General features: G+C 38.9%; 53 protein-coding genes and 2 pseudogenes (1 of these 55 cut by a window edge). 19 read left to right on the plus strand and 36 right to left on the minus strand.

All coding sequences use genetic code 11. The features are described 5' to 3' along the window. The first annotated feature begins 374 nt into the window (after nt 1-374). Nucleotides 375-719 carry a hypothetical protein gene (locus AsFPU1_RS12215; RefSeq protein WP_227873517.1) on the plus strand — a complete coding sequence of 115 codons (345 nt, stop codon included), beginning with the start codon at nt 375-377 and terminating at the stop codon, nt 717-719. 93 nt (nt 720-812) lie between these two features. Here the strand turns inward: AsFPU1_RS12215 and AsFPU1_RS12220 are convergent, their stop codons facing one another. Next, nucleotides 813-1,289 (minus strand): DUF29 domain-containing protein, encoded by a 477-nt coding sequence (locus AsFPU1_RS12220; protein ID WP_124974917.1) that lies wholly within the window; start codon nt 1,287-1,289, stop codon nt 813-815. A 155-nt stretch (nt 1,290-1,444) separates the two neighbouring features. Here AsFPU1_RS12220 and AsFPU1_RS12225 point away from each other — a divergent pair, with 155 nt between their 5' ends. Beyond that, complete coding sequence (locus tag AsFPU1_RS12225) at nt 1,445-2,689, plus strand: DUF445 domain-containing protein (protein WP_124974919.1); 1,245 nt, start codon at nt 1,445-1,447, stop codon at nt 2,687-2,689. Nucleotides 2,690-2,777: 88 nt separating this feature from the next. On the opposite strand, the gene AsFPU1_RS12230 is transcribed toward AsFPU1_RS12225, so the two are convergent. Then, a complete protein-coding gene (locus AsFPU1_RS12230) occupies nt 2,778-3,125 on the minus strand; it encodes a hypothetical protein (protein ID WP_124974921.1) in 348 nt (115 codons plus the stop codon). Nucleotides 3,126-3,755: 630 nt separating this feature from the next. Here AsFPU1_RS12230 and AsFPU1_RS12235 point away from each other — a divergent pair. Continuing rightward, nucleotides 3,756-4,187 (plus strand): hypothetical protein, encoded by a 432-nt coding sequence (locus AsFPU1_RS12235; RefSeq protein WP_124974923.1) that lies wholly within the window; start codon nt 3,756-3,758, stop codon nt 4,185-4,187. 48 nt (nt 4,188-4,235) lie between these two features. On the opposite strand, the gene AsFPU1_RS12240 is transcribed toward AsFPU1_RS12235, so the two are convergent. Continuing rightward, nucleotides 4,236-4,445 (minus strand): glycogen debranching protein, encoded by a 210-nt coding sequence (locus AsFPU1_RS12240; RefSeq protein ID WP_124974925.1) that lies wholly within the window; start codon nt 4,443-4,445, stop codon nt 4,236-4,238. 140 nt (nt 4,446-4,585) lie between these two features. Here AsFPU1_RS12240 and AsFPU1_RS12245 point away from each other — a divergent pair, with 140 nt between their 5' ends. Then, complete coding sequence (locus tag AsFPU1_RS12245) at nt 4,586-5,590, plus strand: glycosyltransferase (protein WP_124974927.1); 1,005 nt, start codon at nt 4,586-4,588, stop codon at nt 5,588-5,590. Nucleotides 5,591-5,901: 311 nt separating this feature from the next. On the opposite strand, the gene fabF is transcribed toward AsFPU1_RS12245, so the two are convergent. The 6 genes and pseudogenes from fabF to leuC form a co-directional block, all read right to left on the minus strand. After that, on the minus strand, nt 5,902-7,152 hold the full coding sequence (gene fabF, locus AsFPU1_RS12250; RefSeq protein WP_124974929.1) for a beta-ketoacyl-ACP synthase II: 1,251 nt from the start codon (nt 7,150-7,152) through the stop codon (nt 5,902-5,904). A 93-nt stretch (nt 7,153-7,245) separates the two neighbouring features. After that, nucleotides 7,246-7,482 carry an acyl carrier protein gene (gene acpP / locus AsFPU1_RS12255; RefSeq protein ID WP_124974931.1) on the minus strand — a complete coding sequence of 79 codons (237 nt, stop codon included), beginning with the start codon at nt 7,480-7,482 and terminating at the stop codon, nt 7,246-7,248. A gap of 152 nt (nt 7,483-7,634) precedes the next feature. Then, the gene (locus tag AsFPU1_RS12260; protein WP_124974933.1) at nt 7,635-8,174 is read right to left on the minus strand and encodes a GNAT family N-acetyltransferase; all 540 of its coding nucleotides are present in this window, start codon (nt 8,172-8,174) and stop codon (nt 7,635-7,637) included. A gap of 53 nt (nt 8,175-8,227) precedes the next feature. Then, on the minus strand, nt 8,228-9,124 hold the full coding sequence (locus tag AsFPU1_RS12265; protein WP_124974935.1) for a sulfotransferase family protein: 897 nt from the start codon (nt 9,122-9,124) through the stop codon (nt 8,228-8,230). A gap of 106 nt (nt 9,125-9,230) precedes the next feature. Continuing rightward, a pseudogene (locus AsFPU1_RS12270) lies at nt 9,231-10,193 on the minus strand (recombinase family protein); the annotation flags it as partial. A gap of 98 nt (nt 10,194-10,291) precedes the next feature. Then, complete coding sequence (leuC, locus tag AsFPU1_RS12275; RefSeq protein ID WP_124974939.1) at nt 10,292-11,707, minus strand: 3-isopropylmalate dehydratase large subunit; 1,416 nt, start codon at nt 11,705-11,707, stop codon at nt 10,292-10,294. 238 nt (nt 11,708-11,945) lie between these two features. Between leuC and AsFPU1_RS12280 the strand changes: the two genes are divergently transcribed. Beyond that, nucleotides 11,946-12,470, plus strand: coding sequence for a Ycf51 family protein (locus tag AsFPU1_RS12280; RefSeq protein WP_124974941.1), 525 nt, complete (start codon nt 11,946-11,948; stop codon nt 12,468-12,470). 148 nt (nt 12,471-12,618) lie between these two features. Here the strand turns inward: AsFPU1_RS12280 and larB are convergent, their stop codons facing one another. From larB to AsFPU1_RS12300, 4 genes are all read right to left on the minus strand, one after another. Next, a complete protein-coding gene (gene larB / locus AsFPU1_RS12285; RefSeq protein WP_124974943.1) occupies nt 12,619-13,398 on the minus strand; it encodes a nickel pincer cofactor biosynthesis protein LarB in 780 nt (259 codons plus the stop codon). Between the two features lie 6 nt (nt 13,399-13,404). Next, entirely contained in the window at nt 13,405-14,460 is a 1,056-nt protein-coding gene (gene lepB / locus AsFPU1_RS12290) for a signal peptidase I (RefSeq protein ID WP_227873518.1), read from the minus strand. 386 nt (nt 14,461-14,846) lie between these two features. After that, on the minus strand, nt 14,847-15,965 hold the full coding sequence (locus tag AsFPU1_RS12295; RefSeq protein WP_124974945.1) for a fatty acid desaturase family protein: 1,119 nt from the start codon (nt 15,963-15,965) through the stop codon (nt 14,847-14,849). Nucleotides 15,966-16,166: 201 nt separating this feature from the next. After that, on the minus strand, nt 16,167-17,447 hold the full coding sequence (locus AsFPU1_RS12300; protein ID WP_124974947.1) for a dihydrolipoamide acetyltransferase family protein: 1,281 nt from the start codon (nt 17,445-17,447) through the stop codon (nt 16,167-16,169). Between the two features lie 376 nt (nt 17,448-17,823). Here AsFPU1_RS12300 and AsFPU1_RS23120 point away from each other — a divergent pair. Continuing rightward, nucleotides 17,824-17,964 (plus strand): annotated as a pseudogene (locus tag AsFPU1_RS23120) (site-specific DNA-methyltransferase); the annotation flags it as partial. Nucleotides 17,965-18,364: 400 nt separating this feature from the next. Here AsFPU1_RS23120 and AsFPU1_RS12305 read toward each other — a convergent pair. Next, complete coding sequence (locus AsFPU1_RS12305) at nt 18,365-18,715, minus strand: STAS domain-containing protein (protein ID WP_438357514.1); 351 nt, start codon at nt 18,713-18,715, stop codon at nt 18,365-18,367. 476 nt (nt 18,716-19,191) lie between these two features. Between AsFPU1_RS12305 and AsFPU1_RS12310 the strand changes: the two genes are divergently transcribed. Further along, nucleotides 19,192-19,383, plus strand: coding sequence for an acetylglutamate kinase (locus tag AsFPU1_RS12310; protein ID WP_125061109.1), 192 nt, complete (start codon nt 19,192-19,194; stop codon nt 19,381-19,383). Here the strand turns inward: AsFPU1_RS12310 and AsFPU1_RS12315 are convergent. The 11 genes from AsFPU1_RS12315 to murD form a co-directional block, all read right to left on the minus strand. Then, nucleotides 19,369-20,253, minus strand: a complete 885-nt coding sequence (locus AsFPU1_RS12315; protein ID WP_125061110.1) for a J domain-containing protein — start codon at nt 20,251-20,253, stop codon at nt 19,369-19,371. The two genes, AsFPU1_RS12310 and AsFPU1_RS12315, sit on opposite strands and share 15 nt — an antisense overlap. A gap of 56 nt (nt 20,254-20,309) precedes the next feature. Continuing rightward, on the minus strand, nt 20,310-22,508 hold the full coding sequence (gene dnaK / locus AsFPU1_RS12320; RefSeq protein WP_124976603.1) for a molecular chaperone DnaK: 2,199 nt from the start codon (nt 22,506-22,508) through the stop codon (nt 20,310-20,312). A gap of 209 nt (nt 22,509-22,717) precedes the next feature. Continuing rightward, nucleotides 22,718-24,172 (minus strand): signal recognition particle protein, encoded by a 1,455-nt coding sequence (gene ffh, locus AsFPU1_RS12325; RefSeq protein ID WP_124976605.1) that lies wholly within the window; start codon nt 24,170-24,172, stop codon nt 22,718-22,720. 155 nt (nt 24,173-24,327) lie between these two features. Then, a complete protein-coding gene (gene hisF / locus AsFPU1_RS12330; RefSeq protein ID WP_124976634.1) occupies nt 24,328-25,098 on the minus strand; it encodes an imidazole glycerol phosphate synthase subunit HisF in 771 nt (256 codons plus the stop codon). A 163-nt stretch (nt 25,099-25,261) separates the two neighbouring features. Further along, a complete protein-coding gene (locus AsFPU1_RS12335; RefSeq protein ID WP_124976607.1) occupies nt 25,262-25,459 on the minus strand; it encodes a hypothetical protein in 198 nt (65 codons plus the stop codon). A 484-nt stretch (nt 25,460-25,943) separates the two neighbouring features. Next, a complete protein-coding gene (locus AsFPU1_RS12345) occupies nt 25,944-26,549 on the minus strand; it encodes a low-complexity tail membrane protein (protein ID WP_124976611.1) in 606 nt (201 codons plus the stop codon). Between the two features lie 405 nt (nt 26,550-26,954). Further along, on the minus strand, nt 26,955-29,915 hold the full coding sequence (infB, locus tag AsFPU1_RS12350; protein WP_124976613.1) for a translation initiation factor IF-2: 2,961 nt from the start codon (nt 29,913-29,915) through the stop codon (nt 26,955-26,957). 174 nt (nt 29,916-30,089) lie between these two features. After that, complete coding sequence (locus tag AsFPU1_RS12355) at nt 30,090-30,374, minus strand: YlxR family protein (RefSeq protein WP_124976615.1); 285 nt, start codon at nt 30,372-30,374, stop codon at nt 30,090-30,092. Between the two features lie 12 nt (nt 30,375-30,386). Next, nucleotides 30,387-31,619 carry a transcription termination factor NusA gene (nusA, locus tag AsFPU1_RS12360; protein WP_124976617.1) on the minus strand — a complete coding sequence of 411 codons (1,233 nt, stop codon included), beginning with the start codon at nt 31,617-31,619 and terminating at the stop codon, nt 30,387-30,389. A gap of 34 nt (nt 31,620-31,653) precedes the next feature. After that, nucleotides 31,654-32,115: a ribosome maturation factor RimP gene (rimP, locus tag AsFPU1_RS12365; protein ID WP_124976619.1), complete on the minus strand. Its 462-nt coding sequence runs from the start codon at nt 32,113-32,115 to the stop codon at nt 31,654-31,656. Between the two features lie 569 nt (nt 32,116-32,684). Next, entirely contained in the window at nt 32,685-34,052 is a 1,368-nt protein-coding gene (gene murD, locus AsFPU1_RS12370; protein WP_124976620.1) for a UDP-N-acetylmuramoyl-L-alanine--D-glutamate ligase, read from the minus strand. A 548-nt stretch (nt 34,053-34,600) separates the two neighbouring features. Here murD and AsFPU1_RS12375 point away from each other — a divergent pair. From AsFPU1_RS12375 to pruA, 4 genes are all read left to right on the plus strand, one after another. Then, on the plus strand, nt 34,601-35,392 hold the full coding sequence (locus tag AsFPU1_RS12375) for a glutathione S-transferase (RefSeq protein ID WP_124976621.1): 792 nt from the start codon (nt 34,601-34,603) through the stop codon (nt 35,390-35,392). A 110-nt stretch (nt 35,393-35,502) separates the two neighbouring features. Beyond that, nucleotides 35,503-35,913: a peptide-methionine (R)-S-oxide reductase MsrB gene (gene msrB, locus AsFPU1_RS12380; protein WP_124976622.1), complete on the plus strand. Its 411-nt coding sequence runs from the start codon at nt 35,503-35,505 to the stop codon at nt 35,911-35,913. A gap of 220 nt (nt 35,914-36,133) precedes the next feature. After that, nucleotides 36,134-36,433 (plus strand): hemolysin XhlA family protein, encoded by a 300-nt coding sequence (locus AsFPU1_RS12385; protein WP_124976624.1) that lies wholly within the window; start codon nt 36,134-36,136, stop codon nt 36,431-36,433. A gap of 217 nt (nt 36,434-36,650) precedes the next feature. After that, on the plus strand, nt 36,651-39,623 hold the full coding sequence (pruA, locus tag AsFPU1_RS12390; protein ID WP_124976626.1) for an L-glutamate gamma-semialdehyde dehydrogenase: 2,973 nt from the start codon (nt 36,651-36,653) through the stop codon (nt 39,621-39,623). Nucleotides 39,624-39,673: 50 nt separating this feature from the next. Here pruA and AsFPU1_RS12395 read toward each other — a convergent pair whose 3' ends face one another. Together AsFPU1_RS12395 and AsFPU1_RS12400 are read right to left on the minus strand one after the other, a co-directional pair. Continuing rightward, nucleotides 39,674-40,549, minus strand: a complete 876-nt coding sequence (locus tag AsFPU1_RS12395) for a PIN domain-containing protein (protein WP_124976628.1) — start codon at nt 40,547-40,549, stop codon at nt 39,674-39,676. 8 nt (nt 40,550-40,557) lie between these two features. After that, nucleotides 40,558-41,025 carry a helix-turn-helix domain-containing protein gene (locus tag AsFPU1_RS12400; RefSeq protein WP_124976630.1) on the minus strand — a complete coding sequence of 156 codons (468 nt, stop codon included), beginning with the start codon at nt 41,023-41,025 and terminating at the stop codon, nt 40,558-40,560. Between the two features lie 303 nt (nt 41,026-41,328). Here AsFPU1_RS12400 and AsFPU1_RS12405 point away from each other — a divergent pair, with 303 nt between their 5' ends. Then, entirely contained in the window at nt 41,329-41,775 is a 447-nt protein-coding gene (locus tag AsFPU1_RS12405; protein WP_124976632.1) for a hypothetical protein, read from the plus strand. A gap of 64 nt (nt 41,776-41,839) precedes the next feature. Then, nucleotides 41,840-41,950 (plus strand): NAD synthetase, encoded by a 111-nt coding sequence (locus AsFPU1_RS12410; protein WP_125061111.1) that lies wholly within the window; start codon nt 41,840-41,842, stop codon nt 41,948-41,950. Nucleotides 41,951-41,957: 7 nt separating this feature from the next. On the opposite strand, the gene uvrB is transcribed toward AsFPU1_RS12410, so the two are convergent. After that, nucleotides 41,958-43,964 carry an excinuclease ABC subunit UvrB gene (gene uvrB / locus AsFPU1_RS12415; RefSeq protein ID WP_125061112.1) on the minus strand — a complete coding sequence of 669 codons (2,007 nt, stop codon included), beginning with the start codon at nt 43,962-43,964 and terminating at the stop codon, nt 41,958-41,960. Between the two features lie 97 nt (nt 43,965-44,061). Then, nucleotides 44,062-45,198, minus strand: coding sequence for a type I restriction endonuclease (locus AsFPU1_RS12420; RefSeq protein ID WP_124976760.1), 1,137 nt, complete (start codon nt 45,196-45,198; stop codon nt 44,062-44,064). 187 nt (nt 45,199-45,385) lie between these two features. Between AsFPU1_RS12420 and AsFPU1_RS12425 the strand changes: the two genes are divergently transcribed. The 3 genes from AsFPU1_RS12425 (at nt 45,386) to AsFPU1_RS12435 (ending at nt 48,264) form a co-directional block, all read left to right on the plus strand. Beyond that, nucleotides 45,386-46,861, plus strand: coding sequence for a BCD family MFS transporter (locus tag AsFPU1_RS12425; protein WP_124976762.1), 1,476 nt, complete (start codon nt 45,386-45,388; stop codon nt 46,859-46,861). Between the two features lie 58 nt (nt 46,862-46,919). Continuing rightward, nucleotides 46,920-47,573: a Uma2 family endonuclease gene (locus AsFPU1_RS12430; protein ID WP_124976764.1), complete on the plus strand. Its 654-nt coding sequence runs from the start codon at nt 46,920-46,922 to the stop codon at nt 47,571-47,573. A 385-nt stretch (nt 47,574-47,958) separates the two neighbouring features. Further along, on the plus strand, nt 47,959-48,264 hold the full coding sequence (locus AsFPU1_RS12435; protein WP_124976766.1) for a shikimate dehydrogenase: 306 nt from the start codon (nt 47,959-47,961) through the stop codon (nt 48,262-48,264). A 176-nt stretch (nt 48,265-48,440) separates the two neighbouring features. Here AsFPU1_RS12435 and AsFPU1_RS12445 read toward each other — a convergent pair whose 3' ends face one another. The 5 genes from AsFPU1_RS12445 to AsFPU1_RS12465 all read right to left on the minus strand — a co-directional run bounded on the left by AsFPU1_RS12445 (nt 48,441) and on the right by AsFPU1_RS12465 (nt 53,805). After that, complete coding sequence (locus AsFPU1_RS12445) at nt 48,441-49,229, minus strand: WecB/TagA/CpsF family glycosyltransferase (protein ID WP_227875719.1); 789 nt, start codon at nt 49,227-49,229, stop codon at nt 48,441-48,443. 40 nt (nt 49,230-49,269) lie between these two features. Further along, entirely contained in the window at nt 49,270-49,731 is a 462-nt protein-coding gene (locus AsFPU1_RS12450; RefSeq protein ID WP_124976772.1) for an ATP-dependent zinc protease family protein, read from the minus strand. Between the two features lie 163 nt (nt 49,732-49,894). Next, nucleotides 49,895-51,667: a ribonuclease J gene (locus tag AsFPU1_RS12455; RefSeq protein ID WP_124976774.1), complete on the minus strand. Its 1,773-nt coding sequence runs from the start codon at nt 51,665-51,667 to the stop codon at nt 49,895-49,897. A 147-nt stretch (nt 51,668-51,814) separates the two neighbouring features. After that, nucleotides 51,815-52,705, minus strand: a complete 891-nt coding sequence (gene dapA / locus AsFPU1_RS12460; RefSeq protein ID WP_124976776.1) for a 4-hydroxy-tetrahydrodipicolinate synthase — start codon at nt 52,703-52,705, stop codon at nt 51,815-51,817. Between the two features lie 56 nt (nt 52,706-52,761). After that, entirely contained in the window at nt 52,762-53,805 is a 1,044-nt protein-coding gene (locus AsFPU1_RS12465; protein ID WP_124976778.1) for an aspartate-semialdehyde dehydrogenase, read from the minus strand. 651 nt (nt 53,806-54,456) lie between these two features. Between AsFPU1_RS12465 and AsFPU1_RS12470 the strand changes: the two genes are divergently transcribed. The 3 genes from AsFPU1_RS12470 (at nt 54,457) to AsFPU1_RS12480 (ending at nt 55,919) form a co-directional block, all read left to right on the plus strand. Beyond that, a complete protein-coding gene (locus AsFPU1_RS12470) occupies nt 54,457-54,969 on the plus strand; it encodes an inorganic diphosphatase (RefSeq protein WP_124976780.1) in 513 nt (170 codons plus the stop codon). 197 nt (nt 54,970-55,166) lie between these two features. Further along, a complete protein-coding gene (locus AsFPU1_RS12475; RefSeq protein WP_124976782.1) occupies nt 55,167-55,523 on the plus strand; it encodes an NAD(P)H-quinone oxidoreductase subunit M in 357 nt (118 codons plus the stop codon). Nucleotides 55,524-55,670: 147 nt separating this feature from the next. After that, nucleotides 55,671-55,919: a DUF6737 family protein gene (locus tag AsFPU1_RS12480; protein WP_124976784.1), complete on the plus strand. Its 249-nt coding sequence runs from the start codon at nt 55,671-55,673 to the stop codon at nt 55,917-55,919. Between the two features lie 89 nt (nt 55,920-56,008). Here AsFPU1_RS12480 and AsFPU1_RS12485 read toward each other — a convergent pair whose 3' ends face one another. Together AsFPU1_RS12485 and AsFPU1_RS12490 are read right to left on the minus strand one after the other, a co-directional pair. Further along, the gene (locus tag AsFPU1_RS12485; protein WP_124976786.1) at nt 56,009-57,394 is read right to left on the minus strand and encodes an aromatic ring-hydroxylating dioxygenase subunit alpha; all 1,386 of its coding nucleotides are present in this window, start codon (nt 57,392-57,394) and stop codon (nt 56,009-56,011) included. A gap of 148 nt (nt 57,395-57,542) precedes the next feature. After that, nucleotides 57,543-57,671, minus strand: partial view of a glycosyltransferase gene (locus tag AsFPU1_RS12490; protein ID WP_227873595.1) — the final stretch only. It continues 1,071 nt past the right edge of the window; only the last 129 of its 1,200 coding nucleotides appear in the window; its start codon lies off the right edge, out of view — the gene reads right to left on this strand; the stop codon is at nt 57,543-57,545.

Here is a 57,671-nt window from a genome sequence, read left to right on the forward strand (position 1 = left end):
AATAAACGTTACGGTGAAGTGAGCAGGGGAGCACCGGAGCAGGGAGAGGGGTTACAACCTAGTTACATTTCTTAACATAGTATTGTTTATTTATGTCCGACTACTTATTGATTATTTTAAATAGATTTGGGCATGGCGTTAATGAGATGATGGTAAAATCATAAGTTACTGATGCCATGCCCCTACAAATATTAAAGACATTTGGGCATGGCGTTAATAAGATTTTGCCTGGACAAAAATTAGCAATTGTTAAATAAGATTTGAGAGGTGGGGTATTTTCTAATAACAGACGAGTTGAAAATGAAAAAATAATTAACCTGTTTCACTATAATTAAGTTATAATAAAAGTAAATTTACTAATCCACAAATCAATCATGACTGACAATGAAATTAAACAATTAGTTGCCTCTAATGCAAAAACAATTCAAGCTTTAGCAAATTCTATGGCGACAGATAGACAAGAAAGACAAGAAGAAAGAAGTCAACTGTATCAATACTTAGGGAGAATTGCCGCAGCACAGTCAAACTTTTATGAAATTCAATCTGATTACTATCATCAATTAGCTACTTTGTCAGAAAAACAGACTAAATTTGAAGAAAGACAGTTAAACATTGAGGAGAAACAGTTAAAAATCGAAGAAAAACAAGCAGAAATGCAAGCAGAAATCGTTGCTATTTTAAGGCATTTATCAATAGGAGAAATACCATCAACTGACTAAAATTATAAATCTGAAATACCATCAACTGACTAAAATTATAAATCTGAAGTTAAGTAATTAGATTGTTTTTTGAATTTATTTATGACCACTTACTTAACTTAAACCATAAAAATCTTCATCAAGAATTTCTTCTAAAGAGAAAGGACAACCCAAAGGATAATCTTCTTCCTTGGGAATGGGGATTCCAAAACTAGCTAATTGCCCTTCCTTAACAGCAATTTTTCGCCCTTTAGGATAAGCTTTATTAACAGCAATTGTTAAATAATATTTTAGAGAAGGTGTATTTTCTAATAGCAGAATAACTCGTTCACGATGTTCAATAATTGAGCGATACCAACTCGATTTCATTGTATCAGGAACAACAGACTGCACCCTTAATTTGAGTAAATGAGCTAGTAAAATCATTAAATTTCCCTCTAAGGAATTTTTTTCGGACTTACCCAAATCTCTTAACTCCTCAATCAAATGATGAACATCTAAAGCTTGAAAATTAGCTTGTTCTAACTGACTAATTGTTTCTGCAAGCCATACCTGAAAATCCTGATCATATAACTCTGAGATTGGACTCATTGTATCATTTCTCCTAATAAAAACATTTAAAAGAGTTTTTTGTGGGGAATTTTTCCCTAACTCCTAACCTAATATCTTAATTATAAGCTTGTGATCGACCCATTAATTATGTCAATATAGTAGAAAGTGCCTTCATCTATCAACCCTCAAAGACCTTGGACTTTTCCTCTCTAGATTTCGCCTTAATCTCTACCTTAGTTGTTCCTCCGATAGCAGGGGCAATTATTGGTTATTTTACCAATGATATCGCCATCAATATGCTATTTCGCCCTTATGAAGCCATTTATATCGGTAAACAGCGTCTTCCCTTTACCCCAGGTTTAATTCCTCGTAACCAAGAACGACTGGCCAAAAAAGTTTCTGATACAATTATGGGGTCATTACTCACCCCAGAAGAACTGCAAAAATTAGCCCGAAGATTACTAAAAACGGAACGGGTACAAGCGGCGATTTTGTGGCTATTAAATTTATCCATGAAGCAATTTAAAGCGGATAAAGAACAAAAAACAGCCAAGATTTTAGCGGATATCCTCAGAGATTTATTTAGTGAATCTTTACCCAGACTTATTAAAACTTTGACCCGTCGTCAAGACTTTTTAGACAATCAAATTAATCAAATTTTCGATCAGATTTTATTAGATTTACGGTTAAGTGATATTCAAGCAAGACAGTTTGCTGACTGGTTATTAGAAACGGTTGTCCCTCCAGAAATGTTGAGACAAACCTTAATAGATTTTCTCTCCGAACGGAATATACAAGTCATTGATGAAGGGTTTAGGGAAAAAACCAGTGGAACTTATTGGGTAGTAGCTAATTTATTTGGTCTTCGTAATACCTTAAGTCGGTTACGGAGTTTTTGTATTGAAGAGAAAGAAATGGCTAATACACGACTCAAAGAATTATTATTGTCGTTAGAGATTAGGAGTCGTCTACGACAAGGGTTACTAAGTTTATCTTTACAAAATTTACCAGTATCAACAGTAAGAGAATTAAGAACAACAATCCGAGAAACAGTCAAAATATATATTCAAGAAAGTGGGCCACAATGGATAGAAGATTTGGGGCGTACTATAGAGTGGGAGCAACTTTCAGTCTTAATTGTTAATCGTTTACAAGCATCTACTGCTGTTATCACTTCCTTAGAAACAATTAGTCAAGAATTAGCCTTAGTATTAGAAAAATATTTAGAAGAAGATTTAGAAAAAATAGTTTCTCAAGCTATTCCTATTTTATCTATTGATCAAGTAATTATTGACCGAGTAAATGCTACTTCTCCCCAAAATTTGGAATTAGCTATCCAAGGAATTGTTAAGAGTGAATTACAAGCGATTGTTAATCTTGGAGGAGTATTAGGATTTATGGTAGGGATATTACAAACGATTTTCTTTTTATTACGATAAGTATCTTAAAAAAACAGAAAAAATTAGGAGTTAAAATAAATCGCTAGACTTAATCTTTCAACCCCTAATATCTTCTTGACCTGTCTAATTAGTCAAATATAACACCTTCTAACTGAGTGTCGAGAACATCGAGGTAGTTTTGATCGTTGAAGACATTCTCAGATAATCTTCCTTTAGCGATCGCACTTCTAATTAAGGTATCAGCAGTCACTTGTTTAGAGATTAACGCACTTTTGAAACCGCCATGACTAGGAATACCTAAATCAGTAAAATACCCTTGATAAGCTAATTGTACCAATGTAACTGGGGGTAAATAATTAATAGTTGTTTGACGATTATTAACCGTAACCGCCGCTAATTCTTCAGAGGAGAAAGCAGGAGTAGCAAAACTTGAAAGCAAAACAATGGATAAGCCACCAAGGATTAGATTTTTCATGGGAATTACTGCAAGGTTAATAGTATAAAAAATAGCAATAACATAACTCTCAATTTTCCGAGAATCTTGAAATGATAACTAGGTCTTCACCTGAGTCGATTACATTTATCTAGAACATTGAGATTTGTTATGACTTTTATTATAAAACGCGGTATTATATATTATCTTCCTGCTATAAGCTCATCCAAAAGGGTGATGACCATGCTTTTTTTTCATTAGGTTTATACGATACTTACAAAAAATGAATGATGAATGATGAATGATCAATGATCAATGTACAATTAACAATTCATAATTCATAATTCATAATTCATAATTAATTAATTCAGTTTAAAATTCTGATGTTTTATTGTCGATGAAGTTATTTTTTAAACTGAAGTTAAAACCCTGAAGGAAGACCAATAAGAAACCTTAATAGGACTGTTAAGCAAGAAATTAGTAATAAAAGCCTTTAAAATGCTATAGTTAACCACTAATCAAAGAAATCTGTAAGAAACCGTAACATAACCACTAGGCTAAGTGGATCGAGGGGTTTATGATTAATTAAAGGAATATACTATAAACAAGATTTAAAGTAGTGCTTTCCGTCTATCCCGTTAACGATGATAGTAACACCAGGAGATAAATAACATGACCACTGAAAAAGTAGACATTAACGGCACTCAAGCCAAAGAACCCGAAAAAGTAGCAGCAGCGACTAAAACTGTCACCAGAAGCCAAAAACTGCAAGAAGACAAACAAGCAAGTGCTTTATCTGTTAAGGAAAAGTCAGCTAAAGGTTCCCACGGTTTACAATTACTAACGGAACCGAGTTATCTTCCGGGAAATCGTCCCATTGAAGCGAGTCACCTAAATATTGTTAGTACCTATGGCTCTCTTGGTACAACTCGTCCTGTTGTTGCGAGTGGAATGGAAGTATCAGGAACCTTGACAATTTCCGGAGAACGGCCCATTATGGCCAGTCACTTACATATTAGTGAAACTTATAATGTCATGGGAGATCGTCCCGTTGCTTCTAATGAGATCGATGATCCGGAATTATTAATGGGATTTCTTGATTAATAAATTCGTAAACTTGGGGTGGGCATTGCCCACCTTACCAATTTTTGACTAAACACTCAGTTTAAGGGCATTAACGGGGACTTCATCCCAAGATTCTACAGTTCTCAAACGGGCTACCCAACCTTCTTGTTTTTGCCCTTGGCTTAAGTTATTAAGCCAAGTTTGATGACAGTCTTTCGCGGCTTTTTCGTCATAGCAAGCAATACAAGAATAAATAATCCCACAGGGATCGATTTGTTCATTAACCCAAATTATCATAGTTTTTTCCCTGATTTGGCCAGTTAAATAGTTTTAGACTTGTTTTTTTTGTTCAACAAGGAACAATTATTTAAACCTTAATTGTCAATTATTAATTGTCAATTGTCAATTGCTTGATTCAATAATTACTTTTAGAAAGGATGAGAAAACTTTATTTTTTATTACCAGGGACAGGAGGTAAATTTGTTTGTGGGGGACTGTTTGCCGAATTAAAAGCTTTTAATTTAGCTAGTCAAATTTGTCCTTCTCAAGTTGTTACTTATCGTCAACGAGAACCGGATAATCTTTTCATAGATGATATTTTAAAACAAAAAGACTTAGATGATGTTATTTTTGTCATTAGTTGGGGGTTTGATGTCCCTAAACTTGCTCATAAATTAAAATCTTATCAGGTTATTTATCATGCACATAGTGCAGGTTATGGATTTCAATTACCCTCAACTATTCCTATTATAACCGTTAGTCGTAATACGATGGGTTATTGGGGTCAAAAATCTCCTAATTCTTTAATTTACTATTTACCTAATCAAATTTCTGATGAGTTTACTAACTTACATTTAGACCGGGATATTGATGTTTTAGTTCAAGCAAGAAAGTCATCAGATTATTTAGTAAAACAGTTAATTCCTACTTTACAAAAACGCTCTAATGTGCTAGTCATTAATAATTTTGTTGAAGATCTAGCTCAATTATTTAATCGAGCAAAAGTCTATTTATATGACTCGGCCGAATATTGGGCGCAACAAGGGGTTAGCGAGGGTTTTGGACTACCACCTATGGAAGCTTTAGCTTGTGGTTGTCAAGTATTTTCTAGTGTTAATGGGGCATTATCTGATTATTTAGATCCTGGTTTTAATAGTTATAAAATTGCTGGATATTCAACAGAATATGATGTAGAAAGAATACTAAAAGTTCTTAAATCTTTAGATTTATTAACTTTATCAAATCAAGTTTTAGCTGAATATAGAACTGAGAATATTCTTAAAAGATTAGATGTCATATTAAAAGAAATTAACGATTTTTTTGATCATCAATGTGAGTATTCAGGTAATATTCAGGGGTTAACTAAACCAAGAATGGCTAAATTATTCACCCAGAAAGTCTGGAATAAATTACGTCAAAAAATTGTCAAGCTGACACCTTGAAAGGTGTAGCTATTAAAACAAAACCCGCCTTCGCGGGTTAGGTATTGTTAAATATTACATATTACACGAAAAGCCTGCGTCGGCAGGCTTTGTATCTGTAGCCTCAGCCTTTAGGCTGAAGGACTCAACAATATTCCTAAATTATTTACCCATTTTAAAGCTAACACCTTGAAAGGTGTAGCTATTAAAACAAAACCCGCCTTCGCGGGTTAGGTATTGTTAAATATTACATATTACACGAAAAGCCTGCGTCGGCAGGCTTCGTATATGTAGCCTCAGCCTTTAGGCTGAAGGCTGAAGGAATTTAAAACTCAACGATATTTTTTAAAAACTAAGGTCACATTATGACCACCAAACCCGAAAGAGTTAGATAAGGCAACGTCCACCGTCACAGCGCGACTGTGATCTCGGACATAATCGAGATCACATTCAGGGTCAGGATTAGCTAAATTAATAGTTGGGGGAACACGATCATTAGCGATGGCCATAACAGCAGCTATTGCCTCAATACCACCCGAACCACCCAATAAATGCCCTGTCATGGACTTAGTAGAACTGATAGGAATTTTGTAAGCTTGTTGTCCCAAAGCCTTTTTAATTGCCTTAGTTTCCGTCACATCATTAGCCGAGGTACTGGTTCCATGAGCATTAATATAACTAATTTGCTCAGGAATTAATCCGCCATCGATTATGGCTAGTTCCATGGCACGAGTTGCCCCACGACCATCAGGAACAGGGGCCGTCATATGATAGGCATCACAGGTCATGCCATAACCTACCATCTCAGCATAAATTGTGGCTCCTCGGTTGAGGGCCTGTTCCAATTCTTCTAAGAGTAAAATCCCTGATCCTTCTCCCATGACAAAACCATCTCGATCGCGATCAAACGGACGACTAGCCGTATAAGGATCATCATTACGAGTAGATAGGGCCCGGGCTGCCCCAAAACCTGCCAGAGACAGAGGAGTAATAGAGGCTTCTGTTCCCCCACAAATCATGGCTTTAGCGTAACCCCGTTGAATCAGACGAAAAGCATCACCAATGGCATGAGAACCGGCCGCACAAGCTGTTACCGTACAATTATTTGGCCCTTTAGCCCCTGTATGAATCGCCGTCAGTCCAGAGGCCATATTAGCAATCATCATCGGAATCATAAAAGGACTACAACGACTAGGACCGCGATCGAGATAAATTTCTTGTTGATCTTCGAGAACCTTAATTCCCCCTATGCCTGACCCAACAATGACCCCCACTTGTTCAGCATTCAGGTCATTAATGATTAACTCAGAATGAGCTAAAGCTTGTAGACTGGCAGACACCCCTAATTGAGCAAAGCGATCCATGTGTTTAGCTTCTTTACGAGTGAAGTAGTCGTGAGGGTCAAATCCTTTGATTTCACCTGCGATGCGACAGAAGTGTTGAGAAGGGTCGAAACGGGTAATTGTACTAATGCCATTGCGCCCACTCATCAATCCTTCCCAGTATTCGGCCAAGGTATTTCCTATAGGGGTGATCGCACCTAGCCCTGTTACGACAACGCGCTTTAATTTTTGATTGGTCATGATCTTTGCTTACATATTAAGGCCTAATCTACCCAGTCTGGAGTTGGGCGAATTTGGTATGAGGAATAACGATCTTGTTAATTAAGCAGTGACTTACTTCTTTATGATGTAGTCCACCACCTCTTGCACTGTAGTAATTTTTTCAGCGTCCTCGTCAGGAATCTCAATCTCAAATTCTTCTTCTAGGGCCATCACGAATTCAACAATATCTAGGGAGTCTGCCCCTAAATCCTCTGTAAAAGAGGCCTCTGGTACGATTTTGCTTTCGTCATCAACTTCTAGGTTGTTTTTAATAATTGTCTTAACGCGATCAAAGATGTCTTGGCTCATAAATCCTTATATATACCGCTAGATACCTCGTCGGAGAGTCCATAACGAGGGGAAATGGGGCGGATGATACCATTTCTTAGGTTGATGTCATAGTCAGACTTCAGTTAGCATTCTTCATCTTATCCGTAAATGGTCAGTCAGGGAATACTTCCCTAAAATTGATGAGGGTTGGTTGTTTTGTATAAAATGTGCTTTCTTAGGGGGTTTCCTTCTGGTAAATCAGGATGGTCAAATTCTTGACTAAATTTCATGTCAATTCGTTCCATGACTCGCCGCGATCGCCAATTTTTCGGGACGGTAAAGGATAGGACTTCTGGAAGATTAAGTTGAGTAAAGGCAAATTCTAAAGCGGCTTTTGCTCCTTCGGTGGCGTATCCTTTGCCCCAATAATCATATCCAAGTCTCCAGCCTATTTCTACACAAGGGGTAAAGGAAGCTTGAAAACGAGGAATTGATAATCCGATAAATCCGATTAAACTAGGAGAATCTTGTAATTGTGTAGCCCATAAACCAAAGCCATTTTCTTCAAAATGAGTCTCTATTCTCTCAATGAAACTGTTACTTTCATCAAAGGAAAGAGGTTTAGGTAAAAATTCCATAACTCTGGGATCAGCATTAATTTGAGAGAAAGTTTGTTGATCTTCTGTTTGCCATCTTCTTAAGATTAGTCTAGGGGTGATAATTTCTAGCATTTTATTCAATAAAATAGACGAATGCTACCCGCAAATCGAGATCCCGTCAAAAGTCAAGAAATCCACAAAGATAAATCTTTATCAATTAAATCTTGAAGCTTTATTATATCTTCTTTATATCCTTCTGTTAATTCCTGACGCAACTGAGGATCTAGTTTCGGTTTCCAACTATTTTTTCTTTTCATTGAAGTTACCCAGTTTTTGCGCCAATCATTGGGAAGAAGATTTTTTAACTTATCCTTGAACACATTCGGTTTATTTATGATCTGGTCTAATATTTGATTTTTAGGAAACGAACGGACATTATACTGTTTACTGATATCGGGGATAAAAGTTGTATCAATGCCCAGGTATTGATACATATTTTGCATTACATTGAGGGAATCTTTTCCTAAGTCGTCATATAAATATATTTTGAATTGACTCTCATCAAATAGGGATTTATATCGATTAATTTGTTCGTAATAAAATCCCTGTTTTCTATAGTGCCAACTCGGTCCCCAGTTAGCTTCAATTCTTTGGTTTTCTTGTGCTAATGCTTCAGAAAAACTTAAGGGTTCATGACCTAACCATTTAGTATGTAAATAGTGAGAAAAAGCTCGATCCGCAGGGTGTCTTAAAATTGCTATTAACTTAAGGTCAGGAAATCGCCGATGCATTCTCCCTGGAGCTTCTTTATTATATAAATAGCTAACACTTGCTTCTCCAATAGCTGTTTCATCTTTTACCTCTGAAAATAATGCTTTGTATTCATCAAAAGTTTTAATTGCATTTTGATAAATCTTGTCATCAAGTTTCGTCGAGAAACGTCTATTTTCTCCATCCCATTGAAAAAACTTTGGTTCTTTTATTGAACTCATATAAACTTGTGGGTGTTCCTTTAAATAGGAATAAACAGATGATGTTCCTGACTTCACTGCACCAATGACAATAAAATTAACCAATTTCATAAATGCCCCTTCTTCTCCTGAATGTTATTAACTATATCATAGTTTTTGTTTTACATAGTTTATTATAGCGTTTTTCGCAATAAGTGAGATACAACTAACTCCTTTATTAGAAAACAAACACTAATTTGAGATCCCAATTTTTCGCAGAAATAGGAATAAGTTGAACCTGTTGAATAAACTCTCGAAAATAAAAGCGTCGTTCTGCTTCTGATAAATCTTGCCAAAATTGAGGTAAAGAAACAGCTTGAGCAATAATTTTTAAATTTCCTGGCGGTAATTGTTCGATTTTAGCACTTAATTGAGCGATTTCTGTTTGTAATTTATACCGTCTTAATGCCGCAGTTTCAGAGTCTAATATTTCTGATTTTATTAAATTTGGTAATTGATTAATAATTGCTTGTTTATTATTAATTTTTTCTTGGATATTATTTCTAATTATTTCGGGATTAGGAAGATTTAATTTAGCAACAGTTTCTGGTAAATATTTACATATTTTTTCGATTATTTGTTGTAAAATTGTCTCATAATTAAGCAGATTACATGGCGGATTTAAGAGACAATTATTAGGCCGAAGATAGAGATATTGTTGTCGTTTATTTTTGATTTTTGTACAACTAACGCTCATAGAAGATTGACATTTTTGACACATTACTAATCCAGCTAAAGAACGAGGCGCACTGGCAGTTCTAGGAGGTAATTTTTGATTACGACGTAGTAAACGATCAATTTGTGCCGCTTCTTCCCGTGAAATAATGGCAATGTGAGTATCAGGAATAATGTCTTGATTTTGATATATTAAATCTCCTCGATAAACAGGATGATTTAACCAACGATGACCAGTCGAAACAGAAATTTTTTTACCATATCTTTTGTCTAAATATTTAACCGCACCTCGAAGGGAACCAAATAATAAAAACTGCTCAAAAAAATCTTTAATTACTGGGGCGGTACTACGATCAATAATGTATCTATCTTTACCGCGACGATATCCATAAGGTGCTTTTCCTGGAGGTGGTAAAGCATTAATTCTATTTTGATAATGTCCCTGTTGTAATTTTAGAGAAGTTTGATAATTTTGCTCCTCATTTTCGTTATTTTTCATGGTTTAAATGTGATCAATAGTTAATATAAAATAGAAATATAGCGATTCTATTTGATCTAGGACTGCTATATTTTATTAACAATTAACTCTCGTACATCTGAGACTTGACCTTTAACGGCCGCTGCTACAACCATCGCGGGACTCATTAACAAAGTACGTCCAGTCGATGATCCCTGACGACCCTTAAAATTACGGTTAGAAGAAGATGCACTAATTTGATCCCCTTGTAACTTATCGGGGTTCATGGCTAAACACATTGAACAACCGGCCTCACGCCATTCAAACCCAGCCTCCACAAAGATTTTATCGAGTCCTTCCGCTTCTGCTTGTTCTTTGACCCGTTCTGAACCTGGAACCACAAATGCTTTGACCCCAGAAGCTACTCGATGTCCTTGAGCAAACTTGGCCGCTTCCCGTAAATCGCTAATACGTCCATTTGTACAACTCCCAATAAAACAAACATCAATTTTTGTGCCTTTAATGGGGGTTCCTGGGGACAACTGCATATAATCGTAAGCTTCTTTAGCGATCGCTCTTTCTCCTTCGGGTAAACTATCAGGAGTAGGAATATTTTCGCTGACTCCAAGGCCTTGGCCGGGAGTAATACCCCAAGTTATAGTGGGTTCAATCTCACTTGCTTCAAAGGTGACGATATCATCATATTGAGCATCAGCATCTGATCTCATACTACGCCACCAAGTAACCGCTTGCTCCCAGTCTTTTCCTGTAGGGGCAAAATCTCGTCCTTTGAGATATTCAAAAGTCACCTCATCGGGGTTAATATAGCCACACCGGGCCCCCCCTTCAATAGCCATATTACAGACAGTCATCCGTTCTTCCATAGACATGGCTTCAAAGGTAGTGCCAGCATATTCATAAGCATAGCCTACCCCTCCTTTAACCCCTAATTGACGGATGATATACAGGATGACATCTTTTGCATATACTCCTGGGGGTAAAGTGCCATTTACTTCAATTTTACGGACTTTTAGTTTAGATAAAGCCAGGGTTTGGGAAGCTAAAATATCTCTAACTTGAGAAGTGCCAATACCAAATGCGATCGCACCAAAGGCCCCATGGGTAGATGTATGGGAGTCTCCACAAGCAATAGTCATTCCGGGTTGGGTTAAACCTTGTTCAGGGGCAATCACATGAACAATGCCTTGATTACCTGATCCAATATTATAGAAACGAATACCGTTATCTTGGGCATTGTTTTCTAAGGCCTGCATCATTTCTTCGGCCAGATAATCAACAAAAGGACGGGTCTGATTTTCTGTGGGGACAATATGATCAACGGTGGCCACAGTCCGCTCAGGATACAATACTTTGAGTCCTCTTTCTCGTAGCATAGCAAATGCTTGAGGACTGGTGACTTCGTGAATTAAATGTAGTCCGATGAATAGTTGGGTTTGGCCTGATGGTAAAATTTTAACAGTGTGGGCTTCCCAAACTTTGTCAAATAAGGTTCCTTTGCTCATGTAAGTAATACTTGTAGAGAGTCATTATCTGTTTATCATTTTAGCGGTTTGAGGAACTATGCGCGAGGGGTTGAATATTTTCAATCTGATTCTTTTACTTCTTCGAGAAGATGAATTAATCTAGTCTCCGTTTGTCGTGTCATGTAACAACCTTCCCAGTTAAATAATTAAATTATCAAGATTTCTAACAAGGTAATCGTGATATTATGCTTAATCTAACACCTCATTAAACTTTAGCATGGACATACTAACAAATCTTAACTTTAGCAACTATATTCAATGGTTAGGAATTTTAAGCCTTGTTTTCTTATTGTTAACAATTGTCGCCTTTTTTGTGGGTTGGGGCTTTCGTTTTCGTTTGGTGGGAATAACTAGCTTTATGGTTGTACTCACGGTAGGATTATTTGGTTTGGGGTTAGGGTTATTTACTCGGACTCAAATTCCTGGAGCCGTTCATTTTTCTCGTGTTTATGATAATGGGGGAAATCAAGTGGTTATTGTCGTTCCTCCCTCTATTACCCCTGATGAAGTCGAACCTACCCTCAAACAAGCGGCTAATGATTATTTTTCCTATGGTAGAGTCGGTCCTCAAAATTCTCAATTAACTATTCGACTACGCACTATTCTTCATCCTCAACCCGGTATGACTGAACCTCTCTATCTGGGACAAGTTAAGCGATCGCTTGCTGTTCGAGAGGATGAAAACCTAGACATTGAAATTTTTAGTCAAAATTTGGCTAAGTTACCTAATTATAAATTATAAATTATGAATTATGAATTATAAATTAAGTAGGTGGTCATAATTAAAGTCACCTACTTATAAATTATCCATATTCATAATTCATAATTCATAATTCATAATTCATAATTCATAATTCATAATTCATAATTCATAATTCATAATTCATAATTCATAGTTCATAATTCATAATTTTTTGTGCTGTCCTGAGAATTTTTCCGGCTAAAATAGCGGCCCCAAACCCATTATCAATATTAACAACCCCTATCCCAGTAGCACAAGAATTAAGCATAGTTAATAAAGGGGCCACCCCACCAAAACTGACCCCATAACCCACACTGGTAGGGACAGCAATAACAGGACAATTAGCCATTCCCGCTACTACACTCGGTAACGCTCCTTCCATCCCGGCTACCACAATTAACACATCTGCTTGTCCAATTAACTCACGATGGCTCAATAAACGGTGAATTCCGGCTACTCCTACATCCCATAACCTTTGCACCGAAAAACCACACAATTGGGCTGTTATGGCTGCTTCCTCAGCGACTGGTAAATCGGCTGTTCCCGCAGTAATAATCGAAATGACTCCTATACCCTGACGTTCTATTTCTCCGGTCTGGAGGGCGCAAATTCGAGCCATAGGATAGTAAATTAAATGGGGTACTTGAGCTTGTAATTGTTCGGCTACAATTGACTCGATTCGAGTGGCCATGACAACAGGCGATCGCCCAGCCATGACGGTCATAATTTGGGCAATTTGATCAGGAGTTTTACCTGGCCCCCAAATCACTTCAGGAAATCCAGTTCTTAAATGACGATGATGATCAATTTTGGCAAAATCTTCAACAGCTTCAAAACTCAAATGTTTAAGTTTTTCTAAGGCCGTTTCCGGTTGAATTTCTCCGTTAGCAATTTTTTGGAGAAGCACATACAGAGCATCTGGGTTCATTACTTATTACTTAACTTCTAAAGATTGAATACGATGAGGTGGCCAACCAATTTTATAAGCTTTCCCTACAATAAAGTCTTTGGGTAATGTTCCCCAAATATGGGAGTCAAAGCTATCATTGCGATTATCTCCTAAAACTAAATAGGTGTTGTCTTTAATTAATTGAGAGTTTAATTGATATTGAGGAGCTTGAGCAATATAAGTTTCTTCCAGGGGTTGATTATTAATATAAACTGTTCCCTGCACAATACGAACCTCATTTCCCGGAGTCCCAATAATTCTCTTAATATAATAATCTGATACGTTTGGATCACGCGCTTTGAGGTTTTCTGGAGCAGTAAACACCACAATATCACCCCGTTGAGGTACATAATCAGGGGATTTACTGACAAAAACTATATCACCTACTTTGAGGGTGGGTTTCATTGATTCACTGGGAATTATAAACCTTTCAAACCTTTCTCCTAGCCATTGAGGGAAATAATTACCCATTAATCCTATGAAAAAGATTAAGACAGCCATTATTGTTACTAAAGATCGTTGCCAACGACTTTGATAACCTGGAAAAATTCCATAACTATCATAAGTAGCGATCGCTGTTATCATCGGAGTAATTATCAATAATTTAGGAATAAAATCATCTAAACTAAATAAAATAATACTCCCTACTAATAAGGTTAGACCGATTCGGGGTTTTTGTAAATAAAGATGACCTAATCCGGGTAAAATTCGTGAAGCAAAGAGGGAAAACCAAGGATTTTTATGTTTACGGGGAATTTTTTCTAATAGTTTATCCCGTCTCTTATTGTAAATACCAAGATGAGCATCTAAAATATTTACTAAGTAGATAATAATCGCCATTCCTAAACAAATTAATCCAGTTACCGTGTTCCCATCAGCCGCAAAAATATGCAAAAATGTCATAATTAATAGAGTCAACTGCCCACTAAAAAATATGATTCCCTTTAGTATATATTCCCCATAAAATTGGCCAATACCAGGAAAAAACATTGATAAATTAACTGCTAACCAGGGATCTTTCTCTACTTCTAACCTGGACACTCTTAGCCTCTAGTTATTTGAATCGATTCTCTTGATGTTAGCTTCTTAACCGTCCCCATACTTAATTCCTTTCATCGCATAAGTATTTTTAATAATTTGATTGATTTTATTTTAAATTACTAATATGCCTAAAAATTGTTCAATTTCTCTTGTGGGAGGCAAAATCAAGAAAAATTTAGTTACGTAGTTGCGCCATTTGAGGCACTTATGATAAGATTAAAAATGATAATCCCAGGCGTGTCTATGCTTAAAAATGTTCTTAGAACAATATTACTTCTTCTTGGAGAAAAGATACCTTAATTATTTTGACTGTTTCGTCTGGGAGTTAGGGCAAGACTCAATATAGTTAGGGATAATTCACTACATCTTACTATATTGAGTAGGTTTTATCTTGCTGTTTTGACAGCTTCCTTATCAATGAGGTTATTAAGAGGACAAGGAACAGAATTTTCTCCTGACCAATCTATCAAGGTATTTTCATCTTTGTAATGCCGAGGAGTAGTTAGTAGCAAATGCCAGGCTTCCCCTGCATCTAATAAATTAAAGCTTTCGGGATAGTGAATTTTTAACAACTCTTGAACTAGAGGATAATAGTCAGAATTCATTCCTGGAAATAGATGATGTTCGGTATGATAAGAAAAATTCAAATGCAGTCGATCAAATATTTTAGGAACTCGAATAGAAACACTATTGAGAAGTGGATCGTTAACCTTGGTCATTGGACAAATCAGATGATTTGTATAAATATAAAACATTAATCCGGCATAGCCCATCCAAATGGGTAAGAAGTAGCTAAAAATGAGCTTGACGGGATTAAATTGTAGATAGGCTAATATGCTCAGATGAAGCAGAAAAATTACCAAAAATTCACCAAAGATCACCCGACGATCTTTGGCACTGACAGTAAAAGCAGAAGGCACATAATCGACATTTTCCCTGTTAAATAACAGCACGGAAGTCAAATTGCGAAAAAGATGCACTCCCCATGCTGTTGACATTCCCACAGTTAACCATAGAGGATTAACTTCGACAGAAGGTACAACTACATTATGAATCCATTTCCCCCAGGTTTTAGGTTGCTCGTATAAATAATTGCGATCTGGATCACCTAAGGCATTTGTTTGATTATGATGCACTCGATTATGAATTGATTTCCACAAAGTTGGTGGCATCCATAACATACTTAGTCCTAACAAGCTAATAAATTGGGTTAATCGTGCATTTCTAATGACGCTACCATGCATGAGATCGTGGGAGCTAAATAGTAAGACAATCACGCTATTGCCCATGATGATAGCTATAGGTAAATAAAGCCATAAAAGATGTATTGGCCAAGAATCTAAGTGACTGCCTATCATCCAACCCAAAAGCAAAATTGTCAAATTAATGAACAGGATGACTAACTTCATCGGATCTCGAAGAAACGCTTCATCTGGAAGAAAGGGGCGCAATTTTTTCGCATAAGTTCCCTGGGGAATCAGTTTTTGAGAATTAGTCAACTTCATAAATATGTTAATTTTGACTTTTTTTATTTCGATACAATAAACATTTGTATTTGTATTTTATCATAGTCTATGATCAATAAATATATTTTCCCGAATATGCGGGAGTGGAGTTTTGAACCTTCACTGCCTAAAGTACCTTAAAACTATTAATTAATTGTTGTAGGGGTCAACGGCCGTTGACCCCTACAATTTATAGCTAAATTACATAGTCAAAGATTGAGCATTGGTTTCAATTAACTTAGCTAAATCTTGTAAAAAAGCAGCAGCATGAGAACCATAAATAACCCGATGATCACAAGTAATATTAACTGCCATTTGACGTTGTATTCCAAATAACCCTTCAGATGTAGCTACAACTTGAGGACGAGAAGCACCGATCGCTAAAATTGATCCTTGTCCTGGAGGTAAGATAGCATCAAAACGATCAACTCCAAACATTCCCAAATTAGAAAGAGTAAAGGTTCCGCTATTATATTCTTGAGGTTGTAATTGTTTAGCCCTTGCTCGCTCAACCAACTCTTTCCATATACGAGATAAGGAATAAATATCGACTTGATCCGCATTTTGTAAGACAGGAGTAATTAAACCACCATCAGGCATTGCCACCGCGATTGCAATATTAATTGATTGGGGATATTGAATACCTTGGTCAGTGTAATTAGCATTAACTAAAGGATGTTTTTGTAAGGTAACAGCCACCGCTTTAGCAAGTAAAGCAGTCATGGTAACTCCTTTAGATTTAATCTGTTTGTAAAGCTTATCTAACCCGTCAGTAGTGATGGTATAACCCACATGAAAAGTAGGAACCCCAAGGGTAGCCACCATGTTTTGTACCAAGGCTTTTTGGAAAGTAGTTAAAGGTACTGTTTCTCCTGCTGTTACTGGGGTAGGAGTAGGGGGTATAGGCTTAACTGTGGTAACTGGGGTGGTAGGAGGAGTAAAGGTAACTGTTGAGGTTGGGGTTTTACCTGCTGCGAGTTCTACATCTTCAGCGACAATTCTACCGTAGGGGCCACTACCTTGCAGGCTATGGAGATTAACTTTTAATTCTTGGGCTAATTTTTTGGCTCTGGGAGAAGCGACAATGCGACCATTCCGACCATTAGGAGACGGAGAAACTGTTGTTGTAACAGCGACTTTTGGTGTCGTATCGGCTTTAATTTCCGGTGTATGGGTTGTGCTAGGTTCTGGTGATTTTGGAGGGTTAGAAGGAGCTTTTTGTTGAGCTTGTGTAATTTCTTCTTGAGTTTCAGCAATTAAAGCGATCGCGTTTCCGACGGGTGCTTCTTGTCCAGCTTCGACTAAAATAATTGCTAAATAGCCTTCATAGAAGGATTCTACATCCATATCCGCTTTGTCAGATTCTACTACCACCACTGTTTCGCCTTTTTCGACCTTATCTCCGGGAGATTTGACCCAAGAGACTATTTTTCCTTCGGTCATGGTAGAACTTAAAGCAGGCATGAAAATATCGTGAATCATGGAGCGACCTTCCCAATTAAAAGTTATATCAAAGCGTTAAAAAGTCCTGTTAAGCATGATCAGGACAACATAAGATGTGATGCTAAGTAACTGGACAAAAATAAACGTTACGGTGAAGTGAGCAGGGGAGCACCGGAGCGCCGGAGAGGGGTTACAACCTAGTTACATTTCTTAACATAGTATTGTTTATTTATGTCCGACTACTTAGATCGCATTTTACCATTAAAGTGACCCTTGATTATTGTTGTCAATATCTGTTACTTAAACAAATTATTGGGATTGTTTGAATTATTATTGGTTTAGAATTTGGTGATTATCGCATTGGTATTTATGTGGAAGATAATGTTGTCGCTTTTGTGCTTAGTCTCCATCGTAAGGGAGTTTATTGCCTTATTTAGTCAGTATGACTTTAAGAGTAGCAGAAACTCATCGGGTTTTAAAACCAATAGGTAGTTTTTATTTATATTGTGATCCTTCTGCCAGTCATTATTTGAAAATTATATTAGATGTTATTTTTACGGATTGATATTCTTTTGATGTTTGAAGTGCTTAAATTAGCCGAAAAACAACGAGAAAACCAAGGAATACAAACAACTTTAGATTTATAATTAATAACGTGAATCAATAAATTTGGCTAATTGACAAGACTTAAACAGGCCATCCCTCACCCACCTAAAATATATCTATTTTATAGTATTTTTAGGTGGGTATTTTTCCCGACAACTTGGTTGAAATCGGGCTAAACTGAGTTTGGAGTCCATCGTGGATAATTTTTTCAACGAGAGAATAAGGGTTGCCAGACTCCTGCTTATGGCGAGGTTTTCACCAATTACCTTATGTCGAACTCAGATGGGCTATTATACTATATCGAAACTGTGTGGGAGTTAAGCAATTGTTAATTTTCCATTGTCCATTGTTTAAGCAGCAACCTTTTGTCGTAATGAACCTTCAAATTGTTGACGATCTACAAAAATGTCAAAAGCTCTATCTAATTGAGTTAGTTCAAAAATAATTCGTACTGAGGGTGCCAGAGAACATAAACTAAACCGTTTTCCTAAAGTTTGAGCTAACCGAAATGCGGCTACTAAGGCCATGAGTCCAGCACTATCCATAAATTCCACTCTATCCATATCCACTAAAAAACTGTAATAGTTCTTATTCGTGACAAGTGTGGTTAATTCTTCCTGAAATTGGCTAACATTAGCAGCCGTAACATAGCCAATAGGTTCAACAATGGCTAACTTTTCTTGCATTAAATTACTCATTATCATTTTCATTGATCCTCTTTTCTAAGCAATTTCTCTAATGTTGACTTCAATTATAATTGAGTTTTATCTTGATGATCCTTTAATAACCTGTTGAAGATACAATTTTCAATCACAGTTTAAGGCTGAGTTAACAATTGGTTAACTTATGTCAGGATTTTTGAACCAACTTTGTTAGATGGTTAGAGGAGAACACAAATCATTCATTAATCAAGAAATCTGTTCCTATACAGACCTTAACCAGTCTTTAACTATCTTAGATTGCCCACAAGTGTAGATGATAGTTTAACATTATACTCAAGATTTTGTAAATAAAAGTTAAGCAAGCTACCAAAACTTACCCAAATTGTAATTTGATTAGGCAATTTTACAAGATAGTAAACCGGATACGTGATCTGCTATGGTAGAAATAAATTAACTTTAACAGTCACCACTTTAAACGAAAATCCCTTTATGTCAAGAGAGTATTGAGAAAAGCAGTGAAATCACCCCCTTTGATTCGTCAATTAGTAGAAAAGGCGATTTACCTCAGACAACTGACTCCTGAAATCGAAAATGGAATCAGTCATGAGTTAACACGCTTAGGGTATATCTCCGATGTGGACTATGAAGCCTTAGAGTTGCTCATGGATGAAATGGATGCTGGCCGAATTCGTTTAGTTCCCCAATAAATACTGACGAGGGTTAAACTTTTCCTTGTCACGAATTTTCTGATAGAGTTCCAATTCTTCCTCAGAAGGTTCAGGTGGGATAACAATCTGAATTTCGACGAGTTGATCTCCTCGATTTCCTGAAGCATCTGGATAGCCTTTATTGGCTAAGCGTAACCTTTGTCCTGGCCGTACTCCTTTAGGAACGGTCATTTTCACCAACCCATCAATAGTTGGAATTTCTACGGCCCCTCCTAAAATAGCTTCACTGGGGGTTAAGGGAACTTGACAGTAAATATCAGTGCCTTGTAACTCAAAAATCGAATGAGTAGCGATAGTTATTTTGAGATAGAGATCTCCTCCATCAAGGCCTTGTCCTTTAAGTCGGATTTTTTGGCCACTGATCATACCGGGGGGCATTTCTACTTCCAGCGATCGCCCGTCTTCGAGACGAATGCGTTCTCGTCCCCCTTGATAAGCTTTTTCTAGGGGAATAATGAGTTTAGCTTCTACATCCCGACGGGAAGAACGAGAGGGTGTAACCACTTTAGCCCGTTTAGTGGTAGCGGGGGTAAAATCTTTAAATTTCCAGAAATCAGAATCCTGACGATAACTATTATCGCTGTTAGGAGTCCCATTACGAGAAATACGGTTAGGGCGACGTTTTCCCTTACCTAACAACTGTGAATCATAATCAGCCCGTTTTGTTTCGTCTGAGAGGATATCATAAGCTTCGTTAATATCCTTAAACTTTTCTTCTACGGTTTTATCTCCTGGATTTACGTCAGGATGATACTGTCTGGCCAATTTACGAAAAGATTTTTTTATCTCTTCATTGGTGGCATCTTGAGAAACCCCTAAAATTACATAATAGTTACGGACTTGCTGCATAGATTCAGTTATCGATTCTCACTGATTAATTATTCCTGATTTGAGATTTTATTGCATTAGAACCAATCGTCATCATCTTCATCCCATTGATTTTGTGCCGGAATACGACGAGTACGACCACCTTTAGAGTATTGATCGCCTTTAGAGTATCGATCAGAGTCATAATTAGAGGACCGGTCTGTGTTTGAGGGAGAACGACGATTTGGCGATCGCGGGGAATTATCTTGCCCCCAATCATCGTAATTATCGTCATAATTTTGATATTTAGGTTTAGGGGAACGATAATCTTGAGGTTCTTCATAGCGAGGGGCCCGATAGTCATTTTGACGATAATCATCGCGGTAACTAGGACGACGGGGAGTATAGGGTAAATCTTCTTCTGGTTCTCCGGTAAAAGTGCGACGAATAGACTCAAAGAACCCTTCATCTTCTCCATCGTCATATTGGAGACGAACTTCTCTATTAAGTTCGTATAAGACATCTTGTAAATCTGCCTGGGCCCGGTCTAAACGACGTTCGTCATCTTGTTCTAAACTATCAAGAATTTCTGCATTAAGGGATTCTATTTGACGACGATAGGAACTGGTAAATTGAGTACCAAAATCTAGGGTAACTTCTTTTAATCTTCGTTGGGCCTGATCAGTTAAAGCTTTACCCCGGTTGCGTTTGTCTACCCGTTCCCGTCGTTGTCGGTCTTCTTCGGCAAATTGATCTGCTTCTCGAATCATACGGTTAACCTCTCCTTCACTGAGGGTTGAGGCCCCTTGAATGGTGACGCTTTGTTCTCGTCCAGTGGTTTTATCCCTAGCAGTGACTTGTAAAATACCGTTAGCGTCGATATCAAAGGCGACTTGTACTTGAGGAATGCCTCTGGGGGCCGGGGGAATACCCGTCAGTTTAAACCGTCCCAAGGATTTATTATCGCTGGCCATTTCCCGTTCCCCTTGCAAGGCGTGAACTTCCACCATTGTTTGGTTATTTTCAGCCGTGGAGAAGATATCCGAACGTCGGACAGGAATAGTGGTATTACGGGGGATTAATTTTTTCATCACTCCCCCAATGGTTTCTAAACCTAAGGAGAGGGGAGTCACATCTAACAATAAAATATCTTTGATTTGTCCTGATAAAATTCCGGCTTGGATGGCTGCCCCAACTGCGACTACTTCATCGGGGTTGACGTTTTCATTGGGTTCTTTATCGATAAAGCTACGGACTAATTCTTTAATCATGGGCATTCGAGTTCCCCCTCCCACTAAGACTACTTCATCAATTTGAACGGGAGTTAGTCTAGCATCATTAAGGGCCCGTTTTAAGGGACGACGTAAACGACTAACGAGATCTGCGCAAAGTTCCTCAAATTGGGCTCGACTGAGACGGGTTTCGATGTGTTTGGGGCCATCTTCGGTGGCTGTAATGAACGGTAGGTTAACGTCGGTGACACTAACCCCCGATAGTTCAATTTTAGCTTTTTCGGCAGCTTCAGTAAGACGTTGTAGGGCTTGTCTATCTTTGCGTAAGTCTATCCCTTCTTGTTCCAAAAATTGATTGGCTAACCAATCCACAATACGTTTATCAAAGTCGTTACCTCCGAGTTGAGTATCTCCACTGGTAGCTTTAACTTCAAATACACCATCTCCCACTTCTAAGACGGATACATCAAAGGTTCCTCCTCCTAAGTCAAATACTAGGAGTTTTTCCGATCTTTTTTGTTCAAGACCATAAGCTAAGGCGGCGGCTGTTGGTTCATTGAGAATGCGTAAAACGTCTAATCCGGCGATTTTCCCCGCATCTTTGGTAGCTTGTCTTTGAGAATCGTTAAAATAGGCGGGAACGGTGATAATTGCCCCTGTGACGGGTTCTCCTAGATATCGTTCCGCTTCTTGTGCGAGTTTACGCAAAATCATGGCCGAGACTTCTTCGGGGGCAAATTCTTTTTTGAGACGGGGACATTTTATTTTGATATTGCCGTTGTCATCCCGGCGAATGGTATAGGGGACTTGTTTTGATTCGGGGGTAAGTTCGGCGTATTGACGACCCATGAATCGTTTTACCCCATAAAAGGTATTTTGGGGATTGAGAACTGCCTGTCGTCTGGCCATTTGTCCGACGACTAATTCCCCATCTTTATTAAAACCTACCACAGAAGGAGTGGTACGCATTCCTTCTGAATTCGCAATTACCACTGGCTTTCCGCCTTCCATGACGGCTACGACGGAGTTTGTTGTCCCCAGGTCAATGCCGACTACTTTTCCCATGCGTGTTCTTGTCTCCAGCTACTCCAATTAAGTGTTGGGTCGTCTTCGTATCGAGAGTTTACCTTGATATATGCCTCGCTGACAATATTCTATCGAATTAAGAACACAGTGAGGGGATGGGGAGGTAATGGGGTCATGAGATGGAGAAAATCGGCTATCAATATTGTACTTTTTTTATATGGTCATTCGCTCCTACGGTTTTAATTAATTCAAAGATTACCAAAACCTTTCTTTTTCTTCGCTTTTTTCGCTTTTTTCTTCGTTCCTCCTGCATATCCTCGAAATCCTGGCTGTGGCCCCTGACCAAACATACCGCCCATACCTGGCATACCACCCATACCTGGCATACCCCCCATACCCGGCATATTTCCTTGTCCCATTTGCTGCATCATGCCACGCATACGGGTAAAATTAGTCACTAACTTACCGACCTCCGTTTCTACATGGCCAGACCCTTTAGCAATACGACGGCGACGACTGGGAGACTTAGCTAATAAATCGGGGTTTTGCCGTTCTTCTAATGTCATAGAACTAATCATTGCCTCAGTTTTTTTAAGTTCCGTTTCTCCCTTTTCGATGTCTAGATTACTAAGTTTATTCATCCCTGGAATCATCTTGAGAATGCTGCCAAATGACCCCATATTCTTCATCAGACGCATTTGTTTGAGGAAGTCATTAAAATCAAATTGAGCAGTCATAATTTTTGACTGCATCTTCTCGACATCAGCGATGTCAATTTCTTCTTGGGCCTTTTCGACTAATGTAAGTACATCCCCCATATTGAGAATACGGGAAGCCATGCGTTCGGGATAAAATGGTTGTAAAGCCTCGACTTTTTCCCCAACCCCAATAAATTTAATCGGTTGACCCGATATTTGACGCACCGATAAGGCGGCCCCTCCTCTGGTATCACCGTCTAATTTCGTTAAAATTGCCCCAGTAATGCCAATTTGCTCATGAAAGGTACGGCTTAAATTAGCAGCCTCTTGACCCGTCATCGCATCTACGACTAAGAGGGTATCATTAGGGTTGACCGCCTTTTTAATACGGGCCAACTCCACCATCATTTCTTCATCTATTTGCAGTCGTCCGGCCGTATCAATAATGACCGTATCCATGCCCATTTCTTTCGCTTTTGCTAACCCTTGAGTGGCAATATCTACCGGGTTTGCTTGACTCCCTAATTCAAAAACTGGAACCTCAATTTGTTTTCCCAGGGTGATTAATTGGTCAATAGCAGCAGGACGGTAGACATCCGTCGCTACCATCAAACAACTACGGTTTTCTTTGCGTAAATATAGGGCTAATTTAGCTGTTGCCGTAGTTTTCCCTGTGCCTTGTAACCCGGCCATTAAAATAACAGTAGGGACTGTTTTAGCTTGGGCCAAGGGAACATTACTTTCCCCCATGACTTTGACTAATTCGTCATAAACTATTTTGATAAATTGTTGACCAGGGTTAACGCCGGAAATCACTTCAGCACCGACGGCCGCTTTTTCTACATCTGCGATAAAATTCTTAACAACTTGTAGGTTAACATCTGCTGATAATAAGGCCCGTCTGACTTCTTGTAGGGCATCTTGTATATTGGATGGGGTAATTTTGTCTTGACCCCTTAATTTTTTCCAAGCATCTTCTAAGCGTTCGGCGAGAGCATCAAACATAAGGCTTTATTGTTGTACGGTTAGTATTAATGATAAGTTTGCCACTTCTTAATTGTACTTTATCTCTATAGATTGAACTTTATCGCATGTAAAAACCCCTATCCATTCTCTACACTTAAAAAGTTTTATCATGGGGTATCTTTCGAGCTAAGCACTTAAATTTGTCTCACCGGAACTTGGCGATCGCGTAAATAACCCTTAATTTGCTCAATGCTTAATTGTCCATAATGAAGTAAAGAAGCTAATAACGCAGCCTCAGCTTTTCCTTCTGTGAGAGATTGATAAATATGTTCACAATTTCCCGCCCCTCCAGAGGCGATCACCGGAATCTCTACCTGTTCGGCAATAAGACGAGTGAGGTCTAAATCATATCCGGCCTGGGTTCCATCTGCATCCATACTGGTAACTAATAATTCGCCGGCCCCTCGTTTTTCTACTTCTTTGGCCCATTCAATGGCATCAAGTCCGGTATTTTCCCTTCCTCCTCGTACATAAACATCCCACCCCGGATGGTGAGGATCTTTCCGTCGTCTGGCATCAATAGCCACCACAATACACTGTTTACCAAAGCGATCACTAGCGCGATCAATAAATTCAGGATCTCCTACTGCCGAAGAATTAATACTAACTTTATCGGCTCCAGCGCGTAACAAATGTTTAATATTATCTAAGGTTTGAATGCCCCCACCAACTGTTAGGGGAATAAAAACAGCCTCAGCCGTGCGATAAACCACGTCTATAATAGTGTCTCGTTTCTCATGAGTAGCCGTAATATCGAGAAACACTAATTCATCGGCCCCGGCATCATTATAAACCTTGGCTAATTCTACAGGATCTCCGGCATCTTGAAGGTTAACAAAATTTACCCCCTTAACAACACGCCCCCCATTCACATCCAAACAAGGTAAAATTCGTTTTGCTAACATAGTCATTCAATAATGGACAATTAAAAATTAACAATGGATAATGGACAACTAACAATTCTTCTCTTGTTTGATAGATATAGCTAGTTCAGCAAGCAAAAAACACGCCGCATCTTGCCTGTAATAAAAGCTTGTTCGAGAATGGGGATAGTCCTGCCTCAATGTATTAATAAGCCAAAGTTTCTAAGGTTTCCCGAAGATAGCAACGAACTTGTTGATCGAGGGGTAAAGATTGACTGTCGGTTTTTTGTCGCTTTTGCCATTGTTTAAACCCAGAACAGCTTGTGATCGCCTGTTTGAGATTATCCCAAACTTCGTGATCACCCTCGAAGGGGTGATTAACAGAAAGAGTTGAGCTTGCCATTCATTTTTTACTCAGTAATCAAGATCATCGTCTACTAGCATAACTCAGATACTTTTGACCCTGCTGATATCTATGACACGAAAAAAGACGGGAGCTTTTCCGCCCCGTCGTTTCAACACGGGGCGGAAAAGCGACGCGAGCGGCTTCAGCCGCCGTGAAAGTGGTATAATCAACCCGTGAGTAAGAATAACCATCTACGTGATGATTCATTCCTAGGACGGAGTGACCCCGGCTACGAAGAACCGAACGCAATAGCGAAACGACTAGACGAGCGAGTAACGGCAGGATGATGAGCGTACCTATCTGGCTTTGTGGTGGACTCGGAAAGCGAACAGAAGAAGTATACGCAATTCCCGTATCGCAAGATAGCGGGCTTGAGCGGGTAGAGGCATCTTGACAATGCTCATCAGAATTAGATTTTGGTCTAAGGCTGTGCCAGAATCTGCGTCGCTTTAGCGCGCAGAGTGTCAAAAATCTAAAGAAATTATGAATTGTCCTCTGATAAAGGAATGAAAAATATTTTATTGACGCGAAAACCAAAGACAGTAAAATCTGAGAGAATTTTCTCTGTTGAATAGGGTTGGGTATTTGACCATTGTTGATTAGAGGTTAATAAAACCCCCAAAACACTCACAGGAATTTGAATAAATAAATTACTCAACAAAAAGGCAACGCCGGCGATCATTAAGCCTAATAAACGCCAGTGAGGAAGGATAGTTACAGTCATAGAAGCGATAGGGGCCCATTGATAGAGTTGCCAGGCGATCGCCCCTAAAATTACGGAGGTGATCCCGGATAAAATTTTTAGATTTCGGGTTTTTAATAAGCTTAAAATTTTCCGTTGTTGTTCAGTCACACTCTCAGGTTTTAAGCAAACTAATAAAATACTAAAAAAATCAAAAGGACGAGTCCACTGCATCCAGAGTATAGGAATAATTCCGATACTGCCCACGAACAATAACTCTAACCAAAATAAAGGTAAAGGATCACCCACTGCCAGTCCTAACCAAACTAATTGTAACAATAGAGGGGCAACGGCGATTCCTGCCAAATGAATCCACAAAAACGGTTCAGTACGAAAATTATTCATAATTCATAACTAAATAGTGTTGAAATGGAAAAAAGAATGCTACACAAGGGATATGCAAAAAAATCATGTACCCGTTTAGGAATAATTCCCCCTTTTTAAGGGGGGTTAGGGGGGATCAATTGGTACTTTATTTAACCACAAGTCCCTAAGTCCTGTCGGGGCGGGTTTATCTAATATCCTGGTTAGAAGCATAAACTGTTGTAAAAACCCGCCCCTACGCCCGACCTTATTTGTAGCAAACATTTAACGATTCCATATAACATACTTGTTAGAACCTTAAAATTTTGTCAAAACCCGCCCCTACGGGAGGTGTGGGAGGTGTGGGAGGTATAGGGAGAATGAACCGATTATCTGCTTTTTATCTTCCCTATCTTCCCCCTCTTTCCACCCTTTCCCCTCTTGTTCTTATTTTCCAGCCAGAGTACGGCGTTTCATCGTCATTTCATAAGCTTCGATGATGTCACCTTCTTTCCAGTCATTGAACTTATCGATGCCGACCCCGCATTCGTAGCCTGCATTGACTTCCCGTGAGTCTTCCTTCATCCGTTTGAGGGAATCTAGACTACCTTGGTAAACAACCTCATTACCGCGACGGATACGAACTAAACGGTTACGGACGACCTTACCTGACTGAACATAACAACCAGCTACGGCTCCTCGGCCTACAGGGAAGACGGCTCTGACTTGAGCTTGTCCTAAAGAAGATTCTATTTCTTCAGGTTCAAGTAAGCCTTCCATTGCCCCTTGGATGTCATCGAGAAGTTTATAGATGATGTCATATTCGCGGATATCAACCCCTTCGTGGTCAGCCGAAGCTCGGGCCCCACTAGCAAGGGTTGTATTAAACCCGACTACCACCGCGCCACTGGCTGCGGCCAAATCTACGTCAGTTTCGGTAATTTCCCCTGGAGCAGCTAAAAGAACGCGGATTTGTACCTCATTTTGTGGTAATTGTGTCAACGCGCCGAGAAGTGCTTCTACCGACCCTTGAACATCCGCTTTCAGGATGAGATTGAGTTCTTTGAGTTCTCCCTCTTGAGCTTGAGCCGACAGAGTGGTTAAAGTGACCCGACGAGAAGACATTGCCAATTGTAAACGAGAATTACGCTGAGTCTCAGCCGTTTTTTCTGCGATCAGACGAGCTTCTTTTTCAGTAGGATAGACTTCAAATTCATCCCCTGCCGAGGGAACGTTATTAAGTCCGAGGATTTCAACAGCAAAGGAAGGGGAAGCCGCTTCTACTTTTTGGCCGCGATCATCGATCATGGCGCGAATTTTACCAAAGACCCCGCCGGCCACAATGGCATCTCCCACTCGTAGGGTTCCATTTTGGACAAGTAGGGTGGCCACAGGGCCTCTAGCCCGATCTAGATTAGCTTCAATGACTGTTCCTTTACCAAGGCGATTGGGGTTAGCGACCAGTTCTTCTACTTCCGATACCAGGAGTAGCATTTCTAAGAGAGTATCAAGGTTTTCTCCCTTAAGCGCGCTCACAGGAACCATAATAGTTTCACCGCCCCATTCTTCAGGAACTAATCCTAATTCCGAGAGTTCTTGTTTAATGCGATCGGGGTTAGCATCAGGCTTATCAATTTTGTTGATGGCCACCACAACTGGAACTCCAGCAGCTTTAGCATGACTAAAAGCTTCTCTGGTTTGAGGTTGAACCCCATCATCGGCTGCTACCACTAAGATAGCCATATCCGTTACCCTGGCCCCACGCGCACGCATAGCGGTAAAGGCTTCGTGACCAGGAGTATCTAAGAAGACAATTTGTTGAGACACCCCATTGTGTTCTACATCTACATGGTAGGCCCCAATATGTTGAGTAATGCCTCCAGCTTCTCCTTGAGCTACTTTTGTTTTACGAATAGAGTCAAGTAGGGTAGTTTTTCCATGATCCACGTGGCCCATAATTGTTACCACTGGAGGACGACGCTGGAGATGTTCTAGATCTTTTGCATCTAACATCTCAGTCTGTTTAGTCGCCGCCGCGATCACTTCGGGGACTTCAATGAGTACCCCTAATTCTTCAGTAACGAGCCTTGCCGTTTCTAAATCAAGGGTTTGGGTAATGTTAACAGCAATGCCTTTCGAGAAAAGACTTTTAATAATTTCAGTTTCGGCGATATTGAGCCGTTCAGCCAATTCTCTAACGGTTAAATTACTATCGAGAATAATGTACTCCGGCCGCTGATTAACTTCTGGTTGTTCACGACGATCCGATTTAGCCCGTACCGTTGTGCCATCAGGCTTAAGAGTAGGTTTTTTCGGTTTATTTGCAGCAACAGGGGATTTATTTTGAGATTTAGGTTTAGGGGGACGAGCGATGGAGAGACTAACGCTTAGGGGAATAGGATTGCTGTCCAAGTTCGCATCTAAGTCGTCCTCATCATCTTCAAGATGATTAGCGCGACGTTTAGCTTTAGGGGCTACTTTGCTGGCTTTAGCTTTGCTTTCTTCTTCTTCTTCTTCTTCCCATTTTTGCCGTTTTGATGAAGGGCGTGGGGGAGAGGGACGTTTTAGTTTGGGTTTTTCACCAATCGGGGTTTCTATGGTTTCTTCATCTATTGCCCCATCATCTGTTAGGTCAGAAAGAGGTTTAACCGAGGGAGCGATTAGTTCAGGTATGTCATCAAGATCAGACTTGGGAGACAGAGGCCGATTAAGTTCTGGCTTAACTTTTCCTTGAACTTGTTTTTTAACTCCTATCTGGGGTTGAGGTAGTGCTGGTTTTGGACTAGGAGGAGAAACGACCCCTGGCTTTTTGGGCATGGGGATTTCCGACTTGAGGGTCGGCTTAACCTCTAGTTTTTCTATGCTAGATTTGTCTAAGGACTTAACGGTCGGTTTAACCCGTTGTGGGGCCCCCATCAGAGTGGCTTCAGGCTCTTTGACTTTTTTAGGAGCCTGCTCTGTCTTAATAGGCATTTGGGACTTTTCAGGTGGTGTTACCCCTTGATTTGGGGCCGGTATCACCGGGGTAGGCTTTTGGGAGAGGGTAACGCCAACGGGGGCTTGGGGTTTAATAGGAGGTCTGGGAGGGGCCACTAGAGTTGGGGAACTGTCTTGAGAACTATTGGGGGAATCTGAACTTGATCTGCGATGGGTTTGTTTATGGTGAATAGCTAAAATTTCCTGTTTCCGTTCTCCCTTGAGGGATGGTTCACTACCATGACCGCTAGTTTGGTTGGCTACATACTTATCGGCCATGGCTTTGATCCGTTCAGCTTGAGATTCGCTAATGGTGCTACTGTGGCTTTTAACTGTAATGCTAAGTTGGGCGCAAATTTCCAAGATGTCTTTGTTCTCTAAATTCAATTCTTTTGATAAATCGTAAATTCTGACTTTTTGTGCGTTGTTCATCCACTATCCCCCTGACTTGGTTTGTGTTGTTTTAATGGCTTAAGCTCCCCATGTTCAAGAAACGGGTAAGCTCTGGTTTTGAGCAGTTCCATTTAACGGTAATGATCATGATGAAAGAAAACAATCCTCACTCCTATGCTAACGGTTAAACGTCTCAATGAGTATTTTTTGCCATTAAGGAGTTTTCTCATGAGACTGGCCCTGGGTGCTGAAATGTTCTAAACGCTCCCAGAGACTTTCATAGATACTATCAGGTACAGGGGCTTTGAGAATTTTTCCGAGCCGATTTTTTTGAGTGGCCGTGCGTAAGCAACTTTTTTGAGGACACACATAAGCCGATCTTCCCATTCCCTGATCTAATTGTACCTGTCGGGAGGGAGAGACTCGCACAATGCGCCAAAATGCCTCTTTAGGGGCTAGGCAACGACAACTCAAACAACGGCGGTAATTCGGTTTCATCTGGATTTAGGGTTATTCACTCTCCGAAGCTGAAGATTCAGGGGCGATCGCTTCTTGTTTTTCATCAAGATTCAATTGTGATTTTTTGATGGATAGTTGTTGTTTGTATTCCTCTGGTTTATAGGTAGCGGAATCTTTAATGTCGATTTTCCATCCGGTTAAACGGGCGGCTAATCTGACGTTTTGTCCTTCTTTACCGATGGCTAAACTTAGTTGATCTTCGGCTACTAATACTAAGGCGTGTCGCTCATCAGGATTGATTAATACTACTTGATCAACTCTTGCGGGACTGAGGGCGTTAGCGATGTAGGTGGAAGGATCGGGCGACCAACGAATAACATCGATTTTTTCCCCTCTTAGTTCGTTGACGACGGCTTGAATACGAGATCCCCTCGCTCCAATACAAGCTCCTACGGGGTCTACATCTCTTTCTAATGTATCAACGGCGATTTTCGTGCGGGGGCCCACATGACGGGAGGGGGGGTTGGCTTCCCTAGAAACGGCGACAATACGCACGATTTCTTCTTCAATTTCGGGAACTTCGACACTAAATAAGTCTACTACTAATCCGGCGGCCGCTCTAGAAACAATTAGCTGTGGCCCTCGATGGGAGCCTTCTCTAACTTTTTTTAACAACACTTTAAAGGTAGCATTAGCCCGATAATTGTCGTTAGGTAATTGTTCTCGTTTAGGTAAAGCCGCTTCGACTTCGGGTTGTCCAAAATTGCTTTGGACGGCAATTAATACATCTTGTCGTTCAAAACGTAAGATTCTCCCATTGAGAACGGTTCCTTCAAGTTCGTTAAATTCTTCTTGAATTAATTTCCGTTGTTGATCTCGCAGTTTTTGTAATAAGACTTGTTTGGTTTGAATGGCTGCCATGCGGCCAAAGTCTCGTTGTGCGGGGGTCACATCTAATACCACTTCGTCTCCTAATTGGGCTTCGGAGGCTACTTCTTGTACTTCTTGGAGAGAAATATGATGATCCGTATTATCAATGGTTTCCACAATCTTTTTGGTGGAAAGAATGCGAAATCCTTCTTCTTCGGTGTCTAATTCTACTTCAAAGTTATTAAAATAATCTTCATGAAATTGTTGTCCGATGCTTTGAGAACGGCGATAACGTTCATAACCCTTTAATAAGGCTTCCCTTAAGGCTTCTTGTACCGACGACTTGGGTAAATTGTGTCGTTGGCTAATTTCTTCGATCATCTCTATCAGACCAGGTAAACTGACAAGGGACATTTATAAACCTCCTTGACGATAATTATTCATATTTTTAACGGTGAGTGTCTAATTGAACTTTGGCTATTAATTCGCGTTTAATGGCGATCGCTCGTCCTTTTTGGTTGATATAAACGGTATCTTCATCCCTTCGCAGAAGTTGACCGCGCCATTCTTTCTGCTCTAAGTAAGGGGCGTAGGTTGTTATCAGTACAGGAAACCCTTTAAAGGTCATAAATTCGCGATCGCTCGTTAATTGTCGAGAAATTCCGGGACTTGATATCTCTAAAACGTATGCTCCTTCAAGAATTTGGGCTTCATCAAGGGTCAGTTCTAACTCTCGACTGATTTGTTCACAGTCGTCTAAGCTGGTATCCCCCAGAGGGTTACGAATATCCACTCGCAACACGGGGGGCCGTTTGTTGGTGTGAAATATCACGTCAACCACTTCTAACCCCAAATTTTGGGCGATGGGGGTGGCTAATTCAATAATTTTGGGAATCAGAGGATGAGTCATGGTTACTCAAACAATAAAAAAAGCGGGGTTTGACCCACTTCCATTAAAAATCAGCAAGTGACATTACCCACATTTACTCCAAGGGACATAACGTGGGCTTGAAGAATTGCTTCTAGAAGTTTATGATACATTTATGCGGTAGAATGCGACACAAAGAAGCACTATACGGCAATAGCATTTAGGTTTAATCACCTAAAAGGAGGTATCCCTCAAAGCTTCCAAAAAACTTGAAAGCACAATATTTCCCCCGTTTTTCACGTCTTGGTTCTTGACGTTAACTAGCCATTTAATTGAATTTCGGGTTGAAAACACTCCCATTCAAAGGCATTATTAAGCACCCATGAGCGGATCAACCCCATTATACTACAAATCAGTGATTAAAAGAATAAGAAACTGAGTAGGTTGGGTTGAACGATAGTGAAACCCAACACTTAGATTAGGTTTTTGACACTCCCTACGGTCGGTTTATCAATTGGTCGCAATTCCCACTGATGTTAACATCTGTATAATGGTAGACCCCTTGCTATATTAAGTTGGGTTTCGTACCTCAACCCAACCTACAATCTAAGTTATAGTTTCTGACATAAATCACGAAAATCATCCCCTCGATGCTCAAAGCTTTGATATTGATCAAAACTGGCACAAGCAGGAGATAATAAGACAGTTTTAGCTTGATATTGTTGCCCTAATTCTAACCCTTTTTTTACTGCTTTATCCATTGTCTTAACAATTTCATAATTATTATAATTACATTCTTTTAACCGTTTAGCAAAGGTTGGGGCTGCATCACCAATTAATAATACGGTTGCTGCTTTTGCTTTAATTTCTTCAAGCCAACGGGTATCATCTCCCTCTTTTGCTTCTCCTCCTGCAATTAAAATAACGGGAGATTCTACGGACTTTAATCCAACTTCTGCGGCATCATAATTAGTGGCTTTACTATCATTAATAAAGTCAATTCCTTGGACATTACAAATTAATTCTAAGCGATGAGGAACCCCAGTAAAGGTAGCAATCGCTTGAGCGATTGCCGTTTTTTCTATTCCGGCTAATCTGGCGGCAGCTACAGCCATTAATAAATTTTGTTGATTATGAGAACCCACCATTTTAAACAAATTAATTGGTATAATTAATTCACCAAAAGCTACCACCCAATTATCTTGTAAATAGACCCCTTTCGCCGGATCACAAAGTAAATTATCTTTGCCTTTTACACTTGTCCAATAAGCATCTGGCCACTGTTCTAAACCTACTTGACGTAAATAAGGATCATCACCATTAAATATTTGATGACGACAACGATGTAACAAAGAGGATTTAATAGAGTAATAGTTATCTAGGGTTTTATGACGACTTAAATGATCGGGAGTAAAAGTTGTCCAAATGCAAATTTTAGGCGCAATTTTTTGAGATGATTCTATCTGATAACTACTAATTTCTGCTATAATAAAATCATAAGGTTGAGCGTTATCTTTTTTTTGTTGAGATAAAGCTAATTCACAAGCGGCATAACCAATATTACCACAAGCAGGGGCATTTAATTTTGCTCCTTGAAACATGGCAGAAACTAAAGCAGTTGTGGTTGTTTTTCCATTGGTTCCTGTAATGGCAACCCAAGGAGATGAGTTAAGATATCGCCAAGCTAATTCTAATTCTCCAATAGTATCAATGCCTAGATCACGGGCTTCTACTAATAAGGGAATATCCCAAGGAACTCCTGGACTAACGACAATTAAATTAGGTAAATTATCAGAGGTTAGAATAGGGGTATGACCTAATTTAACGCTAATGCCTTCATCTGCTAATTTTTGTTGCGTTGGGTATAAATTAGGGGAGTCAGCGCGATCGCTTAATATCACGTCCCATCCCTCCCGTTTAAGGAGTTTGGCGGCCGCAATGCCCGATCTTCCCAATCCAATAATATAAGCTATAGCCATCGTTTTGGTGGCATCCTTCCTTAATTTTAAGCTTTGCTTATTTTAGCAAGAATTGACCGCAAAAATTTCTCAATTTCATCAGGTGACGATAAACTTGATTAAAATCATGGAAGTCTAGACCGGCTGACCTCATAATCACAATTCTAGTCCATTTTAATTAATTTATTTGGTTCTATCGGATTTACTATGCTAAATTGATAATTAATGACAGACTTAAGTCTGATCCTATAAAGACTAAGTCCGCCTGCGCGGACTAAATTCTTAGGTTGCGTAGGCAACCTTTGTTTGTATAGCTTAACTCTGAGCGAGTTAAGGTCTATCATTTGTAATAATTTAGCATAACTTGTCTGGTAGAATTATTTATTTTTATAAGATATGAAAATTTCAATTAACTTAAACTGTAAGAAGTTAATCTATAAATTAGTCTGTCCTGGGATTATAGCATATTATTTTAAATTATGGTGGATTTAAAATAATTAGTGGCAAAAATTTAAAAAAACGTTACAGTAAATAATTAGAATCATTATTGTTTGGGAAGAGGAAGCCCTATGCTGGAGTTATATCAATTTGAAGTTTCTCAGTATTCTGAAAAAGTCCGATTAATTCTTGATTATAAAGGATTAGAGTACCGTAAAATCGAAGTAACACCAGGAATTGGACAAATTGATCTTTATAAGATGTCGGGACAAACACAAGTTCCGGTGTTAAAAGATGGAGATACTATTGTTTCAGATTCAACGGAAATTGCTTTTTATTTAGATAGAAAATATCCAGAAAAGCCTATTATTCCGAATGATCCTGTTTTACGAGGCCAATGTTTATTAATTGAAGAATGGGCTGATGAATCTATTGGATTAAAAGGTAGAACTGCCTTTATTGGGGCATTAAATCAAAACCCTAATTTTCGGACTTCTGTGCTACCAAAAGAAGTACCTGACTTTCTAAAGACTTTAGTAGGAGCGGTTCCTGGTGATTTATTAAGTGTATTAGGAACTGGTGTCGGTTTTGGCAAAGATGCAGTTAAGGAAGCCAATAAAGCTCTCAAACAAGATTTAGAAGCTTTGAGTCTTATTTTACAACACCGTCCCTATTTAGTGGGGGATGAACCGACTTTAGCTGATTTAGCGGTTGCGGGATTAAGTATCATTTTAAAGCTACCCCCTGGGGATTATTTAGATATTCCTGATACTCTTAAGGGTAAAGGAATACCTGGGTTAGCGGATAATATGACTTATGATAGCTTTTTCCTGTGGCGCGATCGCTTATATATGGAGTATCGTAAACCTCTTGGTAAGAGGAGTCAAACAGAGGGTTCTCCGACAACAATCAATATTGATTAGAGTCATTGGTTGATGGTAAATTATGTTTTAGTTATGATTCATAAACCATCAACCATCATAAGCGAAAAAGCTGTTTATTTTTTGATCAACAATTTAGCTAGGTAAGTCTCATGAAAACAGAAAAAGAGCAATTTGAAGTTACTAAAACAGACAAAGAGTGGAAAGAAATTTTAAGTCCTGAACAGTTTAATGTATTAAGAAAACATGGAACAGAAAGAGCGGGAACCAGTCCCTTAGATAAAGAATATAGTGAGGGAATATATGAGTGTTCCGGTTGTGGACATCCCTTATTTACTTCTGATACAAAATATAATAGTGGGACAGGTTGGCCAAGTTTTTATGCGCCCCTTGAAGGAGGGATTGAAACATCAATTGATCGTTCTTTATTTATGACTCGTGTTGAGGTGCATTGTAGTCATTGTGGGGGACATTTAGGTCATGTTTTTTCTGATGGGCCACAACCAACGGGACAACGATATTGTATGAATGGAGTTTCTTTAAAATTCGTTCCCAAGGAATAAGTTTAAGGGGTAATAAATTAAGGGTTGGCTATTAAATCAGTTAACAGTAAACAGTTATCAGTTATCAGGTGTATAGTAGGGGACTTATACCCATGAACGCCGGAACAGTTATCAAAACTTTTAACTGATAATTGTTAATTTTATAGCCAATCCTTACTGTAATTTTGGTGAGATGCAGTATATAATTGAAAATAACAGTTATTTTGAGGTGAATAAAAAAATGTCAGTTACGATTGAACAAGACCTTAAAGAATATCTCGGTAAGTTTGACCAAAGATTTGACAGACTGGAGCAAAAGTTAGAAAAAATTGATAATCGTCTTACTAACTTAGAAGTTGGACAAGCTAGATTAGAGGAAAAAGTTGATAGTTTAGAAAAAGATATTGAAAGTGTAAAAGAAGACACAAAAGAATTAAAAGGTTCTCAGAAAGCCCAAATATGGACGTTAATTGGTATTTTGGGAACGGCATTATTAGGAACGGTGGTGAGCTATATTATTCTACCTTTGCCCCCTCAATGATGATTATATTGGTTAATTTCTGGAGATAAGACATATAATTTATAATTACATTATCTTCAATACTTTAATAATACTATGAATAACAATACTGTATTGATAGTTCATTGATTTACTCCTGTAAATTATCTAACTCTTTAATGTTCATTAACTCATAATAATATACTATAATTTTATGACAAATTGCGAACGCCTCACACTAATAGGAGAGTATTAAACTTTGGTAACACAAATCGATTCAAAAACCTACGAAAATAAAACCCAGGAAATCGCCAGAGAGTTAATTGCCCAAACCCGCGAAAAACGTTCTCTTTGGACGAAATTAGGGGATCAAATGCGCTGGGATGATAAACTCTTAGGCTTTGCCATGAGTAACCCCGGTTTACGGGTGCAATTATTCCATTTTATTGATGCTTTACCCGCATTACAAAGTAATGCCGAAATCGCTCATCATTTGCAACAATATTTAGGGGATGAATCGGTAGAGTTGCCTAGTGCATTAAAAGGCATTCTTAACTTTACAGATTATAATTCTCCCCCGGCTCAATTAGCAGCCGCTACTATTAGTAAAGCAGTAGAAACTCTCGCTTTTAAATATATTGCTGGCGAAACTGTGCCACAAGTCATCAAAACCATTGAACGTCTCAGAAAAGAGAAAATGGGTTTTACTATTGACTTATTAGGAGAAGCTGTTATTACAGAAACCGAGGCTAAAGCTTATTTACAAAGCTATCTTGACTTAATGGAACAATTATTTACTGAGTCGAAAAAATGGTCAATAGTTAAAGAAATTGATGAAGCATCAGGGGAAAAATTACCCCAGGTTCAAGTATCAGTTAAATTAACCGCATTCTACTCCCAATTTGACCCGATTGACCCAGAAGGCAGCAAAACCAAAGTTTGTGACCTGATTCGGATTCTACTACGTCGCGCCCAAGAATTAGGAGTAGCCGTCCATTTTGATATGGAACAATATGTTTATAAAGATCTCACTTTAGGGATCTTAAAAGAACTATTGTTAGAAGATGAATTTCTTACCAGAACTGATATCGGTGTCACTCTACAAGCATATTTAAAAGACTCTCAACAAGATTTACATGACTTGATTGCTTGGGCAAAAAAACGGGGTTATCCTATTACAATACGTTTAGTTAAAGGGGCCTATTGGGATCAAGAAACCATCAAATCTTTACAAAATCATTGGCCTCAACCCGTCTTTAACCAAAAATCAGCCACCGATGTCAATTATGAACAAATGACCCAGTTATTGCTGGAAAATCACGAATATTTATATGCGGCTATCGGTTCCCATAATGTGCGATCGCAAGCAAGGGCCATTGCCATTGCCCAAACCCTTAATATACCCCCCCGTCGCTTCGAGATGCAGGTATTGTATGGTATGGGGGATCAACTAGCCAAAGCCTTGGTTAAAACGGGTTATCGGGTTCGGGTCTATGCGCCATACGGTAACTTATTACCAGGTATGGCCTATTTAATTCGCCGTTTATTGGAAAATACGGCTAATAGTTCCTTCTTACGGCAAAATTTAGAAGAAAGACCCATCGAGCAGTTAATCGCACCTCCTCAAGTTGCCATGGAAAACCTACCTTCACCAGATAAAGACAAATTTGTCAATGCTCCTGACACAGATTATTCTCGGAAAGTCTTACGGGAAAAAGCACAGCAAGCCCTAGCAAAAGTTAAAGATTCTCTCGGTAAGACCTATTTCCCCCTTATTAACGGCGAATATGTACAAACTGAGGTTATTATTGACTCGGTGAATCCTTCCAAGTCTTCCGAACTTGTCGGACAAATTGGTTTAATTTCCGTTGAACAAGCAGAACAGGCATTAAATGCAGCAAAAGCAGCTTTTAATGCTTGGAAAAAGACCCCTGCTAGTGAAAGAGCGAGAATACTCCGCAAAGCTGGGGATTTAATGGAAGAACGCCGTCATGAGTTATCCGCTTGGATATGTGTAGAAGTGGGTAAAATCTTACAACAAGCAGACGCAGAAGTGTCCGAAGCGATAGACTTTTGCCGTTATTATGCCAGTGAGATGGAACGGTTAGATAAGGGTTATAGCTATGATGTGGCAGGGGAAACCAACCGCTATCATTATCAACCCAGAGGCATCGCTTTAGTGATCTCTCCTTGGAACTTCCCCTTTGCGATCGCAACTGGAATGACAGTGGCAGCATTAGTAACTGGAAATTGTACCTTATTGAAACCTGCGGAAACATCTACAGTGATCGCGGCGAAAATTGCCGAAATATTGGTCGATGCGGGCATTCCTAAAGGAGTCTTTCAACTTGTGCCAGGAAAAGGTTCTCAAGTGGGGGCCTATATGGTGAATCATCCTGATGTCCATGTGATCGCTTTTACGGGGTCGCGGGAAGTAGGATGTCGTATCTATGCCGATGCTGCTATTTTACAACCAGGGCAAAAACATCTTAAGCGGGTTATTGCAGAGATGGGGGGCAAAAATGCCATTATTGTTGATGAAAGTTCTGACCTCGATCAAGCGGTGGCAGGGGCGGTATTTTCTGCTTTTGGCTACTCTGGTCAAAAATGTTCGGCCGCGTCCCGTATTATCGTTTTAAACCCGGTTTATGATGCCTTTTTAGAACGGTTTGTCGAAGCCACGCGATCGCTGAATATTGGGCCAACGGATGAACCTTCTACTCAAGTGGGGCCCGTTATTGATGCAACGGCCCAGAAACGCATACGAGAGTATATTGCGATCGCCAAACAAGAGTCAACCCTTGCCCTAGAGATGGAGTCCCCGGAGAATGGGTATTATGTGGGGCCGACCATTTTTGGGGATGTGTTGCCGACCCATACTATCGCCCAAGAGGAGATTTTTGGGCCAGTGGTGGCAGTGATGCGGGTTAAGGACTTTGATGAGGCGTTAGCGGTGGCTAATGGGACGGACTACGCTTTGACTGGGGGGTTATATTCCCGTAGTCCCGAACATATTGAACGGGCCCAGAAAGAGTTTGAAGTGGGAAACCTGTATATTAACCGCACCATTACCGGGGCTATTGTTTCCCGTCAACCTTTTGGCGGTTTCAAGTTGTCGGGTGTGGGTTCTAAAGCAGGGGGGCCGGACTATTTATTACAGTTCTTAGAACCTCGTCATGTGACTGAAAATATTCAGCGTCAAGGGTTTGCACCCATAGAAGGGGCTGAGTAACTTGTAGGGTGGGCAATGCCCACCCTACCTCTTTAATCTATACTATGAATTTAATTAGCATTAGAACAAGTTATCTCGTAAGCCTGGTTAACAAAAGATCCGAGGTTTTTAAGATGTTGACAAGAAAGATTGCTTATAGAAATTGAATTGCAAGTTGACTCAATGATTATCCCTTCTGTATGGTGATTAACTATCACTGCTTGATTGGTTGCAACTAATTTATAAAATTTGCCAACGAGAAATTTATTATTTTCATTATTTGTCCATCCAAATCTATTAATAATATTTTCAATCCTTTTTATTATTTCTATAATTTCATCAGAATAGTAATTATTAAGAATTACTATTACAAACTTACTAACATTTCCTTTCTCTAATCTTCCTAATAAATCAATAACTTTATGTTTATGAACTTCTGCTTGTTTTTGTAAAAGGTTAAATAATAAAGGGGAATCATAGATTTTGATTAACTTTAGCAAAAATTCATCAGGAGAAATAGCGATCACATGGTACTTAGATAAGATATCATTAGGAAAATCTTTGAGATTATGAGTAACTATGATAACTAAATGATGAAATCCATCATCAGTCAAAATTTTTTGAGCTTCTATAGCTGCTGCTAAAACATGGCGATCTTTAGGATCATTATCGAGGGTTGAAATTAGACTCTCTGATGGATAAACTAAGGCTTCTGGAAATGCTTTCTGTATTTGCTCTACTCGTTTTTTAGCTTTTTGATCGGCTATGCTTGAATCTAAATTCTGTGTTTTTTTTAGAAGCTTTGCTAGATTTCTTGTCGTTTCCTCTAAAATTTTGGGAGAAGTGTAAAACTTATACATATCTTGATCAGCCGCTCTGAGAAGGGTATCACATAGCGGCATAGGAATGAGGACACAAGCATCAAGAACGACAATGGGTTTTTCCACTGAAAGAATTAATCTTCATTAATGATTTGACTAACTGATTCATAGTCTAACTCATCTAATCCGTCCTCGTAAATACTCGCTGAAAATTCACGAAGAACTTGACGACGTTCTGTATCCCTTTGTTCTTTGTATGCCAGTAAATCCTTCACTAATACTTTTCTACGGTTGCCAACTTTAGTAAAAGGTATTTCATGATTTTCCAGAAGTTTCACTAAGTAAGGTCGTGAAACATTGAGAACTTCAGCAGCTTGTTGAGTAGTCATGTAAGTTTCATCAGGAACAACAGTGACAGATTTGCCTTGCCGCAAAGCTGTTAGTATATTCGAGATAGTTTCATATTCATGTTCCGATAGGGGAATTTTGTGTCCTTTGACTAACAGAGAATAGTCAGTATCTTTTGAAGATAAACCACTATCCCCTTTTAGATTAACTTTCGGGAAACTTTTTGAATGTTTAATTAGACGAGTGGTAGACATGACAAACTCCTGTTATTGTCAGGACAATAAAAACTCTCTAGACGTTAATAGAAGGGCTGATGATACACGATCAACTGCTTCGCTAAGATCATTTATATTGTGCTATGGGCTTTTACTTTTCATTTCGAGTATATCCTTTATTTGAAATATTCGCAAGATCTGAAATATAAAGGTCGTTTATAATAGAACAAAAAAAGTTTTTTGAGTTCTTAGGTTCTAATAAACAGCAGCTTGAGTATCGAAAAATAAGCTTTCTTTTTATGCTATAGTACAGTTAAATCTTTTAAAAGATATTTACGTACTATGGAATCAGTTGGTATTGTTGAAGCGTCTCGTTTACTGGAAATAAGTCGTCAACGCATACAGCAACTCATTTATGCTAACCGGGTCAAAGGAGCGTATAAAACTAAGCAGGGTTGGCAAATTCCCCTCTATGGGGGTATGCCTCGGATTATCAGAGGCAAAAGAGGCGTTCAAGGGACATGGCGAGTCAAGCGTCGCATCAAACCGACCATTATTCATGTGAATAAAAACATCATTGGGGCTAATCGCCATAAGGACATTAAAGATCCGGTCATTGCTGTAAGAAAAGGCTCAAAAGTAACTTATTGTTCCGAAGTCTCTTTTGAAGGAAAATGCCAAATTGTTTACCGACCAGGAAATACAAAGCATTGCAGTGGTGCAACGGTGTGGATAGAAGTAGATGCCACCACTAAGATCTGTATGAAGTCAGAGAAAATTGTTATCTAAAAAATAAGTACATATTATGCTAATATGCCTAGATAAATGACAAATCGAGAAAGTTGATAGAGTTATGGAAACTAACACCATACTGGATTGGATTTTAGGAAGTTTAGCCCTTACCATCTTAATTGGTGGAATGTTAATGCTATTGAGTGGGGTTTTAGGAATGGGTGATAAGTAAATAAATCTTATTTATTGCCTAATAATTTATCTCGCAGATGTTTAATTCTATCCCGATATTTAGCTGCTTCTTCAAACTCTAATTGTTTAGCTGCTTCTTTCATTTGTGCTTCTAATTGTTCAATTAATTGGGGTACTTTTTCTAAGGGTAAATCATCTGATTTTTGATAAACTTCTTCTAATTGTTGAGAATTTAAACGACGAGAAATGTCTAAAAATGATAAAATAGAGTTACCTGACCCTTTAATAATCGATTGAGGGGTAATATTATTTATCTTATTATGAGCCATTTGAATTCCTCGTCTTCTTTCTGTTTCTTCAATAGCTTTAATCATGCTATCGGTTAAATTATCAGCATATAAAATAGCTTGTCCATTAATATGACGTGCTGCTCTACCAATGGTTTGAATTAAGGATCTTTCTGCTCGTAAAAATCCTTCTTTATCTGCATCTAAAATAATCACTAAAGACACTTCGGGTAAGTCTAAACCTTCCCTTAATAAATTCACCCCAATTAAGACATCAAATTCTCCATTTCTCAGACCTTGTAATATTTCAATACGTTCCAGGGACTTAATCTCTGAGTGAAGATATTGTACTTTAATTCCTCTATTATGAAAATACTCGGTTAAATCTTCGGCCATGCGTTTAGTTAACGTCGTAATTAAAACTCTTTCTTGTAACTTAACTCTATCTTTAATTTCTCCTAATATATCATCTACTTGTCCTTCAGTCGGACGAACAAAAATCAGGGGATCTAATACCCCAGTTGGACGGATAATTTGTTCAGCTATTCTATCTTCTGATTGTTCAATTTCCCAATTTCCCGGAGTGGCAGACACAAAAATACATTGATTGACTTTTTGCCAAAATTCCTCAGCTTTTAAAGGACGGTTATCAGCAGCACTAGGTAAGCGAAAACCATGATCAATTAACACTTGTTTACGAGCGCGATCGCCGTTATACATTCCCCTAATTTGGGGAACGGTTACATGAGATTCATCGATGACTAATAACCAATCTTTAGGAAAATAATCAATTAGACATTCTGGAGGTTCCCCTGCATTTTTTCCCGCTAAATAACGAGAATAATTTTCGACTCCGTTACAATATCCCACCTCTGTTAATAACTCTAAATCATAACGAGTTCGTTGATCAATTCGTTGTGCTTCTAATAATTTACCAGCTTTTTCTAATGTCTCAATCTGTTGTTTTAATTCCAGTTTAATAGCTTCACAAGCTGTTTCTAATTGTTCATCAGGAGTAACAAAGTGACGAGCAGGATAAATATTAAGACTGTTCAGACTATGAAGAATTTCCCCACTGACGGGATCAAGATAACGAATAGCATCAATTTCGTCCCCAAAAAATTCAACTCGAATGACTCGATCTTCATAAGCAGGAACTAATTCTAAAACATCTCCTTTTACCCGAAAACTTCCCCGTTGTAATTCCAGATCATTACGGGAATATTGAATAGTCACTAAATCCCGTAATAACTGACGTTGATCAATTTCTTTACCAACTTGTAAGGGAACGGCCGCTTTAAGATATTCGGCCGGCATTCCTAAACCATAAATACAACTAATAGAGGCAACTACAATGACATCTTTTCGCTCAAACAAAGAACGAGTAGCTGAGTGTCTTAACATATCGATTTCATCGTTTATAGATGAACTTTTTTCAATATATGTATCACTCACAGGTAGATAAGCTTCAGGTTGATAATAATCGTAATAACTAATAAAATATTCAACTGCGTTATCGGGAAAAAATTGTCGTAACTCGTTACACAATTGAGCAGCGAGGGTTTTATTATGAGCTAAAACTAACGTCGGTTTTCCAATTTTTTCAATCACGGCAGCAATAGAAAAGGTTTTACCTGTTCCAGTAGCTCCTAATAAAGTTTGAAAACGGTTTTCTCCTTGGAGATAGTTAACTAATTGACTGATAGCTTGGGGTTGATCTCCGGTAGGTTGAAAAGGAGCTTGTAAACTGAATAGACTAGGATTCATAATAAAATTCAAAAGTAGAGGTCAACGGTCGTTGACCCCTACATAATAACTCTATTTAACCTAGCTTTGGGATAAAATAGAGCTTAAGCTATAAAACTTATACTTTTTCTGGTTGATTTGCATAGCTATCTTTTGTGAGATACTTAACTCTTGCTTTGATAAATTCAGCAACACCATAAATCTGATCTAAATTTTCGATAGTTGTTGTTGCTTCTTTCTTGAAATCAGTATTATCAAGAATAGAAATAGTTTTATGGCCAGTTCTTTCATTAAACCGCAGACGACAAACTGTTTGTCTTACTTTTCCATCCAAGTTAATCCCAAAATAAGCTTTCGTGTCTTTATACTGAATTCGAGAGGTGTCAACGACTTCTCTCAGTATTGACTTAATCATATAAAATCCTTCTAATTCTTCTGCTGTTGTCACAATTCCGTTATCTTCAGAATCAGATTGATCGGTTATTATTTCTTCTAAATTATCAATGGGGGATAAGTCTTGTATAAAGCTAGAAGAACTATCATTGTTAATGGCAGATTCCAAACGTTCTTTAATCCGTTCATTAATATATTCTTTAAGAGAACGCTGAGTAATTTCTGTGAACTTCTCGATCACGCCAGATGTCATTCTTCCAGAGTAAACATGAGTAACAAAAAATTTAACAAAATCAGTGCAAGGATTAGATAATTGCTCAGAAATTACCCGTTTAATTTCTTTGGTATATAAAAGGTTTCTAGCAACATTTTCAAGATCATCAAGATTAAAGTTAGACTTAGAAAACCGCTTGAGTTCATTGAGTGAAGATTCATCAAAATTTAAAACATTAAATTCAAAGAACGGTTTATCATCCATTATATTGTCTTTATCTGTATCAGTATAAAACCGATAGATAATACCATTAGTTAAGACACCAAACTTCGCTTCTGTTGAATGAAAATATCGATGAAGTTGGGAATTATGTTTAGGATTCTCAAGATTATCCCCACACCATTTACACTCAATTAAGATGATGGGTTTATCGTTTAAACAAATAGCATAGTCAACTTTTTCTCCTTTTAATCCTGGTAAATCTGCTGTATATTCAGGATGAACTTCTATGGGATTAAAGACATCATACCCCCATGCTTGGATAAAAGGCATAATAAAAGCTGTCTTCGTGGCTTGCTCATTTTGAATTTGGGACTGTAGCTTATCAACCTGCTGCGCGATCCCTTTGAGTCTGTCAACTAAATCCATATTGTCTCCTACTAAGTCTTACAATGGGCTTATTTCTAGTAATCCCCAAAAAAAAATTTCTAACACATTTATCAAAAATTATCTTAATTATTTTGATCATACCATAAATGGCGCAAAATTGACATAATTCTATTTTAAAATTGAGTGCGTTAGCCTAAACACCCTAGATAAACTGTAATAACTCAAAATGACAACCCCTGATTTTTCTAAGACTTCCTTCTCAAGTTCCCAAAAACCACTGCCAAAACTTAACTTATTGACCATGTTCCGTTTAGGACTATTCCAAATGGGGTTAGGAATTATGTCCTTGTTAACACTGGGAGTCATCAACCGCATTATGATTGATGAATTGACCATTCTCCCTGGGATAGCTGCGGCTGCGATCGCCATGTATCAATTCGTCAGCCCCCTACGGATTTGGTTTGGGCAAATGTCCGATAGTAAAACTATTGGCAAATATCATCGTACTGGTTATGTCTGGATAGGTGCAATGCTGTTTACTGTTTTGGCATTTGTGGCCCTGCAAGTAGTGTGGCAGTTAGGGACAAGTGTGCAAACAAACGGTTGGACTGGCATTACCTATGGTTGGGCGGGTATATTAGGGTTAGTGTTTGCTCTCTATGGATTAGGCCTCAGCGCGAGTTCTACGCCCTTTGCCGCCTTGCTGGTGGATGTTTCCGATGAGGATAACCGCTCGCAACTGGTGGGTATTGTCTGGTCAATGTTGATGGTGGGTATTGTGGTTGGGGCCATTATTAGCTCAAAATTGCTCAATACTCCTGAAATTTGCGGGACTGCCATTTTATCTTATGACCCCACCCAAACCAGCAAAATTGTTGATATTGCCAAACTGCAAGCGATCGTTAATCCTGTATTTATTATCATGCCTGGGGTGGTCTTAAGTTTATGTTTCTTGGCCACTTGGGGTGTAGAGTCTCGTTATTCTCGTTTTCGTTTTCGTTCTACCTTAGTTGAAAGAGAAGATCAAATTACCTTGGGAAAAGCATTAGGAGTATTAACCGCGAATCGTCAAACTGGGCGATTTTTCAGCTTTTTGTTAATACTTACCCTCAGTTTATTTATGCAAGATGCGGTGATGGAACCTTATGGAGGTGAAGTGTTTGGGATGTGTATTTCTGAAACTACCCAGTTAAACGCCTTTTATGGTTCAGGAACCCTTTTTGGTATCGCTTCCACAGGATTTTTAGTATTACCCCGTTTAGGCAAGCAAAAAACCACGAGAATTGGCTGTATTTTAGCGTCGGCCTGTTTTAGTGTCATTATTTTGGCCGGGGTAATGAATAGTCCGAGTTTGCTCAAGTCAGGGTTATTGTTATTTGGGTTAGCATCAGGAATGATTACAGCAGGGGCCACCAGTTTAATGTTAGATTTAACTGCAGCAGAAACGGCTGGAACCTTTATTGGAGCTTGGGGGTTAGCCCAATCCATGGCCAGAGGAATTTCGACAGTTTTAGGGGGTGTTTTCTTAAATTTTGGCAAAATGCTCTTTTCTAGTCCCATGTTAGCTTATGGGTTAGTTTTTGCTCTGCAAGCGATGGGAATGTTAGGGGCAATTTGGTTATTAGGAAGGGTAGATGTGAGAGAATTTAAAGATAATGCTAGGGCTGCTATTTCCGCAGTGATGGAAGGAGAGTTAGACTAGACTCATGAGGCGAAATATTCCGCCTAGAATATGATAATAATATCTCTATGTCACTAATATGGTTGCTTCCCCTGTAACATTCTCCATCAGCACCCTAAATTTATCCCCTGGCAGTCATGTCCTCATTGAACAGGTTAGTTGGGACGACTATGAAGCATTATTAGAGGAATTGGGGGGCGATCGCCGTATTCCTCGTGTTAATTACTGTCATGAAACCCTAGAACTCATGTCCCCGTTACCCGCCCATGAACGTCCGCATCGTATCATTTCAGATATAGTAAAAGCCTTTTTAGATGCCCAAAATAGAAATTGGGAGGATTTTGGTTCAACCACCTTTAAAAAACCTAAAAAAGCAGGTCTAGAACCCGATACCTGCTTTTATATTGATAATGCGCCACAAGTTCGTAGCCTTTTTCGGATGGATATGGCGATCGATCCACCGCCCGATTTAGCCATTGAATCTGATGTTACCTCAAAGACGACCATGGAAGCCTATCAAGTGATTGGAGTACCAGAGGTTTGGATTTATGACAATAATTGCCTGAAAATTCATCTTTTGCAGGAAGAAGGCTATGTGGAAACAGCAAACAGCCTAATTTTTCCTGATATCAATATCGTGCAAATTATCCCTAAACTTGTACAACAAGCTTTTGAAAAAGGAACTAGTCAAATGCTACGTGAACTTCATCTTTCACTAACTCAAAATAGTTAAAATAATAATTGTTTGAGATGAAACCAGTTTCAATAGCCATTGAAAATATCAAAGAAGCGATAAGTAACTGAACAAAAATAAACGTTACGGTGAAGTGAGCAGGGGAGCGCCGGAGCGCCGGAGAGGGGTTACAACCTAGTTACATTTCTTAACATAGTATTGTTTATTTATGTCCGACTACTTACAAGACTATTTAGAGACAATTGAAGAGTCAACTAGATGGCGATCGCAGTAAGTGTCTAACCTTGGCTAAAAAGATCCCAAATGGGTTCTATAAGGAATTCAGATTCTCCTTTTCCAAGCCGTGTGGTAGCTCATAATAAAATTAGTCCCCTAGCGGTAACTAGGGGACAACAGAAAACATTCTCTAGTAGGAGTTTAACCCATGAGCCAAACACCCATAACTGTCACTTACCCGTTAGAAGAAGTGCTAAAAGAGCTTAAGCAAGACATTAAAGACATAAACACCAAACTAGACAAGCTCAACACCATTGAGGTAGAGATAGCAAAATTAAGTGAGAAAGTAATCGGTATGGACAAGCGACTCGAAAAGGTGGAAGGTGAGCAAGCCACTATGGTTAAGGCTATTTCCGACTTGCAAGGTTTCCGTTCCCTGATTGTTCCTATTGTCGTAGCTGTATCAACCGCTTTATTAACTTTGGTTTTCCGTCTTGTTCCCAACCTCCCATAAGAAAAAGCCAGCTTAATCAAGCTGGCTTACTTCATTAAAAGTTTCCAGTTCAAATCCTGTCATTGAGACTGGATTTATCCTTTTGACATCCTGCGTGACCCGCGCTGTTTCCCTCACTTTTGCCTTAATTTTTCCAAAATTGAGTTTTCGGTTGATTTTTTGACAAGAAATAGGAGTCAAACCCGTGTTTTCTGCCAATTTAACCAGTGTTTCCCTAACTGATAGGCAAAAAGCAGCACAAAACAGGGATTATTAATTAAATATCGTTGCCATAACCGTTTAGGTTCCGCAGACAAGCGATATAACCATTCTAATCCTAAATTCATCATCCATCGGGGAGACTGAGAAACTTCTCCACTATGAAAGCTAAATGCGGCCCCCACTCCTATCATCACTAGGGGTAATTTTTCTACCTGGTTCGACATCCATTCTTCCTGTTTGGGACATCCTAACCCAACAAAGACAACTTTGGCCCCAGAATTAATAATCATTTGGCGATCGCTTTCTTCTTCTTCTGTTGTTAGGGGACGAAAAGGAGGAGAATAAACACCCGCAATTATTAAATTAGGAAACTGTTGGCTAAGATTTATTTGTAGTTTATTAAGCATGGTAGAAGTACCTCCATACAGAAAAATAGGAATACCTACTTGCTCTGCTCGCTCACACCAAGCTAACATTAAATCTGGGCCATATACTCTTGATTGTCTCTTAAAACCTAACAATCGTAAACCCCAAACTAAAGGCATTCCATCAGGGGTAACTAATGTTGCATTATTAATGATTTGTTGATAATTTTTCTGCCAATATCCCATCATAACGACATGAACATTAGCAGCAACAATATAACAAGCTGTTTGAGTTAATACCCATTTTTCAATGCGATCGCAAGCATCTTGATAACTAGTTCCATCAATACGAGTTCCTATAATTTTTTGCTGATAAAGTAGGGGTAAATTGATTGACATAATCATGAAGTGGATTAGGTTCTTCGATACAGCTTACCTTTTACTTTTCTTTTAATCTTGCAATCTTTAGGGGAGACAGCAAAAAAGACTGATCAGGATTCACCAAAAATCGTTTACGCACCGCTTCGCGTCCTAATAACATCCTAAAGCCCATCACATCCCGATTGGTTAGAGTTAATTCTATCGGCCAACTCTGACCCCCTAATTCCACCATAGTAACAATCACTGGCCTAACCTGAGCGTGTCCCCCCGAACTTCTCACCTGTCGCCATTCTATTAATTCCGCTTTCGTGGCCACCGTATAATGACTATCTCGCTGGCAAGGATGTACGGAAAAATGTACCATATCCTTTCCCTCTTGTTTAAAGGGTTCAATATGAAAAGCGTGTAAAGCTGAAGAACGGGCCCCTGTATCAATTTTAGCCTTAATTTCTTGAATCCCCAAGTCCGGCAAATCCAGCCATTCACGCCAACCAATAATCAATAATTTCGGATTTTTCATCACTTATAGAAGAAGGCAGAAGACAGAAAGCAAAATTTTAGTAATAAAACCAGGATTCTCTAACTTTTGGCACATACTAAAATTCTACCTCCTCCCTTCTGCATTTTTTAACAGTTATCAGTAAAAAGTTTTGATAACTGATAACTGATAACTGTTCACTGGTTTAAGAAGTGACCGATGCCGTTGAACGACGACGACGATAGGTTTTAATCGGTGCAGCATCCTGTCCAATCGGTTGTTCAGGAATTTGTAATAACAATACCACTAAGGGATTAGTCCGTAATTCACGGCGAATTAGTCGTTGTAAGGTACTCTCAATTTCCTCTTGTAAGAACCCCCAATCAACCGTTAATCCCTGGCTATTATTAGCGCGGGCAAAATCACACCATCGTTCCTCTAACAACCGTTCAATCGCTCGGATAATCAATTGTCGTAACAGAGAACGCTCAACTTTGGTTACTACTCCTCGCAGATGAATTTCTGGTGGAGTTAACAATTTACCCTCCCAGTTAATGGCAGTCGCAACTGTGACCACACCTTCTTCTGCTAACTGTTGACGTTCGAGCATCACGTGTTCATGAACAATTCCAGCCTGATCAACTAATTCAATACCAGAAGAAACTTGACCGCCTATTCCAATACTATCAGCCGATAACTCAACAATATCCCCATTTCTGATAATGACCATATTTTCCGCAGGAACCCCCACACTTTGAGCCGTTTGAGCGTGTTTTACCAACATCCGGTGTTCTCCATGAACGGGAATGAAGAATTTAGGACGGGTCAACGCTAACATCAATTTCTGTTCTTCTTGGGCCCCATGACCAGAAACGTGAATACCTTGATTTCGACCATAAATCACCTTGGCCCCTTGTATCATCAATCGATCAATGGTATTGACCACCGCAATAGTATTACCAGGGATAGGATTAGCAGAGAAAACAATCGTATCTCCTGGACGTACTTTAATATGGGAATGTTCTCCATTAGAAATACGAGTTAAGGCCGCTAAGGTTTCCCCTTGAGAACCCGTTGTCAGAATTAAAAGTTTCTCATCGGGTAAATTTCGAGTTGCTTTGAAGGGAATAAAAACATCATCGGGACATTTAATATAGCCTAACTCCCGTGCATGAGCGATAACGTTCAACATGGAACGCCCTACCACAGCAACTTTGCGGTTATGTTTTTGGGCTAATTGTAAAATAATATTTACCCGATGCACCGAAGATGCAAAGGTGGTAATCATTAACCGACCTTCTGCTTGGGCGATAATGCGATCTAAATTAGGATAAACCGAACGTTCCGAAGGAGTCATCCCCGGAACTTCCGAATTAGTGGAGTCACTGAGTAAACACAGAACCCCTTTTTCTCCATGTTCGGCTAATTTTTGCAGATCGAAATATTCCCCGTCAATAGGCGTATGATCAATCTTAAAGTCGCCAGTGTGAATCACCACCCCTAAAGGTGTATGAATGGCTATGGTGAAACTATCAGCCATTGAGTGGGTATTTCTGATAAACTCCACTGAGAAAGACTCACTCATTTTTACTATGTCTCTGGGGCCAACCGTTTTCAAAGTCGTACGGTCTGAAAGTCCCGCTTCCTCTAATTTATCTCGTAACAGAGCGATCGCTAATCTGGGACCGTAAATAATAGGAATATCAAACTGTTTGAGATGATAAGGAATACCCCCAATATGATCTTCATGACCATGGGTGGCAATCATCCCTTTAATTTTATGCCGATTTTCCCGTAAATAGGTCATATCGGGTAAAACAATATTAATACCGTGCATTTCACTGGTAGGAAAGGCTAAACCCGCATCTACGAGGATAATTTCCTCTTCATATTCAAAAATACAGGTATTTTTTCCGATTTCATGTAATCCTCCCAAGGGAATAATTTTGAGAGTAGGTTTAGTTGTAGTTTGAGTCATTGGCCTCCTAGAAATTAAATCGTAAGTTACGTGAATTTGTGATCAAACAATCGTTGCTTTAATAGCAATTAATATAAATCCTTAATTATAATTAAGGTTAAGTCTACTGGTTGTGTGATAGATTAGATTGTCATATAATAGTCAGCATTATATCAGAGATAAATCCTGTAAAACTAATTTTAATTCTTTCTCTAATTCAGTTGAAAGCTCGACTAAAGGCGGTCTTACACTTCCCACTTTCCATCCTTGTAACCTGAGAGCAGCTTTAATAGGAATGGGATTTGTTGTACAAAATAAGACTTTGAATAAAGGAAAAAGTTTCAAATTAATCTCTATGGCCTGCTTTGTTTGATTAGTTTCAAAGGCTTTTATCATCGTTTGTATTTGCTGACCCACTAAATGGCTGGCAACACTCACAACCCCTACCCCGCCTACTGTTAATAAAGCTAAGGTTAAAAAATCATCACCTGCATAAATCACAAAAGAAGTATCGGTCAGACAGCGAATTTTACAGGCTTGTTCTAAACTGCCACTTGCTTCTTTAATCCCAATAATATTGCTAATTTCTGCTAATTTAGCCACGGTTTCAGGAAGAAGATTTTGGCCAGTCCGCCCAGGTATATTATACAACATTATGGGCAAATCGGGTACACTTTGGGCAATTTCTTGAAAATGTTTATAAAGTCCTTCTTGGGGTGGTTTATTATAGTAAGGAACCACTTGTAGGGAACCATCTAACCCTAAGTCAGCAAGTTTTTTTGTCGCCTCTATGGCTGTTTTTGTGGAATTTGATCCCGTTCCCCCAATAATTTTAGCTTTATTACCAACGGCTTTTTTAACTACTTGGAATAACTGATATTCTTCTTCCCAACTTAATGTGGGTGATTCTCCCGTTGTACCACAAATGACCAACCCATCGCTGCCTTGTTCAACCAGATGGTTAGCTAATTCTTCAGCGACAGCGTAATTAATATTTCCTTGTTCATCGAAGGGAGTTACCATTGCTGTAATTACCCGTCCAAAACCGTGATCACTCATGCGTCTTGTTATTAATTATGATGGGTTTAGTCAGTATTTTTAAGAGATTTTTCAGCTTAAACAGTGAGGGGAGAACCAGTTAATTTAAGCCAATTTTTTTCCATTAACAATTCAGCAATTTGTATCGCATTAAGTGCGGCTCCCTTGCGAATTTGATCCCCACAAAGCCATAATTCTAAACCACAATGATGAGAGATATCTTGACGAATTCGTCCGACCAAAACTTCATCTTTTCCAGAGGCATCAATTGGCATGGGAAAATAATTTTTCTGCCAATCTTCAACTAATTTTATCCCTGGAGCTTGCGCTAAAATTGCTCTGGCCTTCTCTACGGGAAAAGGAGCATCAAACTCTAGATTAACCGCTTCTGAGTGGGCCCGCAATACGGGAACCCGTACACAAGTAGCGGTAATGCCCAGAGTGGGTGCATTAAATATTTTACGGGTTTCGTTGACCATTTTCATCTCTTCTTCACAATATCCCCTATCAGTTAAGGGAGAATTATGAGGAAACAGATTAAAGGCCAAGGGATAGGGTAAAACTTCGGCTTGAGGGTTTTCTCCCTTTAAAATGGCTTGAGATTGAATTTTTACCTCTTCCATCGCTCTAGCACCTGCACCACTAGCAGACTGATAAGTTGCCACGACAACCCTTTTAATGGATTGTACCTGATGTAAGGGATAAATTGCCAGTCCCATTAAAATCGTTGTGCAGTTGGGGTTAGCAATGATACCCCGATGATGAGCGGTAGCTTCTGGGTTAATTTCGGGAACCACTAACGGCACATCTGGGTTCATACGGAAGGCACTAGAATTATCTATCATCACGGCCCCTGCTTGAGTGATGGTGTTAGCCCAAGCTTTAGAGGTAGAGCCACCTGCAGACGCTAATACTAAGTCAACTCCTTTAAACGAACTAGCTTCTACTGTTTCAACCTTAAGCTTTTCCCCCTTAAATGTGAGGATACTACCTGCTGAGCGAGGAGAGGCCAGGAGTTTGAGACCAGCAAGGGGAAAATTGCGGCTGTCTAAGAGTTCGAGTAACTCAGTGCCAACGGCTCCTGTTGCCCCTAGTATAGCGACATTAATGGGCTGAGACAATAGATTATCCCTCCGTATGAGGAAGACATAGATTTTTCTATTATAGTTTACCAGAAAAATGAGTTTAAAGCCCCGTCCTATAAGGACGGGGCTTTATATTATTGGAAAATTGGGTTTAAAACCCCGCCGTTTTAGGGTGGCTTTATATTAAGTTTTGTGAATTTTACATGCTAAAACAAATTAATTTGTTTTAGCATGTAGTTAGCGGTAAAGCGCACAAACAATCACTCCGGAGTAGCTTCCCCAACTTTAGAACGTCGGAACAAATATCGCCCTAGAAAATGTAATGGTGACGCGGCTAGTAGGTTGAAGTTTGAAAACATGGGCCAACAAATAAATAAAATTTAGATCCGTTTGCGGTCGGTGCGCCCGTTAACGTTAAACAAACAGCCCAGTAATGGCGTTCTGGCGTGGACTGTTGCAGTCTAGTTAAGAGTCTATATGGGAATCCACTCGCATGCACGGCAGTGGAGGTTCAAGAAGCTTCTATCGCTACTGGCCAAGGCAAAAGTAGGGGTCAACGGCCCTTGACCCCTACAATGGGGTGTGCTGATTTTATCCATGTCCTAACGTCAATGTGTAGTGCTATATTTAGAGATTTTCTCTAAGCTTCTTTGAATAATCACCTTATTAAGCATTCGGAGAGAGTTCGTGGATTTATCCCTCATTCCTGCTCAGCCTAAACCTGGTTTAATCAATGTTTTGATTGAGATTCCCGCAGGTAGTAAAAATAAATATGAGTTTGACAAAGATCTTAATGCTTTTGCCTTAGATCGGGTACTCTATGCGTCTGTGCAATATCCCTATGATTATGGCTTTGTTCCTAATACTTTAGCTGATGATGGTGATCCCCTCGATGGCATGGTATTAATGGATCAACCCACTTTCCCTGGTTGTGTCATTGCGGCTCGTCCTATTGGTATGTTAGAGATGATTGATGGGGGCGATCGGGATGAAAAAGTTCTGTGTGTTCCCGATAAAGATCCTCGCTATACTCACGTAAAATCCCTCAAAGATGTTGCTCCCCATCGTTTAGACGAAATTGCCGAATTTTTCCGTACTTACAAAAATTTGGAAAAGAAAGTCACGGAAATTTTAGGTTGGAAAGATGTAGATGCTGTACTTCCCCTAGTGGAACAATGTATTAAAGCGGCGAGTAAATAGCATTTTTTAATGTCATTGCGAAGGGGTAGATTTCTACTATAGCATTACTGAAAAAGTTTAAGTAGGGGTCAACGGCCGTTGACCCCTACAGGATTCTTGGGGATGATAACCCCTGAAGCAATCAATGATTTTATTGCCCTTTTCTAGAAGAAAGTAATATCATCACAATAGTATTAATTATTTTACCTGCAACAACTATGCTGTTAAAGTCTACAACTCGTCATATTCGGGTCTATACGGCTGAAATCAAACAAAGTGAACTCATCCCCAGTGACAATGTCTTAACCCTTGATGTAGACCCGGATAATGAGTTTAATTGGAATGACGATGCCTTACAACGGGTTTACAGTAAATTCGACGAGTTAGTAGAATCCTGCAGTGGAGAGGATTTAACTGATTATAATTTACGTCGTATTGGCTCAGATTTAGAACATTTTGTCCGTTCTCTCTTACAAAATGGAGAAATTAGCTACAATCTTAATAGCCGGGTTTTGAATTATAGTATGGGGCTACCTAAAATTGAAAGTCCAGAAACGGAAGGTAAATATAGGTAGTAGATTAACACACCTCAAATAGTTCATTAACTGTCACAGGTGCGAGGGGGCAATAGAAGTATTAATTTAATTAACTTTTCGTTATACCCCCGAAGCAATCTCTAGGTCTATTACAACATTTTAGCGGTCAGTATAGTAGAGTCAAAAATGGATGAAATTTCAGACCCTAAATCCTTAAATATTTGGGATTATAAGCCTTGGTGGTGTCAACCTTGGTCAATTTTGCTAACTGGAATCATCATTGTTAGTGGAGGTTGGTTTATCACCAGGATTCTTTTGCTTACTGTTATTTTATCTGTTTTAATTGTTGTTTGGTGGGGGTATTTTTTAATGATTTATCCCCGACTTTTTAAAGAATATTTAGAGCAAGAGTTAAAGAATTTTCCGATAAAATAGCAACAATATTTCTAGAGAATGATTACTGACGGTTTGTTTCCGCGCTTTGCCAATATATAGTTTAAATGCGTCTTAGCTTATGAGAATTGCTATAAATTCCGAGGCGGTATTTCTCGTCCTTGATAAAATTGTCGTTCTAATTTACCTAATCTCCACCAAAATCCTATCATAATTAGTATGATTAAAGTTAATAAACTCACCCAAATTGTTGCTTCTTGACCTAATATTAATATTAATAAAGGTAGCAAACTAAAGATTAAAGTAGCAAGTATTATCAGTCCTAATTTAACTCTTTTTAAATTAGCTAAAGCCGTACGACAACTAGCACATTTTTTTGTATGAGAATGATATCTTTCTAGTAAACTATCAGTAGAAAGGGGGAGAGATAAAGAAACATTAGGAAAAGGTTCAGCCTGATATTGATTCACCCAAAGACGCAATTGAGAAACAAATAAATCTGCTTTTGTGGGTAAATAAAATGCCTTATTAAAATTAGCACTACCTCCTAATTCTTCGAGATAACGTTCTTGATAATGTAAGAAAATTTGATCATCTTCAAGTACTCCATTTTGCCCTAAATGGGAGTACCAACGAGGGGTTAACTTAATAAATATTCCAGGTAATTTTGCCGCGAATTTAAAAGGAAAACGAGCAAAAATTCGACACTCTCCTTTACGAATAGGAGTAGCATAAACAACCGTTAAAGTTCGGCCAAACTGTTTAGAAGTTAAATCATGCCACATCAGTCCAGGTGCAATAAAAGTCGTTTCTTGTCGTCCTAATGTTCCTTTACGGGGGCCTTCTTCCCAAACTCCTTTAAATCCCCATTTTCCCGATTCTATCACCTCTAATTCTACAGGGGCGGCATTTTTGCGGTTGCCTACGCTAAGATGATGAGTATAGGGAAGGTGACTCGAATCTAGGACATTTTCCATTAAGGTAAAAGCATCATAGGGTAGGTCTCGGAAGGTATTCAGACAAATCCAACCTTCAGGCTCTTTTTCTAAGATATCAACCACAGGAACGGCTGTTTTTACCGCATTTTCGGGATTACCTCCATAGACAAATAAAAGTCCTTGACGTACTATGATAGGAAATGCCCTTACAGATGCTCTGACGGAGGTTTCCGCTTGACTTCCTGGGAGTTGTTGAGGAATAATTTGACATTGGCCGGTTCCTGAAAAAGCCCAACCATGATAAGGACATTCTAAACATCCTTGTTCATTAATTCTGCCTTGGGATAGGGGGGCTAAACGATGAGGACATTTATCTTCAAATACCTGCCAAGTGTTTAGTTTTTCGTCCCACCAGATGACTAAATTAATGTCTAATAGGGTAAAAGGAGTGGGTTTAGTTTTGTCTAAATCTTCAACATAATGGACAGGATACCACACTTCTTTGGGGTCAAAAAATTCGGGGTTGATTCCACCTGCAGTTAAGCTTGAATTTTCGAGGGAATTAAGTAAAGATAGCACAAAGTTTAAAAATTAATAAGGTTTGTACATTAAGCTATTTAATAATTGTAGTTGGGTGTTGGGTTTCGTGCCTCAAACACCACTTCCTCTACTTGGGGAAACCCCAAGACCGGAGTGGTTCCCCAACCTACTATAATTAGGGTGAGAATTATTCTTCCCAAATTCCTAATTCTTTTAAGGATTCTCGTAATTTTTGTGCTTCTTTATGACAATCTTGTGCTTCATAAAGATTAATTGCTTCTTTAAATGCTTGAGAACTTTCTGCTAATTTCCCTAA

This window comes from Aphanothece sacrum FPU1, assembly GCF_003864295.1.
GTDB lineage: Bacteria > Cyanobacteriota > Cyanobacteriia > Cyanobacteriales > Microcystaceae > Aphanothece_B > Aphanothece_B sacrum.

Excerpts from the sequence above, each read along its gene's own strand:
- AsFPU1_RS12430 (WP_124976764.1), top strand. The coding sequence starts at position 46,920 with ATGGTTGCTTCCCCTGTAACATTCTCCATCAGCACCCTAAATTTATCC.
- AsFPU1_RS12450 (WP_124976772.1), bottom strand. The coding sequence starts at position 49,731 with ATGAAAAATCCGAAATTATTGATTATTGGTTGGCGTGAATGGCTGGAT.
- rimP (WP_124976619.1), bottom strand. The coding sequence starts at position 32,115 with ATGACTCATCCTCTGATTCCCAAAATTATTGAATTAGCCACCCCCATC.
- AsFPU1_RS12445 (WP_227875719.1), bottom strand. The coding sequence starts at position 49,229 with ATGTCAATCAATTTACCCCTACTTTATCAGCAAAAAATTATAGGAACT.
- AsFPU1_RS12385 (WP_124976624.1), top strand. The coding sequence starts at position 36,134 with ATGTCAGTTACGATTGAACAAGACCTTAAAGAATATCTCGGTAAGTTT.
- AsFPU1_RS12240 (WP_124974925.1), bottom strand. The coding sequence starts at position 4,445 with ATGATAATTTGGGTTAATGAACAAATCGATCCCTGTGGGATTATTTAT.
- infB (WP_124976613.1), bottom strand. The coding sequence starts at position 29,915 with ATGAACAACGCACAAAAAGTCAGAATTTACGATTTATCAAAAGAATTG.
- AsFPU1_RS12475 (WP_124976782.1), top strand. The coding sequence starts at position 55,167 with ATGCTGTTAAAGTCTACAACTCGTCATATTCGGGTCTATACGGCTGAA.
- nusA (WP_124976617.1), bottom strand. The coding sequence starts at position 31,619 with ATGTCCCTTGTCAGTTTACCTGGTCTGATAGAGATGATCGAAGAAATT.
- AsFPU1_RS12405 (WP_124976632.1), top strand. The coding sequence starts at position 41,329 with ATGGAATCAGTTGGTATTGTTGAAGCGTCTCGTTTACTGGAAATAAGT.
- AsFPU1_RS12435 (WP_124976766.1), top strand. The coding sequence starts at position 47,959 with ATGAGCCAAACACCCATAACTGTCACTTACCCGTTAGAAGAAGTGCTA.
- AsFPU1_RS12335 (WP_124976607.1), bottom strand. The coding sequence starts at position 25,459 with ATGGCAAGCTCAACTCTTTCTGTTAATCACCCCTTCGAGGGTGATCAC.
- AsFPU1_RS12280 (WP_124974941.1), top strand. The coding sequence starts at position 11,946 with ATGGACATACTAACAAATCTTAACTTTAGCAACTATATTCAATGGTTA.
- AsFPU1_RS12480 (WP_124976784.1), top strand. The coding sequence starts at position 55,671 with ATGGATGAAATTTCAGACCCTAAATCCTTAAATATTTGGGATTATAAG.
- AsFPU1_RS12345 (WP_124976611.1), bottom strand. The coding sequence starts at position 26,549 with ATGAATAATTTTCGTACTGAACCGTTTTTGTGGATTCATTTGGCAGGA.
- AsFPU1_RS12300 (WP_124974947.1), bottom strand. The coding sequence starts at position 17,447 with ATGATTCACGATATTTTCATGCCTGCTTTAAGTTCTACCATGACCGAA.
- dapA (WP_124976776.1), bottom strand. The coding sequence starts at position 52,705 with ATGAGTGATCACGGTTTTGGACGGGTAATTACAGCAATGGTAACTCCC.
- AsFPU1_RS12425 (WP_124976762.1), top strand. The coding sequence starts at position 45,386 with ATGACAACCCCTGATTTTTCTAAGACTTCCTTCTCAAGTTCCCAAAAA.
- acpP (WP_124974931.1), bottom strand. The coding sequence starts at position 7,482 with ATGAGCCAAGACATCTTTGATCGCGTTAAGACAATTATTAAAAACAAC.
- AsFPU1_RS12400 (WP_124976630.1), bottom strand. The coding sequence starts at position 41,025 with ATGTCTACCACTCGTCTAATTAAACATTCAAAAAGTTTCCCGAAAGTT.
- msrB (WP_124976622.1), top strand. The coding sequence starts at position 35,503 with ATGAAAACAGAAAAAGAGCAATTTGAAGTTACTAAAACAGACAAAGAG.
- AsFPU1_RS12355 (WP_124976615.1), bottom strand. The coding sequence starts at position 30,374 with ATGAAACCGAATTACCGCCGTTGTTTGAGTTGTCGTTGCCTAGCCCCT.
- larB (WP_124974943.1), bottom strand. The coding sequence starts at position 13,398 with ATGAACCCAGATGCTCTGTATGTGCTTCTCCAAAAAATTGCTAACGGA.
- AsFPU1_RS12265 (WP_124974935.1), bottom strand. The coding sequence starts at position 9,124 with ATGAAATTGGTTAATTTTATTGTCATTGGTGCAGTGAAGTCAGGAACA.
- AsFPU1_RS12215 (WP_227873517.1), top strand. The coding sequence starts at position 375 with ATGACTGACAATGAAATTAAACAATTAGTTGCCTCTAATGCAAAAACA.
- AsFPU1_RS12375 (WP_124976621.1), top strand. The coding sequence starts at position 34,601 with ATGCTGGAGTTATATCAATTTGAAGTTTCTCAGTATTCTGAAAAAGTC.
- AsFPU1_RS12295 (WP_124974945.1), bottom strand. The coding sequence starts at position 15,965 with ATGAAGTTGACTAATTCTCAAAAACTGATTCCCCAGGGAACTTATGCG.
- AsFPU1_RS12455 (WP_124976774.1), bottom strand. The coding sequence starts at position 51,667 with ATGACTCAAACTACAACTAAACCTACTCTCAAAATTATTCCCTTGGGA.
- AsFPU1_RS12315 (WP_125061110.1), bottom strand. The coding sequence starts at position 20,253 with ATGCAGCAAGTCCGTAACTATTATGTAATTTTAGGGGTTTCTCAAGAT.
- ffh (WP_124976605.1), bottom strand. The coding sequence starts at position 24,172 with ATGTTTGATGCTCTCGCCGAACGCTTAGAAGATGCTTGGAAAAAATTA.
- AsFPU1_RS12420 (WP_124976760.1), bottom strand. The coding sequence starts at position 45,198 with ATGGATTTAGTTGACAGACTCAAAGGGATCGCGCAGCAGGTTGATAAG.
- AsFPU1_RS12410 (WP_125061111.1), top strand. The coding sequence starts at position 41,840 with ATGGAAACTAACACCATACTGGATTGGATTTTAGGAAGTTTAGCCCTT.
- AsFPU1_RS12220 (WP_124974917.1), bottom strand. The coding sequence starts at position 1,289 with ATGAGTCCAATCTCAGAGTTATATGATCAGGATTTTCAGGTATGGCTT.
- uvrB (WP_125061112.1), bottom strand. The coding sequence starts at position 43,964 with ATGAATCCTAGTCTATTCAGTTTACAAGCTCCTTTTCAACCTACCGGA.
- AsFPU1_RS12230 (WP_124974921.1), bottom strand. The coding sequence starts at position 3,125 with ATGAAAAATCTAATCCTTGGTGGCTTATCCATTGTTTTGCTTTCAAGT.
- AsFPU1_RS12245 (WP_124974927.1), top strand. The coding sequence starts at position 4,586 with ATGAGAAAACTTTATTTTTTATTACCAGGGACAGGAGGTAAATTTGTT.
- AsFPU1_RS12260 (WP_124974933.1), bottom strand. The coding sequence starts at position 8,174 with ATGCTAGAAATTATCACCCCTAGACTAATCTTAAGAAGATGGCAAACA.
- AsFPU1_RS12235 (WP_124974923.1), top strand. The coding sequence starts at position 3,756 with ATGACCACTGAAAAAGTAGACATTAACGGCACTCAAGCCAAAGAACCC.
- leuC (WP_124974939.1), bottom strand. The coding sequence starts at position 11,707 with ATGAGCAAAGGAACCTTATTTGACAAAGTTTGGGAAGCCCACACTGTT.
- murD (WP_124976620.1), bottom strand. The coding sequence starts at position 34,052 with ATGGCTATAGCTTATATTATTGGATTGGGAAGATCGGGCATTGCGGCC.
- hisF (WP_124976634.1), bottom strand. The coding sequence starts at position 25,098 with ATGTTAGCAAAACGAATTTTACCTTGTTTGGATGTGAATGGGGGGCGT.
- dnaK (WP_124976603.1), bottom strand. The coding sequence starts at position 22,508 with ATGGGAAAAGTAGTCGGCATTGACCTGGGGACAACAAACTCCGTCGTA.
- fabF (WP_124974929.1), bottom strand. The coding sequence starts at position 7,152 with ATGACCAATCAAAAATTAAAGCGCGTTGTCGTAACAGGGCTAGGTGCG.